The sequence below is a fragment of the Streptomyces sp. NPDC107546 genome, from assembly GCF_055639175.1.
In genome coordinates this window covers 1-44,376 of sequence record NZ_JBVKBA010000045.1, presented here as the reverse complement: position 1 = coordinate 44,376, position 44,376 = coordinate 1, and the positions used below count along the sequence as shown (strand labels likewise).

At 69.0% G+C, this 44,376-nt stretch carries 34 protein-coding genes and 9 pseudogenes; 25 read left to right on the top strand and 18 right to left on the bottom strand.

What is annotated here, in order from left to right; all coding sequences use genetic code 11:
• Positions 1–204: 204 nt before the first annotated feature.
• Positions 205–672, bottom strand: coding sequence for a cupin domain-containing protein (locus ACZ7L1_RS35690; RefSeq protein ID WP_471443387.1), 468 nt, complete (start codon positions 670–672; stop codon positions 205–207).
• Between the two features lie 289 nt (positions 673–961).
• Between ACZ7L1_RS35690 and ACZ7L1_RS35685 the strand changes: the two genes are divergently transcribed.
• From ACZ7L1_RS35685 to ACZ7L1_RS35675, 3 genes and pseudogenes are all read left to right on the top strand, one after another.
• Positions 962–1,702, top strand: coding sequence for an SDR family oxidoreductase (locus ACZ7L1_RS35685; RefSeq protein ID WP_471443386.1), 741 nt, complete (start codon positions 962–964; stop codon positions 1,700–1,702).
• Between the two features lie 112 nt (positions 1,703–1,814).
• Positions 1,815–4,502, top strand: coding sequence for a pyruvate dehydrogenase (acetyl-transferring), homodimeric type (gene aceE, locus ACZ7L1_RS35680; RefSeq protein WP_471443384.1), 2,688 nt, complete (start codon positions 1,815–1,817; stop codon positions 4,500–4,502).
• 112 nt (positions 4,503–4,614) lie between these two features.
• Positions 4,615–5,802, top strand: a pseudogene (locus ACZ7L1_RS35675) (2-oxo acid dehydrogenase subunit E2); the annotation flags it as partial.
• A 119-nt stretch (positions 5,803–5,921) separates the two neighbouring features.
• Here the strand turns inward: ACZ7L1_RS35675 and ACZ7L1_RS35670 are convergent.
• From ACZ7L1_RS35670 to qcrB, 3 genes and pseudogenes are all read right to left on the bottom strand, one after another.
• Positions 5,922–6,440 (bottom strand): GNAT family N-acetyltransferase, encoded by a 519-nt coding sequence (locus ACZ7L1_RS35670; RefSeq protein WP_471443381.1) that lies wholly within the window; start codon positions 6,438–6,440, stop codon positions 5,922–5,924.
• A 156-nt stretch (positions 6,441–6,596) separates the two neighbouring features.
• Positions 6,597–7,398 (bottom strand): annotated as a pseudogene (locus ACZ7L1_RS35665) (alpha/beta hydrolase).
• 305 nt (positions 7,399–7,703) lie between these two features.
• Complete coding sequence (gene qcrB / locus ACZ7L1_RS35660) at positions 7,704–9,323, bottom strand: cytochrome bc1 complex cytochrome b subunit (RefSeq protein WP_471443380.1); 1,620 nt, start codon at positions 9,321–9,323, stop codon at positions 7,704–7,706.
• Positions 9,324–9,991: 668 nt separating this feature from the next.
• Here qcrB and ACZ7L1_RS35655 point away from each other — a divergent pair.
• From ACZ7L1_RS35655 to ACZ7L1_RS35635, 5 genes are all read left to right on the top strand, one after another.
• On the top strand, positions 9,992–10,756 hold the full coding sequence (locus ACZ7L1_RS35655) for a class I SAM-dependent methyltransferase (RefSeq protein WP_471443378.1): 765 nt from the start codon (positions 9,992–9,994) through the stop codon (positions 10,754–10,756).
• 171 nt (positions 10,757–10,927) lie between these two features.
• Complete coding sequence (locus ACZ7L1_RS35650; protein WP_471443376.1) at positions 10,928–12,166, top strand: NAD(P)/FAD-dependent oxidoreductase; 1,239 nt, start codon at positions 10,928–10,930, stop codon at positions 12,164–12,166.
• Between the two features lie 106 nt (positions 12,167–12,272).
• Positions 12,273–13,016: a PIG-L deacetylase family protein gene (locus ACZ7L1_RS35645; RefSeq protein ID WP_471443375.1), complete on the top strand. Its 744-nt coding sequence runs from the start codon at positions 12,273–12,275 to the stop codon at positions 13,014–13,016.
• Positions 13,017–13,092: 76 nt separating this feature from the next.
• Positions 13,093–14,193, top strand: a complete 1,101-nt coding sequence (locus ACZ7L1_RS35640; RefSeq protein ID WP_471443373.1) for a phenazine antibiotic biosynthesis protein — start codon at positions 13,093–13,095, stop codon at positions 14,191–14,193.
• Positions 14,193–15,584, top strand: coding sequence for an aldehyde dehydrogenase family protein (locus ACZ7L1_RS35635; protein ID WP_471443371.1), 1,392 nt, complete (start codon positions 14,193–14,195; stop codon positions 15,582–15,584). The genes ACZ7L1_RS35640 and ACZ7L1_RS35635 overlap by 1 nt, the downstream gene beginning before the upstream one ends.
• Positions 15,585–15,591: 7 nt before the next feature.
• Here ACZ7L1_RS35635 and ACZ7L1_RS35630 read toward each other — a convergent pair whose 3' ends face one another.
• The gene (locus tag ACZ7L1_RS35630; protein ID WP_471443369.1) at positions 15,592–16,224 is read right to left on the bottom strand and encodes a DUF5134 domain-containing protein; all 633 of its coding nucleotides are present in this window, start codon (positions 16,222–16,224) and stop codon (positions 15,592–15,594) included.
• Between the two features lie 347 nt (positions 16,225–16,571).
• Between ACZ7L1_RS35630 and ACZ7L1_RS35625 the strand changes: the two genes are divergently transcribed.
• On the top strand, positions 16,572–17,468 hold the full coding sequence (locus tag ACZ7L1_RS35625; RefSeq protein WP_471443367.1) for an RNA polymerase sigma-70 factor: 897 nt from the start codon (positions 16,572–16,574) through the stop codon (positions 17,466–17,468).
• Positions 17,469–17,751: 283 nt separating this feature from the next.
• Positions 17,752–18,249, top strand: coding sequence for an Ohr family peroxiredoxin (locus ACZ7L1_RS35620; protein ID WP_470863971.1), 498 nt, complete (start codon positions 17,752–17,754; stop codon positions 18,247–18,249).
• A gap of 146 nt (positions 18,250–18,395) precedes the next feature.
• Here ACZ7L1_RS35620 and fdxA read toward each other — a convergent pair.
• A pseudogene (gene fdxA / locus ACZ7L1_RS35615) lies at positions 18,396–18,701 on the bottom strand (ferredoxin); the annotation flags it as partial.
• Between the two features lie 231 nt (positions 18,702–18,932).
• Between fdxA and ACZ7L1_RS35610 the strand changes: the two are divergent.
• The 3 genes from ACZ7L1_RS35610 to ACZ7L1_RS35600 all read left to right on the top strand — a co-directional run bounded on the left by ACZ7L1_RS35610 (position 18,933) and on the right by ACZ7L1_RS35600 (position 22,255).
• Positions 18,933–20,633 carry an L-aspartate oxidase gene (locus ACZ7L1_RS35610; RefSeq protein WP_470864131.1) on the top strand — a complete coding sequence of 567 codons (1,701 nt, stop codon included), beginning with the start codon at positions 18,933–18,935 and terminating at the stop codon, positions 20,631–20,633.
• Positions 20,634–20,746: 113 nt separating this feature from the next.
• Positions 20,747–21,493: an SDR family oxidoreductase gene (locus ACZ7L1_RS35605; protein WP_471443365.1), complete on the top strand. Its 747-nt coding sequence runs from the start codon at positions 20,747–20,749 to the stop codon at positions 21,491–21,493.
• A 162-nt stretch (positions 21,494–21,655) separates the two neighbouring features.
• Entirely contained in the window at positions 21,656–22,255 is a 600-nt protein-coding gene (locus tag ACZ7L1_RS35600; protein ID WP_471443363.1) for a YceI family protein, read from the top strand.
• A gap of 129 nt (positions 22,256–22,384) precedes the next feature.
• Here ACZ7L1_RS35600 and ACZ7L1_RS35595 read toward each other — a convergent pair whose 3' ends face one another.
• On the bottom strand, positions 22,385–22,651 hold the full coding sequence (locus tag ACZ7L1_RS35595; RefSeq protein ID WP_453245522.1) for a WhiB family transcriptional regulator: 267 nt from the start codon (positions 22,649–22,651) through the stop codon (positions 22,385–22,387).
• Between the two features lie 523 nt (positions 22,652–23,174).
• Positions 23,175–24,038 (bottom strand): sigma-70 family RNA polymerase sigma factor family protein, encoded by an 864-nt coding sequence (locus ACZ7L1_RS35590; RefSeq protein ID WP_471443361.1) that lies wholly within the window; start codon positions 24,036–24,038, stop codon positions 23,175–23,177.
• A gap of 219 nt (positions 24,039–24,257) precedes the next feature.
• On the opposite strand from ACZ7L1_RS35590, the pseudogene ACZ7L1_RS35585 reads away from it, so the two are divergent.
• From ACZ7L1_RS35585 to ACZ7L1_RS35575, 3 genes and pseudogenes are all read left to right on the top strand, one after another.
• A pseudogene (locus ACZ7L1_RS35585) lies at positions 24,258–24,699 on the top strand (cupin domain-containing protein).
• A gap of 206 nt (positions 24,700–24,905) precedes the next feature.
• Entirely contained in the window at positions 24,906–25,157 is a 252-nt protein-coding gene (locus ACZ7L1_RS35580) for a hypothetical protein (protein WP_471443359.1), read from the top strand.
• A gap of 194 nt (positions 25,158–25,351) precedes the next feature.
• The gene (locus tag ACZ7L1_RS35575) at positions 25,352–25,876 is read left to right on the top strand and encodes a hypothetical protein (protein ID WP_471443358.1); all 525 of its coding nucleotides are present in this window, start codon (positions 25,352–25,354) and stop codon (positions 25,874–25,876) included.
• A gap of 121 nt (positions 25,877–25,997) precedes the next feature.
• Here ACZ7L1_RS35575 and ACZ7L1_RS35570 read toward each other — a convergent pair whose 3' ends face one another.
• The 3 genes from ACZ7L1_RS35570 to ACZ7L1_RS35560 all read right to left on the bottom strand — a co-directional run bounded on the left by ACZ7L1_RS35570 (position 25,998) and on the right by ACZ7L1_RS35560 (position 28,873).
• Positions 25,998–27,347, bottom strand: a complete 1,350-nt coding sequence (locus tag ACZ7L1_RS35570) for an NAD(P)/FAD-dependent oxidoreductase (RefSeq protein WP_471443356.1) — start codon at positions 27,345–27,347, stop codon at positions 25,998–26,000.
• A gap of 396 nt (positions 27,348–27,743) precedes the next feature.
• A complete protein-coding gene (locus ACZ7L1_RS35565) occupies positions 27,744–28,139 on the bottom strand; it encodes a hypothetical protein (protein ID WP_471443354.1) in 396 nt (131 codons plus the stop codon).
• Positions 28,139–28,873, bottom strand: a complete 735-nt coding sequence (locus tag ACZ7L1_RS35560; RefSeq protein ID WP_471443352.1) for an alpha/beta fold hydrolase — start codon at positions 28,871–28,873, stop codon at positions 28,139–28,141. Before ACZ7L1_RS35560 ends, ACZ7L1_RS35565 begins: the two co-directional genes overlap by 1 nt.
• Positions 28,874–29,199: 326 nt before the next feature.
• On the opposite strand from ACZ7L1_RS35560, the gene ACZ7L1_RS35555 reads away from it, so the two are divergent.
• From ACZ7L1_RS35555 to ACZ7L1_RS35540, 4 genes and pseudogenes are all read left to right on the top strand, one after another.
• Complete coding sequence (locus ACZ7L1_RS35555; protein WP_471443351.1) at positions 29,200–30,102, top strand: sigma-70 family RNA polymerase sigma factor family protein; 903 nt, start codon at positions 29,200–29,202, stop codon at positions 30,100–30,102.
• 266 nt (positions 30,103–30,368) lie between these two features.
• Positions 30,369–30,971, top strand: a pseudogene (locus tag ACZ7L1_RS35550) (sigma-70 family RNA polymerase sigma factor); the annotation flags it as partial.
• Between the two features lie 859 nt (positions 30,972–31,830).
• On the top strand, positions 31,831–32,412 hold the full coding sequence (locus ACZ7L1_RS35545) for a hypothetical protein (protein ID WP_471443349.1): 582 nt from the start codon (positions 31,831–31,833) through the stop codon (positions 32,410–32,412).
• Positions 32,413–32,749: 337 nt separating this feature from the next.
• Positions 32,750–33,667 (top strand): alpha/beta fold hydrolase, encoded by a 918-nt coding sequence (locus tag ACZ7L1_RS35540; RefSeq protein ID WP_471443347.1) that lies wholly within the window; start codon positions 32,750–32,752, stop codon positions 33,665–33,667.
• 112 nt (positions 33,668–33,779) lie between these two features.
• Here ACZ7L1_RS35540 and ACZ7L1_RS35535 read toward each other — a convergent pair.
• Positions 33,780–34,289 (bottom strand): annotated as a pseudogene (locus ACZ7L1_RS35535) (DUF5134 domain-containing protein); the annotation flags it as partial.
• Between the two features lie 30 nt (positions 34,290–34,319).
• Positions 34,320–34,737 (bottom strand): annotated as a pseudogene (locus ACZ7L1_RS35530) (carboxymuconolactone decarboxylase family protein).
• Between the two features lie 303 nt (positions 34,738–35,040).
• Here ACZ7L1_RS35530 and ACZ7L1_RS35525 point away from each other — a divergent pair.
• The gene (locus ACZ7L1_RS35525; protein ID WP_471443345.1) at positions 35,041–36,222 is read left to right on the top strand and encodes a low temperature requirement protein A; all 1,182 of its coding nucleotides are present in this window, start codon (positions 35,041–35,043) and stop codon (positions 36,220–36,222) included.
• A gap of 40 nt (positions 36,223–36,262) precedes the next feature.
• On the opposite strand, the gene ACZ7L1_RS35520 is transcribed toward ACZ7L1_RS35525, so the two are convergent.
• A complete protein-coding gene (locus ACZ7L1_RS35520) occupies positions 36,263–36,526 on the bottom strand; it encodes a WhiB family transcriptional regulator (protein ID WP_471443389.1) in 264 nt (87 codons plus the stop codon).
• 347 nt (positions 36,527–36,873) lie between these two features.
• Entirely contained in the window at positions 36,874–37,215 is a 342-nt protein-coding gene (locus ACZ7L1_RS35515; protein WP_471443343.1) for a sigma factor, read from the bottom strand.
• 1,282 nt (positions 37,216–38,497) lie between these two features.
• On the opposite strand from ACZ7L1_RS35515, the gene ACZ7L1_RS35510 reads away from it, so the two are divergent.
• Entirely contained in the window at positions 38,498–39,097 is a 600-nt protein-coding gene (locus ACZ7L1_RS35510) for a hypothetical protein (RefSeq protein WP_471443342.1), read from the top strand.
• Between the two features lie 317 nt (positions 39,098–39,414).
• Here the strand turns inward: ACZ7L1_RS35510 and ACZ7L1_RS35505 are convergent.
• Positions 39,415–40,771 (bottom strand): annotated as a pseudogene (locus ACZ7L1_RS35505) (NAD(P)/FAD-dependent oxidoreductase).
• Between the two features lie 219 nt (positions 40,772–40,990).
• Between ACZ7L1_RS35505 and ACZ7L1_RS35500 the strand changes: the two are divergent.
• The 3 genes and pseudogenes from ACZ7L1_RS35500 to ACZ7L1_RS35490 all read left to right on the top strand — a co-directional run bounded on the left by ACZ7L1_RS35500 (position 40,991) and on the right by ACZ7L1_RS35490 (position 43,277).
• Positions 40,991–41,320 carry a DUF5133 domain-containing protein gene (locus tag ACZ7L1_RS35500; protein ID WP_471443340.1) on the top strand — a complete coding sequence of 110 codons (330 nt, stop codon included), beginning with the start codon at positions 40,991–40,993 and terminating at the stop codon, positions 41,318–41,320.
• Between the two features lie 354 nt (positions 41,321–41,674).
• Positions 41,675–42,329 (top strand): annotated as a pseudogene (gene pnuC / locus ACZ7L1_RS35495) (nicotinamide riboside transporter PnuC).
• Positions 42,330–42,443: 114 nt separating this feature from the next.
• Positions 42,444–43,277: an AAA family ATPase gene (locus tag ACZ7L1_RS35490; protein ID WP_471443338.1), complete on the top strand. Its 834-nt coding sequence runs from the start codon at positions 42,444–42,446 to the stop codon at positions 43,275–43,277.
• A gap of 43 nt (positions 43,278–43,320) precedes the next feature.
• Here ACZ7L1_RS35490 and ACZ7L1_RS35485 read toward each other — a convergent pair whose 3' ends face one another.
• Together ACZ7L1_RS35485 and ACZ7L1_RS35480 are read right to left on the bottom strand one after the other, a co-directional pair.
• Positions 43,321–43,962, bottom strand: a complete 642-nt coding sequence (locus ACZ7L1_RS35485; protein WP_471443336.1) for a hypothetical protein — start codon at positions 43,960–43,962, stop codon at positions 43,321–43,323.
• 87 nt (positions 43,963–44,049) lie between these two features.
• Positions 44,050–44,238 carry a restriction endonuclease gene (locus ACZ7L1_RS35480; RefSeq protein WP_471443334.1) on the bottom strand — a complete coding sequence of 63 codons (189 nt, stop codon included), beginning with the start codon at positions 44,236–44,238 and terminating at the stop codon, positions 44,050–44,052.
• Positions 44,239–44,376 lie beyond the last annotated feature (138 nt).

Below are 44,376 nucleotides of genomic sequence, written 5' to 3'. Positions count from 1 at the left end.
GGGTGGGGGAATCTGGGGGGGGGGGGGGCGTGCATTTTTCGACCAAAAAGAGCCGTCGGGGGTGGGGAGAACGTGGGTCCCCGCCTGTCGTGTGGGCGGCCCGCACTTCGCGTTCACTGAGCACGGTGCCGGCCCCTGGCACACAGCGCGGGCGTGCCGCCGTCCGCCGCCGTGGGGCAGCGGACGGCGGCCGGACCTCCGGGGTCAGGCGGTGGGCCGCGGCGCGCGCAGGTGGGCGCGCTCCTTGAGCTCCTGCTCGTCGACCAGCTCCAGCATGGGCTTACCGGGGGCGCACATCATCGTGACGACGAATTCGGTCCTCTCGTCGGTGAGGGCGTTGCCGTCCTGGTAGTGGATGGCGTCGCCACCCGGCTCCCAGAAGGTGCCGCCGGCCTCGATGACGCGCTCGGGCTCGCCCTCGAGTTCGAAACGGACCGCGCCCTTGATGACATAGCCGAACGCCGGGCCGGAGTGGCGGTGCGGCGGAGTGCCGGGGTCACCGGGCTCCCACTGGACGTGGATGGTCATCGCCGAGGCACCCTCGGGAACGGTGATCGGCGAGGCGTCCTGGAGCATCTTCGCCGCTCGGGTCCAGCTCGGACCGTCCGCGCCGCCGGTTCCGTGACCGTGCCCGTCGTGGCCGTGGTGGGCGTGCTGTGAGTTCTCCGACACTGAATCGCACCTTCCGTGGTTCCACCGTGTCCGGGCGGCACATCCTCCGCCGTGCACGTGGTCATGTTCCGGTCGTGAAGACCGCTCACACCTCCTGACCGGCTACCCGGCGGATCTGTGACACCCGGTGGCGGCCGGCGACCTCCGGCACCCGACAAGCAGGGCACGGTGTCACACCAAACGGACCCGCCCTGTCTAGGTGTGGTGAGCACGGCGGCACGCAGACGTCCGCCACCGCCTTCGACGGATACCCAGCGGGGCCATCGGCCCCCGGACGGAAGAGACCCAGATGAGAGTGGTCGTTGTAGGTACCACCGGTCTGATCGGTTCCAGGACCGTCGCCAGGCTCCGGGACCACGGGGTGGAGGTCGTGCCGGTCTCCCGCAAAGAAGGAGTCGACGTCAGCACCGGCCAGGGCCTCGACCGGGCGCTGCACGCCGCCGAGGTGGTCGTGGACGTCACCGACGCACCCTCACGCAGGCAGGAGGCCGCCACGGCGTTCTTCAGCACCGCGACGGGTAACCTCCTCAAGGCCGCGGCCGCGGCGGGCGTCGAGCACTACGTCGCGCTGTCGGTGGTCGGCACCGACCGGGTCGGCTCGGGCTACTTCCGGGCCAAGGCGGCACAGGAGGAGCTGGTGCGGCACACCGCCCTTCCGTACTCCGTGGTGCGCGCCACGCCGTTCCACGAGTCCGTGGAGGCCGCCGCGACGGCCGGCACCCGGCCCGACGGTGTGCACGTCCCCCCGCTGCTGCTGCGTCCGGTCTCGGCGGACGATGTCGCCACGGCCGTCGCCCATGTCGCGGTGGGCCTGCCGCTGTTCGGGGTGCTCGAGGCCGCCGGGCCTGAAGAACTCCGGTTCGAGGACGTCACCGCCGAGCTGCTGACCTCCCTGGGCCGGCCCGCCCCGGTGATCGCCGACGCGCAGGCCCCGTTCTTCGGCGCGGTGATCGAGGAGCGGGCCCTCCTTCCCGGGCCGGCCGCCCACGTCGGCCACCACACCTTCAGCCAGTGGCTCAAGAGCCGCTGAGTCCGCCGCGCGGCGACGCGTCGTCGCCCGTGATCCACACCGACCGCCCTGTGGCGCCCACCGTGTCCACGGCCGGCGTCGCCGGCACCCACGCAGTGACAGGAAGGCTGCCATGAGTGATCCGTCCCGGCCCACTGAGACGTCAGTGATCAGTGAGCTCGACCAGCTACCCGATCGTGACCGCGAGGAGACCGCCGAATGGCAAGCCTCTCTCGACGCCGTCGTGCGGAACGCCGGGCCGGAGCGGGCGGTGTACCTGATGCGGCGGGTACACGAGTTCGCCGCGGCGTCGGGGACGCCCCTGCCCGGACTGCTGTCCACGGACTACATCAACACCGTCCCGGCAGCCGCACAGCCGGAGTTCGACGGTGACCTGGAGATGGAGTCCAGGATCACCGCGCTCAACCGGTGGAACGCAGCGGCGATGGTCACCCGTGGTTCCCGGCTGGGACTGGGCGGCCACATCTCCACCTACGCGTCGGCGGCCTGGCTCTACGAGATCGGCTTCAACCACTTCTTCCGGGGCAAGGACGGTGACGGCTCGGGCGACCAACTCTTCCTCCAGGGGCACGCATCCCCGGGCATCTACGCCCGGTTGTTCCTCGAGGGACGGCTCAGCAGGGAGCAACTGGACGCCTTCCGGCGGGAAGCGGGCGGCCACGGCCTGCCGTCCTACCCGCACCCGCGACGACTCCCGTGGCTGTGGGAGTTTCCGACGGTCTCCATGGGGCTGGGCCCGCTCGGTGCCATCTACCAGGCCCGCTTCAACCGCTATCTGCGGGCTCGCGGCATCAAGGACACCTCCGCCTCGCGGGTGTGGGCGTTCCTGGGCGACGGGGAGACGGACGAGCCGGAGTCGATGGCCGCCTTGTCTCTGGCCTCCCGCGAGGGGCTGGACAACCTGACGTTCGTCATCAACTGCAACCTGCAGCGCCTGGACGGGCCGGTACGGTCCAACTCGAAGATCGTCCAGGAGCTGGAGGCACGGTTCCGCGGCGCCGGCTGGAACGTGGTCAAGACCCTGTGGGGCGAGGCCTGGGACCCGCTGCTGGGACAGGACACCAACGGCGACCTGGTGCGTCGGCTCGGCGAGGTGCCCGACGCGCAGATGCAGACGCTGGCCGCGCGGGACGCCGCCTACATACGCGAGAACTTCTTCACCGGTGACGCCCTGTCCGCCGTCTCCGCCTCCCTGAGCGACGCGCAGGTGGTCGAGCTGTTCGAGAACTCCCGAGGCGGACACGAGCCGTTGAAGGTGTACGCCGCCTACCGGGCCGCGGTGGAGCACCGGGGCGCGCCGACGGTGATCCTCGCCCAGACGGTGAAGGGCCACACCCTGGGGTCGGCGTTCGAGTCCCGCAACGCCAACCACCAGATGAAGAAGCTCACCATGGAGCAGTTCCGTGAGATGCGCGACCTGCTGGAGCTTCCCATCCCCGACAGCGCGCTCGCCGGTGACCAGGTCCCGTACTGGCACCCGGGGGAGAACTCGCCCGAGGTGCGGTACCTGCGCGACCGCCGGGCCGCGCTGGGCGGTCCCGCCCCACTTCGGCGGGTGATCGCCAAGCCGCTGCCGGAACCGCCCGCCAAGCCCTTCGAGGCGTTGGAGAAGGGTTCCGGCCACCAGGAGGTCGCCACCACGATGGCGCTGGTCCGGCTGGTCAAGGATCTGATGCGCGACGAGGAAAGCGGGGCGCGCTGGGTGCCGATCATCCCCGACGAGGCCCGTACGTTCGGCATGGAGTCGATGTTCCCCACGGCCGGCATCTACTCGCCGCTGGGTCAGAACTACGATCCGGTCGACGCCGACCAGTTGCTCCACTACAAGGAGAGCACGACCGGGCAACTGCTCGTCGAGGGCATCACGGAGGCCGGTTCCGTGGCCGAGTTCGCCGCCGCGGCGACCTCGTACGCCACGCACGGCGAGCCCATGATCCCGTTCTACATCTTCTACGCCATGTTCGGCTTCCAGCGCACCGGCGACCAGTTCTGGGCGCTCGGCGACCAGATGGGCCGAGGGTTCGTCATCGGCGGCACCGCGGGGCGCACGACCATGACCGGTGAGGGACTGCAGCACGGGGACGGGCACTCGCACCTGCTGGCCGCCACCAATCCGGCGGCGATCAGTTACGACCCGGCCTTCGCCTACGAGATAGCGGTGATCGTCCGGGACGGTCTGCGCCGGATGTACGGCGAGCGGCCCGAGGACGTCTTCTACTACCTGACCGTGTACAACGAGCCGAAGCACCAGCCGCCCATGCCCGCGGTGCCGGGGATCGAGGAGGGCATCGTCCGGGGCATCTACCGGTTCCGGCCCGCCGAACCCGCCGCATCCGGACCCCGGCTCCAGTTGCTGTCTTCCGGTACGGCCATTCACTGGGCGCTGCGAGCGCAGCAACTCCTCGCCTCCGACTGGAACGTGCACGCCGACGTGTGGTCGGTGACGTCGTGGACGGAGCTGCGCCGCGACGCGATGCGCGCCGACGACGCCCGGATGCGCGGTGAGGAGCGCACCCCCTTCGTCACTCGGGCGCTGGCCGGTGCGCCGGGGCCGGTGCTGGCCGTCAGCGACTGGATGCGGCAGGTGCCCGACCAGATCAGCCAGTGGGTCGAGCAGGACTATTACTCCCTGGGCACCGACGGTTTCGGGCTGTCCGACACCCGTGAGGACGTGCGGCGCTACTTCCACGTGGACGCCGAGTCGATCGTGGTGACCGCACTGGACCGGCTGGCCCGGGCCGGGCAGATCCCCCTGGCCACCGTCGCGCAGGCCCGCACCCGCTACGGCCTCGACCGGTGAGCGGCGGGGAAGCGCGACCGATCCCCCATGGCGCAGGCCGTGGACGACAGGTTCGGAGGGCCCCTGCGCCCTGCCGGTCCGTGAGGAGCTGAACGACATCATGACGATCACCGTGACCCTGCCGGCCCTCGGCGAGTCCGTCACCGAGGGCACCGTGACCCGCTGGCTGAAACAGGTCGGCGAACGCGTCGAGACGGACGAGCCCTTGCTGGAGGTCTCCACCGACAAGGTCGACACCGAGATCCCCTCCCCCGCCACCGGCGTACTGCTGAGCATTGCCGTCGCCGAGGACGAGACCGCCGAGGTCGGCGCCGAACTCGCCGTCATCGGTGCGGCGGACGCGGTCCCGGCAGCCGCACCCGCGCCCTCGGCCGAGGCCCCTCAGGCCGCCCCGGCGCCGTCTCCCACCCCGGCGCCCGTGCCGGTCACGCCGCCTCCTGCCGCACCCCTCGCCCCGTCGCCGGCCCCCGCACCCGAACCCACGTCGGTACCACCGGTGCCGGCGCCGGCCGCGCCGGTGTCACCCGCGCCCGCTGTGCCGGCCACCCCGGCGGCGCAGGCGTCCGTGCTGCGCGGCCGGACGGTCCGGATGACCCGCATCCGCAGAGCCATCGGGGACAACCTGAAGAAGGCCCTGCTGGAGCAGGCGCAACTGACCAGTACGGTCGAGGCCGACGTCACCCGACTCATGCGGCTGCGAAACCGGGCGAAGGACGGTTTCCTGGCCCGCGAGGGCCTCAAACTGTCCCCGATGCCCTTCTTCGTCAAGGCCGCGGCCCAGGCGTTGAAGGCGCATCCGGTCATCAACGCCAGGATCAACGAGGCCGAGGGGACGATCACCTACTTCGACACCGAGAACGTCGGCATCGCGGTCGATACCGAGAACGGGCTGATGACCCCGGTGATCAAGGCCGCCGGCGACCTGACCGTCGCCGGGATCGCCCGGGCTGTCCGCGACCTGGCCGACCGGGCCCGCAGTGGCCACCTCGCCCCCGACGACGTGTCGGGCGCGACCTTCACGATCTCCAACACCGGTTCGCGCGGCGCCCTGTTCGACACCGTCATCGTGCCGCCGCGCCAGGCCGCGATCCTGGGCGTGGGCGCGACGGTCAGGAGGCCCGGGGTCGTGCGCAGCGCCGGCGAGGAGGTCATCGGCATCCGGGACCTGGTGCACCTGTCGTTGTCGTACGACCACAGGCTGGTGGACGGGGCGGATGCGACTCGCTACCTGACCACGGTCAGGGAGATATTGGAGTCCGCGGCGTTCGAGGACGACCTGTACCCCGACGCCGGGACGTGAGTCGTGCCGGTGCCCCTTTGAAGGTGCTAATGAAACAGCCGATGCGGAACACTATGTTCCGCATCGGCTTTTCTGTTCGAGCCGGTACCCGGTCCGGCTGACCGGAAGACAGTCGATGATCACCGGTGCCCGGCGCGGAGGAAGCAACTCCGCCGGCGGCCGGGCAGGCCGACCGCCAGATCACGTGCCTGGACCCAGGCGGTGACGGTGCCGCCCTCCTCGCTCCGGTGCACGGCGACGGGCACGTGGCGCAGGAGGGCGTCCATCCGTTCGTCGCCGGACAGGACGACGCCGTAGAGCGTCGCCCAACCGCCTCTGAGCGCGTCGTGGCCCAGGTGGTGCAGCAGGCGGGTACCCAGCCCCTGGCCCTGCCAGGAGTCCTCGACCAGAAGCGCGGCCTCGACGGCCGAGTGATCCGGCATCAGATGGCCCACGGCGACGATGCGGCCGGTGGTGTCCCGTGCGGCCAGGTGGACCGAGCCGGGGCGGGCCAGCAGAGCGGGCAGGTAGGTCTGAGGGTCGGCCATGGCCCGGTGGTAGCGGCTCCACAGGGTGTGCGAGGAGCAGCGACGATGCATCGCCACGAGGGGAGCGAGGTCGCCGGGGCCTATGGGAATGATCCGCGGTTCGCGGCGCATGGGCTTGTCCTTGCGCGGCCGGGCCCGGTGCGGGATGCGCACGGTCGGACCGGCGGTCGGGGGAACGGGGTTCGCGCACAGGGAAGCGTGGAACGCCCACGGGACCGACGTGGACCGAACGGTCCGGGTCAGTCCCGTGGGCGTTACGCGGAAGGGTCAGCGCACCGAGCGCGCGGCGTCCTCGATGACGTCGGTGACCTTGCCGGGCTGCGACACGCTCACCGCGTGGGACGCTCGGACCTCCGTGGTGTGGGCACCGGCCCGCTCGGCCATGAACTCCTGAGCCTGCGGAGGAATGTTGCGGTCCTGCGTGGCGACCAGGACCCAGGACGGGATGGTCTTCCAGGCGGGCTCCGCCGCGCCCTCGGCCAGGGCGGCATTGGTGATCGGTCGCTGGGTGACGGCCATCAGATCGGTCTCGTTACGGGGTACGTCCGCCGCGAACTGGTGCCGGAACTTGTCGTTCTGAATGTAGAGGTCGGTGCCTTGAGAACCGTCGGCGTTCGTGAACGGCACCGGGCGCAGCGCGTCGCCGAGTGTGCTGCCGGGGAACTTCCCCGACAGGTCGACCGCGCTCTCGCCCTTCTCCGGGAGGAAGGCGGCGAGGTAGACCAGCGCCTTGACGTTCTTGTTGCCGGTGGCGGCATTGCTGATGACCGAGCCGCCGTAGGAGTGACCGGCCAGGACAATGGGACCGTCGATGCCGGCCAGGACGATTGGCCACGGCGACCACGGGATAACCGTCGCGCCGCAGTCTCTTTATGACGCCGTTCCAGCTCGTGGAGTCGGCGAAGGCACCGTGGACCAGGACGACGGTGGGCTTGGGCGCCCGCGAGGGGGCGCCCTTGTCGGCGGAGGCCAGCGCGATGGTGGTGGCGAGGAGGCCCGCGGCGATGGTGGCGCCGGCCAGAACGGTGAGGGAGGTACGGGCCCGGCGTGTGCGGAAGGTACGGGTCATGTCGAATGCCTTTCGGACGGGATCGGGGGGCCGGCTCCCGGAGGGGGAGCGGGCTGGTACTGAAGGTCGATGCCCCTGCGCGGCCCGCTGCCGCGGTATGGGTGTGGATCCGCTGTGGCTGCGGGACAGCACCGATGCTGCCGCGCGGGGGGCGGGCCGGCGAGGCGGGGGCGCCGCGGCGAACAGCCGTGTGCGACGAACCGATCGGCCCGGCACTTCCTTGTGCCGCCTCTCACTCATGTGACCGGAAACATGTCGAAGGTGTGACATGTCATGACGACAGGTCCTGGAGTGTGCGTCGGCGATCAGGAGTGGTGGCGGCCGCTGATCTCCGTGTATTCGGCCGCCGTGGGCTTGGGAACCTGCGTACCCGAGCCGTAGAGGACACGGCTGAGCCTGACGCGCAGACGCTGGGCTCGGTGGGGCATGGCGCCGTCCGCGTCCTGCACGGGGGCGACCTCCAGGGGCCGGTACTGCGTGTGGGCGGTCAGGGCGTGCAATTGCGCCTGGGTGAGCGGCTCGTGAACCTCGACGTACTCTCCGTGCGGAAGCCGTTTGATGATGCCGCTCTCCCGCCCGTGCAGCACCTTGTCGCGGTCTTGCCGTTGGAGACCCAGTGCCACACGTTTGGTGACGAAGAAGGCCAGGACCGGGACGACGAACAGGCCGATGCGCACGGTCCAGGTGACTGCTTCGACGGAAACACGCAGATGAGTCGCTATCAGGTCGTTGGCGGCACCGACGAGGGCCACCGAGTAGACGCTGAGCCAGGCCACGCCCAGGGCGGTCCGCACCGGGCGGTTGCGAGGGCGGTCCAGCAGGTGCTGTTCGCGGTCGTCGTCCGTGACCCAGGACTCGATGAAGGGATAGGCGCCCATGGCGAGGAAGAGCAGCACGCCGATCAGCAGGGGCAGGAGGTTGTCCAGGGCCAGGGTGTGGCCCCAGAACGAGATCTCCCAGCCGGGCATGACGCGCAGGAAGCCGTCGGCGACGCCCATGTACCAGTCGGGCTGGGAACCGGCGGAGACCTGGTCGGGGCGGAAGGGCCCGTAGTTCCACACCGGATTGATCTGCGCGACGGCGGCCATGAAGAAGATCACGGCGGAGACGAGGAAGAAGTAGCCGCCGGCCTTGACGGCGTACACCCGGAACGGGATGCCGACGATGTTGGTGTTGGTACGGCCGGGCCCGGGGTACTGAGCGTGCCGGTGGCGTACGGCCAGGGCCAGGTGGCCGACGAGCAGGGCGACCATCAGTCCGGGGATGACCAGGATGTGGAGGGTGTTGAAGCGGGCGACCAGGTCCTCGCCAGGGAACTCGCCGCCGAAGAGGAAGAACGACACGTACGTCCCGACGACCGGGATCGAGAGGATCGTGCCGTTCACGACCTGCAGGCCGGTTCCGGACAGCAGGTCGTCGGGCAGGTCGTAGCCGGTCAGGCCCCCGAACATGGCCAGGATGAGCAGCAGGAACCCGAATACCCAGTTCAGCTCGCGTGGCTTGCGGAACGCGCCGGTGAAGAAGACTCGCATCATGTGCACGAACACGGCGGCGACGAAGACCAGCGCCGCCCAGTGGTGGGCCTGGCGGACGAGGAGGCCGCCGCGGACGTCGAAGGATATGTGCAGGGTCGAGTCGAAGGCCTCCGACACCAGCCGGCCCCGCAAGGGGGCGTAGCTGCCGTGGTAGACCACGGGGTCGGAGGAAGGGTGGAAGTAGAAGCTCAGGTAGGCGCCGGTGAGCAGCAGGATGACGAAACTGTAGAGTGCGATCTCGCCGAGCATGAACGACCAGTGGTCGGGGAAGACCAGGCGCCGTGCGGAGCGGGCCAGACGGCGGTAACCGAGTCGGCCGTCCGCCCATTGGGCGAGCCTCTCCCCCGTGTGCCCCTGCCCCGGCTCGGCCGGCCGGCTGTCGTTGCCCATCTCTTCACCATTCATTTCTGCATCACCCAAAGCTCGCTGCGTCTGATGGCGCCGCGGTCCCGGACACTGCCGTGGGTCCGCGGCACTGGCGTGTTGCGAGGGCTCCCCATCGCCGTGCAGCCGTAGCCGTCCGTGCCAAGTGCGTTCTCCCGGCCCCGACACGGGCCGGGGCCGGGGGAACGCACACGCGGCGCTGCGGAGCCGACTCGTCCACGGCTGTGTTGTTCGGGCACGGTTCGTGAACTGCTGTCCCAGTCATGACCGGCGAGACGGCTCAGGTGTGACACGAGGAGCCGGGTGCCGCCGTGCTCCTCGACGTCCGTGAGGAGGCCTGGGCATCAGCGTGGAACGACGTCGTCAAGCTCCTCACCTGCGGCGAAACGGATCAACTGGCGCCGGATGAGTTCCACGAGGGAGGCCCCGAGGAAGGGTTGCACGCGCCGACGTGCGGGGTGACCAGCACGCCGGGTGCTCCCAGAGCGGTGCTGGGACGAGTGGCTTGCTCATGATGCCGATGTCCTGGGTCAGCGGGCGTAGCTCAGTTCACAGGGAAGGCCGGCGAAACAGCACAGGACTTGTGACGGCGGTCACCCCGAGCCCGCACGGACCGGCACCCCGCTCGCCGCCATCGCTGTCACACCCACGGCCCAGGTGCTGTCTTGCTGGATATGCACCCTGTCATAGCGAGAGCACCGACCTTCCGGCCGCAGACGGATTCCTACGCCGTCACCGCGGAGTTCTACGACATCCTCCAGGCCGAAGCGGACGAGAGACGGGTCCGTCACCTCTACGGTCGCGAAGTCGCGAAGGCCCGTATCGGCGTCCTGGACATCGGTGCCGGCACCGGACGGGTCACGTTGATGAGCCTGGCCGAGTCTCAAGCCGACGTGTATGCCGTCGAGCCCGCGCGGGCCATGCGCACGTCCTTGATGACCCGCCTCGCCGCCCTGCCCGCATGGCAGAGGGAGCGGGTGACAGTACACCCGCACGCCTTGGACGAGGCGGCTCTGTGCGCGGTGGCGGACGTGGCCGTCTGCCACAACACGGTCGCGTGCCTCTCGCCGAGCGCGCGGCACGCGCTCTGGCATGCGATCGGCGCGGCCCTGGTCCCCGGCGGTTCGCTGTTCCTGCAGCTCCCGCCTGCCCTGCTTCCGGCCCGGACCGTTCTGCGCGTCCTGGCCGAACAGCGGGTCGGCGAGCACACGTACGGCGGACGCATGGCGATGTCGACCGCCGGGAACCGCATCCACACACGCGCCGACTACTGGGTCCGGGGGGCGGAAGGTGTGCTCCGGGAGCACAGCGAGACGTTCTGGATGTGGCCCGCCTCGCGCTCCCAGGTGATCGGCGACCTGGAACGGCACGGATTCGTCCCGTTGCCGGGACACGATGATCCGGCCGTCCTGGCGGTGACGCTCCGATCTCCCTGGTGAGACGACGGATCACACATCCTGGTGCGCGCGAAGACGGCCGGGGGACGCCGACGGCGGTCGCCCCGGCACGCTGACGCGACGATGTCACAACACGTGTCGTCGCCCGGTCTCATGGATGACCGCACCACACGACCCGCTGTGTGCGCCGCACAACCTGAGACGGGAATCATCATGTCGCCTGCGAATACGTTCGTGATCGTCGGGGGCGGGCTGGCCGCCGGCAAGGCCGCGGAAGAGCTGCGCGCGCACGGTCACGACGGGCCGCTCCTCCTCATCGGGGACGAGCGGGAGCGGCCGTACATTCGACCGCCCCTGTCCAAGGGCTATCTGCTGGGCAAGGAGGACCGCGAGTCGATCCACGTGCACCCCGAGGGCTGGTACCGGGAACACGGGGTCGATCTGCTTCTGGGCACGAGCGTGACGTCGGTCGACGGGCAGGCCAAGGAGGTGACGCTGGACGACGGTCGCCGCGTGCCCTACACCAAGCTGCTCCTGGCGACCGGTTCCTCACCGCGCCGCCTGTCCGTCCCGGGGGTGGACCTGGACAACGTGTTGTACCTGCGGCGCGTGGGCGACAGCGAGCGTCTCAAGTCCGCCTTCACCGAGGGTGCGCGGATCGTGGTGGTCGGCGGCGGATGGATCGGTCTGGAGACGGCGGCCGCGGCCCGGACGGCGGGGGCGGAGGTGACCGTGCTCGAGCACGCCGAGCTGCCCCTGCTCAAGGTTCTGGGGCGGGAGGCGGCCGAGGTCTTCGCCGGCCTGCACCGGGACCACGGCGTCGTCCTGCGTCCCCACGCCGCGATCGAACGCGTCACCGGAACCGGCGGCCGTGTGGACGGGGTCGTGCTCGCCGACGGCAGTCACCTGCCCGCGGACGCCGTGGTGGTGGGGGTGGGCATCACACCCAACGTCCGCCTCGCCGAGGAGGCGGGCCTGGACGTGCGCAACGGCATTGTCACGGACGAGTACCTGCGGACCTCGGTGGCCGACATCTATGCCGCCGGCGACGTCGCCAACGCCTACCACCCACGGCTCGGCCGGCACCTGCGCGTGGAGCACTGGGCCAACGCGCTGCACCAGCCGCGCACCGCCGCGCTGAGCATGCTGGGCAAGGACGCGGTCTACGACCGGCTGCCGTACTTCTACACCGATCAGTACGACCTCGGGATGGAGTACACCGGCTACGCCGAGCCGGGCGGCTACGACCGTGTCGTCTTCCGCGGGGCACCGGACGAGCGGCGGTTCATCGCCTTCTGGATGTCCGGGAACCGGATCGTGGCGGGAATGAGCGTCAACATGTGGGACGTCATCGACACGATCCGTTCCCTGATCGAATCCGGCGTGGAGACGGACGACGCCGTCCTCGCCGATCCCGCGGTTCCCCTGGAGAGCCTTCTTCCGCGCGTCTGAACCACTTCGGCGACACGGTTCGGCTCCACGGTGCCCGAGCACATCGACTCGCGCGGCCCCGTGCCGGCCAGCCGCCCCATCACGCGACACCGACGAGAGCAGACACATGACCGACAGCCCCCTTCCGCCGCTCCGCCCTATGCCAGACGACTGGCGACGGGCACTCGCCGTGGTGGCCCATCCCGACGATCTCGAGTACGGATGCTCGGCCGCCGTGGCCTCCTGGGTGGCCGATGGCCGGCAGGTCACCTACGTCCTCGCCACCCGCGGTGAGGCCGGTATCGACAGCCTGGCCCCCGAACGCGCCCGGTCGCTGCGCGAGGCGGAGCAGCGTGCCGCCGCGGCGGCCGTGGGTGTTTCCACGGTGGAATTCCTCGATCACCAGGACGGTGTGATCGAGTACGGCGTGCCCCTGCGGCGCGATATCGCCGCGGCCGTCCGGCGCCACCGGCCGGAGCTGGTGATCACGCTGAACCACCGGGACACCTGGGCCCATGGTGCCTGGAACACACCGGACCACGTGGCAGTGGGGCGCGCGGTGCTGGACGCGTCGGCGGACGCGGGCAACCGCTGGATCTTCCCGGAGCTCACCGAACAAGGCCTGCAACCCTGGAACGGCGTCCGGTGGGTGGCCGTCGCCAACTCGCCCGCGCCGACTCACGCGGTGTCCGCCGAGCCGGGCTTCGAGCAGGGGGTGCTGTCCTTGCTGCGGCACCGCACCTACATCGAGGCATTGACCGAGGAGGACCCTGAGACGTACGCGCGCCGCTTCCTGGCCGACAGCACCACCGCCCACGGCCCGCGGTTCGACAGCCGGCGCGCCGTCGCCTTCGAGCTGTTCAGCCGGTGACCGAACGCGCCCAGATCTCACACGCCCCGCGGAACCTCGCTCATACCCACGAGACCGTGCCGAGGAAGGACCATCCATGACGTACGAGTCCCCCACCGTTCTGGACGCCGGACCGTCCGACGACGTCGACCCGGACGAGTTCGTCCGAGCGGCCATGCGCTGGCACTTCGACCCGGCGACAGGCTCCCGCTTCTGGCTCGACCGGGCCGATCGGCTCGCCTTCGATCCGCGGCAGGACGTCAAGGGCATGGACGACCTGATGCTCTTCCCCGACCTGACCGACGAACTGCGAGACGTCCCGGTGGCGCACCTGATCCCCCGGGGCTACGGAAGCGACGCCCGGCTGCTCAACGTCTTCGACAGCGGCGGAACGACCGGGGCGCCCAAGCGAGTCGTCCAGCTCGACGACTGGATGCGGCACAGCGCGGAGCAGGTCGACAAGCGCCTCCGGGACCACGGCCTGCCCGTCGGAGCCCACTGGCTGACGGTGGCGCCGACGGGTCCGCATCTGGTGGGTGACGTGCTGCAGCGGGCCGCAGGATCCCTCGGCGGCCCGGGGCTGAGCATCGACATGGACCCCCGCTGGGTGAAGAAACTGGTCGCCGCCGGCCGGAGCGACGAGGTCGAGTCCTACACCGACCATCTCGTCGAACAGTGCCGGCGGATCCTGCTGACCCAGGACATCGGGGTACTCGCCGCCACTACCCCGCTGCTGGAGCGCTTCGCGCGCGAGGACGACCTTCTGGAGCGGATCAACGGCTCCGTCCAGGCGATCATCTGGGGTGGCACGCACATGGACCCCGACACCCGCCACCTGCTGGGCACGGAGGTCTTTCCCGACGTGCCCCTCATCGGCATGTACGGCAACACCATGATGCTCACCGCGCTGCTCGAACGGACAGGTCTCAGCGCTTCGGAGCCCTGCGTGTTCGACCCCGTGTCGCCGTACGTGTTCCTGTCGGTCGTGGACCCCGACACCGGGGATACGGTCGAGGTCGGTGAACGGGGCCAGGTGATCGTCAGCCACGTCAGCAAATCCATGCTCATCCCCAACAACGCGGAACGGGACACGGCCGTGCGCATGCGGCCGGCCGACGGCCAGGCGGGTGCCGCCGTCGCAGACGTCGCGCCGGTGCCCACGGTGAAGGGCGAGACCGTGATCGAGGGCGTGTACTGATGACGGATGCCGAGGTCACCGGACCGGTGTACCTGGACGCGCTGGGTCCCCGCGGTCCGTACCGGACGCGGGTGCCGAGCGCGGTGACGGATGTGTCCGGTGCCGAGGTGGCGCGGCTGAGCCTGGTGCCGCCGGTGTTCGTCGGCCGGGCGCTGGCCGCGCTGCGCAAGGCCGAGGCCGTGCCGGCGGCCGACGTCGACGCACTGCTGGCGGCGGCCGGCGAGGAGTTCGCCACCGGCACCGTCGGCGGACTGGACGTACGCGAGTACGAACACCTCGTCAGCCGTACCTCCGGCACTCCGCTGACGGTGGTGCGCGCCGCGACACGGGGCACGGCCCGATACGTCAGCCGGGCCCGTTCCTCCGCCGAGCAGGGACGACCACGCGGGGCGGTCTCCGACCGCCTGGATCCGTCCCTGGCGGCAGGCCACGCCATCTGGGCCCGCCGGGGACATGTGTTCGCCGTCAACGCCTCCGGCAACCATCCCGGTGTCCACCGGTTGTGGCTCGAGGCACTGGCCATGGGCTACCGCGTCGCCGTGCGTCCGTCACGGCGGGAACCTTTCACTCCCCACCGGCTGGTCGGGGCGCTGCACCGGGCGGGTGTCCGGGAGGACCAGCTGATGTTGCTGCCCACGGACCACCGGACCGCCGACGTGCTCATCCGCGGTGCCGACCGCGCGGTCGTGTACGGCGGCGACGAGGTGGCCGCCCGGTACGCCCACGATCCGCGCGTGCTGCCCCAGGGGCCGGGCAGGACCAAGATCCTCATCACCGCGGACACCGACTGGCGGGAACACCTCGACACGATCGTCGGCTCCGTCGCCGACGAAGGGGGCACCGCGTGCGTCAACGCCACCGCCGTCTTCGTCGAGGGCGATCCCGCGCCGCTCGCCGAGGCCGTCGCGGCCCGCCTGTCCCTGCTGCCCGTTCTGCCGCCCCAGGACGTGCGGGCGGTGCTCCCGGTGTGTCCGCTGGACCGGGCACAGGCCCTCGACTCCTACTTGAGGTCGATGGCGGCGGGGACCCGTGCCTGGCTCGGTGGTGAGGGCGTCGTCGGTGACCTCGGTGACGGAAGCGCCGTCCTGTGTCCCGCCGTCCACCAGGTCGCCGGCTCCAGCGCCGCGCAGCTGCGGACCGAACTCCCCTTCCCCTGCGTATGGGTGGCGCCCTGGAACCGTACGGACGGAATCGCTCCGCTGCGGGACACACTCGTGCTCTCGGCGCTCACCCGTGACGGCGCGTTGCTCGACGCTCTGCTGGCGGAACCCACCATCGCCAATGTGTACGTCGGTGACCACCCGACATACTGGATGGCTCCCGGCGTGCCCCACGACAGTTACCTGTCGGACTTCCTGATGCGTAGCAAGGCCCTCGCCGGCGCCCTATGACAGGCGGTCAGTGGGACATGAGCAGCATCAGGGCCGTCCCCAGCGCCATCGCTCCGTCGCGGACGTGACCGTATGGGTCCGTCGCGGCGGCGCGGTGCGCGGCGTCCGGGACGGACCGCAGCGAGGGCATGGGGCGGGTCAACGACCACATGGCGCACGCCAGGAGATACACCGCCAGCAGCCTGGTGACCCAGGCAGCCGACACCGGTGCGCCGGTGGCATGACCGTAAGCCACGGTGTCGTGCGCGGCCGGGACGCCTCCGGCCAGGATCTCGTGGGACGGCACCGCCCGGCCGTGGTGTGTGCGCAACATCCAGGCCATCGCGGCCATGCCGGCCGCGGACGGCAGCTGGCCGGCGATCTCCGTCACTCTGTTCGCCGTGTGGCGGCGGAGGGCGGTCAGCGGGAACCACAGTGCGGCGAGGGTGAAGAGAACCGTCGTGGACCGGCCGGGCAGCGATCGGCCGAGACTCCAGGGCATGGCCGCCATGGCCACGGACATGGCGAAGTGCAGGAGATGGTCCACCCGGTCACGGCGTCCCGCCCCCGGCGACCGGACGCCGTGCCACAGTGCGTGCACCGCCGCGAGGGCGAAGAGCACCGTCAGCATGAAGTGCACGACGTCGACGGGAGTGTCCATGAGGCGGGTCAGGCGGCGGGACGCGGGGCCACGTCACCGCCGCCGTGGCTGTGAGGGGAGTCGTGCGCTGGTCTCCTGAACGACACCGTGTGCACCTTTCCTGGTCCAGGACCTTTCGCAGTCTTGACCGGACGTGCAGTTGTTTCGTGACACAGCTCGCTCGGCACCAGAAACGAGCAGGTCGCGGGACCGGTGCGGTGCCGTGCCCTGCACGGGATACCGCGGACTCATCGAGTGCCACGGGGTGTGACCTGGACGGCATCGGGAACGATCGTGTCAACAACCCCCGACGCGTCCCCCCTCGACCGCTTGTAGCATGGTGCGCACGAAGCCAGAAGGGACGATCCATGCACGCTGGCGCCCACCCCGACGCCCTCGGTCAAGCGACGAAGGACTTCCTTTCGGCGCGCCCGCGACTCTTCGGCATCGCCTACCGCGTCCTGGGCAGTGCCGCAGAGGCCGAAGACGTCGTGCAGGAAACCTGGCTGCGGTGGCAGAACACGGACCGCACGAAGATCCTCGAACCGGCCGCCTTCCTCACCACGGTGGCCACCCGGCTGGCGATCAATCTGGCCCAGTCCGCACGGGTGCGCCGGGAGTCCTATGTCGGCCCCTGGCTTCCCGAGCCCGTCGACACCACGGAGGATCCGCAGCTGGGCGCGGAGCGGGCCGAGGCCCTGGAGATGGCGGTCCTGCTGCTCCTGGAGAAACTGAATCCTGTGGAGCGCACCGCCTACGTGCTGCGGGAGGCGTTCGACTACCCCTACGGGCGGGTCTCCGAGATTCTCGAGACGAGCGAGGCCAACGCGCGTCAGCTGGTGAGCAGGGCACGCAGGCACCTGGCCGCCGAGCGCAGGGAGCGCGTCGCGCCGGCAGCCCATCGGCGGCTGCTGGAGGTGTTCCTCTCCGCGGCGCGGACGGGCGATCTGTCGATGCTGGAGGACGTTCTCACCGCCGACGTCGTCAGCTACACGGACGGTGGCGGGATCCGCGGCGCGTCCAAGATCCCGGTCATCGGACGGCCGCATGTCTCGCGGTACCTCGTGGCGTTCGCACCGCGCTTCTGGCCACAGGCGGACATCCGGTGGGTCGAGGCGAACGGCCTGCCGGCCGTGCTGGTCTCGTCCGGCGGGCAGGCTGTCGCTCTGCTGTCCGTCGACGTCTCAACGGAGGGTATCGACCGGCTCATGTGGGTGATGAATCCGGCCAAGCTGGCGCCCTACGTGGCCTCCCTGCACGACTGACCCGCCGGCGGGCACCCTCCCCGGCCGTCGGCGGGCAGGCGTCACAGGATCGGTTACTCGTCGGTCAACCAGTAGTCCGGACCCCGGACGCCCCGACCCCAGGACGGACGACGTGACGTGTGGTGTGTGCGGTGCGGTGTCGCTCGCGAGAGAGAGCGCCCCGGCCTGCCCGGCGTGTCCCGCGGACCCGCGCGTCACCACCTTCCGTGCCTCCGGGCCCCCTGAGTACGCGCTCCCGGACGTCCGCCGGAACGCCGTACCACGACCACATCGGAGTCATGCCGTGACCGAGCGTATCCAGTTGCCCACCTTGTCGACCGAGAAGGACTACGACGGGAACGAGTTCTCGCCCATCTACACGACCACCGTGACCGTCCACGGTGGTGTGGCCTCGCACGGGCGGGCCTCCGGCCGGGCACGCTCGTCCGACGGCGCCCTGGACCTCGACCTGCGCATGCCCGCCGAGCTGGGCGGCGACGGTCAGGGAACCAACCCCGAGCAGCTCTTCGCGGCCGGCTTCGCGGCGTGCTTCCACGGCGCGCTGAGCCTCCTGGCACGGCAGGAGGCGCTCAACCCCGCGGCCATCTCGGTGGTGGCGACCGTCGCCTTCGGACGGGATCCAAAGGACGGTGGCTATCTGCTGCGCGTCGATCTGGTGGTGCAGTGGCCCGGTGTCGCTCCCGAGACAGCAACGGATCTGATGGAGAAGGCCGACGCGCTGTGTCCCTACGCGCGCATGGCCTGGAGGGGTACGCCGACCACCATCACGCTCGCCTCCTGACCGGCACGGCCGGCATGCGTCGGCCGTCGCCCCGGGCGGCGGCCGCTCATCACCGGCACATCCGGTCAGGACGGGAACCACAGGTCCGCGTCGGCGGCTTCCTCCTTGCGCACGGCGAAGACGGAGATCTCCTTCTTGTGGAGACCCTGGCGGGGCAGGGCCGTGACCAGAGGGTGATCTCCGGCCGCGCCACCCCGATGGTCCCGCTCCGGGGTCGCGGCCACGAAGAACTCCGCGTTGACGGACCGGTAGTGCGCCCAGTGCCGCGGCAGGTCGTCCTCGTAGAAGATGGCCTCCACGGGGCAGACGGGCTCACAAGCGTGGCAGTCGACGCACTCCGCGGGGTTGATGTAGAGCGTGCGTGAACCCTCGTAGATGCAGTCCACGGGGCATTCCGTGACACACGCCCGGTCCTTGATGTCGACGCAGGGCTGCGCGATGACGTACGTCATCCCTCTCCTCCTCGCCGTCGAACACGCCACAGGACCGGCTCGGGCGGCCGTCGGACTCATCGATACGACCGGGGATGCCGTCTCGTTGTGACACGTGCGCTCTGCCCGGGGTCACCCGCCCCGGAGCCGGGAGGCGCCCGTGTCACAAAGCTCCGCCTGGCCTGGTCGTAGTCGGTGACACCCACAGCGACGGGAGCAATCGTGGCTATCACCGAACAACGACTTTCGACCATGGTCCTCGTGATCGGTACCGGCGGGGCCGGCCTACGGGCGGCGATCGAGCTGGCCGAGGCCGGCGTCGATGTCGTTGCCGTCGGCAAGCGCCCCAAGGAGGACACCCACACCTCCCTGGCCGCCGGCGGGATCAACGCGGCCCTGGCCACGATGGACCCCGAGGACAGCTGGCAGCAGCACGCCGCGGACACCCTCAAGGAGAGTTACCTGCTCGGCGACCCCCGCACTGCGGAGATCGTCACCCAGGGCGCGGCCCTGGGCATCGACGACCTGGAACGCTACGGCATGGCCTTCGCCCGCGAAGGGGACGGCCGCATCTCGCAGCGCTTCTTCGGCGCCCACAAGTACCGCCGCACGGCCTTCGCCGGCGACTACACCGGCCTCGAGATCCAGCGCACGCTCATCCGGCGCGCGAGCCAGCTGGACATACCCATGCTCGACAGCGTCTACATCACCCGTCTCCTGGTCCACGACGGCGCCGTCTTCGGGGCCTACGGCTTCGACCTCAACAACGGCACCCGTTACCTCATCCACGCGGACGCCGTCATCCTCGCGGCCGGCGGGCACACCCGCATCTGGCGGCGCACCTCCTCGCGACGGGACGAGAACACCGGCGACTCCTTCCGCCTGGCGGTGGAGGCCGGGGCCCGGCTGCGCGACCCCGAACTCGTCCAGTTCCATCCCTCCGGCATCATCGAACCGGAGAACGCCGCCGGCACCCTCGTCAGCGAGGCGGCCCGCGGCGAGGGCGGCATTCTGCGCAACGCCCTCGGCGAGCGGTACATGAGCCGGTACGACCCTCAGCGGATGGAACTGTCCACCCGTGACCGCGTGGCCCTCGCCTCCTACACCGAGATCAAGGAAGGCCGCGGCACCGCCAACGGCGGGGTCTGGCTCGACGTCTCCCACCTTCCCCGCCAGACGATCATGAACAGGCTGCCCCGGGTCTACCAGACGCTCCTCGATCTGCAGATGCTCGACATCACCCGGGAACCCATCGAGGTCGCCCCCACCGCGCACTACTCGATGGGCGGCGTCTGGGTCCGCCCCGAGGATCACAGTACGGACGTCCGCGGCCTGTACGCCATCGGCGAGGCCTCCAGCGGTCTGCACGGCGCCAACCGCCTCGGTGGCAACAGCCTCATCGAACTCCTCGTCTACGGCCGCATCACCGGCCAGGCCGCCGCCGCCTACTCGGAGTCGCTCACCGCGCAGCCTCGCTCCGCGGCCGCGGTGGCCCAGGCCCGCGCCGAGGTCGACGAACTGCTCGCCGCCGACGGGCCCGAGAACGTCCGCGCCCTCCAGCGCGCCATCCGCAACACCATGACCGAACACGCCGGCGTCGTCCGTGACGAAGAGGGTCTGCGCACGGGTCTGGCGGAACTGGACACCATCGAGAAGCGCATGGAGAACGTCGGAGTTCACCCCGACATCGCCGGCTTCCAGGACCTCGCCCACGCCTTCGACCTCAAGTCGGCCGCCCTGGCGGCCCGCGCCACTCTCGAAGCGGCGCTGGAACGCCGGGAGACCCGCGGTTGTCACAATCGCAGCGACTTCCCTGACATGGATCCCGCCTTCCGCGTCAATCTCGTCTGGTCCCCGACGACCGGAATCACCCGTGAGAGCATTCCGCCCGTCCCGGGCGAGATCGCGTCCCTCATGGAGGACGTCTCCACCGACGGAAAGCTCGTCGAATAGCGGTCCGTCATCCCGCGTTCCTGCTTCACGGATTTTTCATCGTCACAGAAAACCGGCGCACCCGGTCATTCCTGGTGCAAACCCAATCACACATCTCCCAAAGGATTTCCACTATGAAGGTCGTAGTGATCGGCGGTACCGGACTGATCGGCTCGAAGCTGGTCGCCAAGCTGAACGAGCACGGTCACGAGGCCGTGCCGGCCGCCCCCAACACCGGCGTCAACACGCTCACGGGTGATGGCCTGGCCGAAGTCCTCGACGGGGCCTCGGTCGTGGTCGACGTCTCCAACTCGCCCTCCTTCGCCGACGACGCCGTCATGGAGTTCTTCCGTACCTCGACCACCAACCTCCTCAAGGCGGAGGCGGACGCCGGGGTGACCCACCACGTCGCCCTCTCCGTGGTCGGTACGGAAAGGCTTCAGGAAAGCGGCTACTTCCGTGCCAAGCAGGCCCAGGAGGGGCTGATCAAGGACTCGGGAATCCCGTACTCCATCGTTCACGCCACGCAGTTCTTCGAGTTCATGAAGGGCATCGCCGACTCGGCGACCGACGGTGACACCGTCCGTCTGGCCCCGATCAAGATCCGGCCCGTCTACTCCGACGACGTGGCCGCCGCCGTCGGCCGCACCGCTGTCAGTACCCCAGTCAACGGGGTGGTGGAGGTCGCCGGCCCCGACGTGTTCCAGCTGGACGAGCTGATCCGGAAGGGGCTGGTCGCCAAGAACGACCCGCGCACGGTCGTGACCGACGAGCACGCCCCGTACTTCGGTGCGGAACTGCAGGAGACCACCCTGCTCCCCGGTCCGGACGCGCACATCGCCGAGACCCGTTTCGCCGACTGGCTCGCGCAGCAGCAGTGAGCCGCCGGTGGCGGGCCCTGGGGCAGGGCCCGCCACCCGCGAGGGGGCCTGTCATCCGCACCGCGGCACGACAGGCCCCTTCTTCCTGTCCGGCGCGGCGACGACCGGGACGCCGACACACCTTGCAACCACAGACAACCACCGCAGAGAAAGCCACCCACCATGCTGACGCAACGCGATCAGGCCGTTACTCCCCGCTCAGGCTCGTACCCCGGGGTGACCGGTAATTACACCATCGACCCGGTCCACAGTTCGATCGGCTTCTCCGTCCGGCACGCCATGATCTCCAATGTCCGCGGGAGATTCGACCGTTTCGAGGGCCTTCTCAAACTCGACGGCTCCGACCCCTCCCGTTCCGAGGCGTACGTGAGTGTCCAGACCGACAGTCTGGACACGGGCATCCCGGAGCGCGACGCTCACCTTGGGGGGCCCGACTTCTTCAACTCCGCGACGTTTCCCCTGATGGCCTTCCGCTCCACCGGTATCGTCCCGCTCGGCGACGACGAGTTCCGTCTCACAGGCAGTCTGCGCATCAAGGACATCGAGCTGCCCCTGGACATCGACGTCGTCTTCGGCGGAGCCGGCGAGGACGCCTACGGGCGGCACCGGGTCGGCTTCGAGGGCACGGCCACGCTGCGGCGTTCGGCCTGGGGGCTGGCCTGGAACACACCGTTGGCGACGGGCGGAGTCCTCGTCAGCGACAAGGTGACTCTGACACTGGACGTCTCCGCGATACGGGCCGACCGGGACACGGCGGCCTGACCGGAAGCCGGTGTGGGCGGGACCGCACCCGTTCCGGAACCACCCCGCCCACCCCCTCCCCCGCCTGCGGTCTGCGGCTTCGGCTCCTTCCACCGCGGCCACAGCCGGGTCCGCTCACTCGGCCTGCGCTCACGCGGCGGTTTCCGTCGCCCCCGGCGTACGCGCCGTGCGCCGGCGCATGGCACGGCGCTCCCCTTCCGTCGTGCCGCCCCAGATGCCCTCCACCGGATCCGCGTCGACGGCCCACGCCAAACACTGCTCCCTCACGGGGCAGCGACGGCAGACGGCCTTCGCCTCATCCGTCTGTATCGCCACCGGGCCACTGTTGATGTTGCCTATCGGGAAGAAGAGATCAGGGTCCTCGACTTGGCAAAGCGCCCGTTCGCGCCAGTCCATGGAACACCTCCTGAGGTGAGGGACGGATACGGTCTCGGGGGGGCGGCTCGTCATCAGGGATTGCGAAGACGCGGGTGGGCAGTACACCACCGCTCGTCACTTGAAACGACCGAGCGGTCGACGTGTGTGTGACATCGAAACCGTGCCGGGCTCGTGTTTCCGAAGGCCGGCGAGTAATCCACCGATGTATGCGAAGGCGCCCCCGCCGAGGGGCGACCTGAGCGAGGCCGTTGCCGTGTTCGTTGAGCTCCGGCATCTCTCCGGCATCACGGCGCCCTGTCCCGGAGGCCGGCGCCGCATGAGCTGCTCACGCCGAACGCGGTCAGTCTGTTCGACGGCAAGGGCATCCGGGGGCGGCTGGCGTCCCCGGCCGACCGCGACCGTCATGACCGTCGCGGTCACGTACCAGGGCATTCACCAGGTGACGTGGGTTTTCACCCCGCGTGGGAGCGCCGCCCTCTTCGACTCCGCTCCCGCTCCGCGGCCGTCCCCCGCGTCCGAGACCGGGTTCCTGGGCGACTCGTCATGGACGAGGGCGGTTCCAGGAGCGCAGTTTGTCGGGGTTGAGGACGACCCAGACCTGGACGACACGCGAGCCGGTGATGTCGAGGGTGATGACCGCGGCGACCTGGTCGTCGTAGCGGACGACGAGACCAGTGCGTCCGTTGGCGGGGTGCGTGTGCAAGGTGGTGCGGGGGTGCCGGGCGAGCAAGGTCAGCAGACTCCGGGCGACGCGTCCGCTGCCGGTGACGGGCCGCGTCAGCGCGCGGACCTTGCCTCCGCCGTCGAAGAATGCGATGGCGTCCGGGGTCAGCAGGGACGCCAGGCGGTCGGCGTCCCCGTCGGCGCACGCGTGTCGAACGGCGTGGGCGATCTCGTCCTGCCGGTGTGGCGGCGTCGGCTGTGCGCGCCGGGCCCTGATGCTCCGGCGGGCCCGGTCTGCCAACTCGGCGCATTCCGCGTCGGACCGTCCCACGATGCCCGCGACCGTGCCCGGTGCCATTCCGAACACGTCATTGAGCACGAACGCGGCCCTCTGGACCGGTGACAGCATGTCCAGCGTTCGCAGCAACACCGCGCTGACCTCGCCCTCCAGACCGGAACCGTGCTGCTCCCTCCTCGGCACAGGGCCCTGGGCGTCTTCCCTGCGGCCGGGCAAGGCCAGCCGCGCCAGGCAGATGTCACCGACGACCTGGGTCAGCCAGGCTCGTGGCGCCGTTATCCGCTCCCGCTGGTGATCGGAGAGCCCGTACCACCGCCGGTACGCCTCGTCGGTGACGCGCTCGGCCGCGAGGCGGCTGCCCAGCATCCAGTGAGCGACCTCCAGCAGATGCCTCCGCTCGTCGAGTAACTCCGTGATCGGCAGGCTGTCACCGACAGGCTCCATACCGGGTTCTCCTTCCGAACCGCCCTCCGGCACCACCGTCGGTGCGGTGGCGTGTGCATCTCGCGACTGCCTCATTGTGTCGCCGAAACACACTTTCACGGGACCCCGCTGTCGGTGTTATTCCCCACGGCAATACGGTGAGTCCTGTCGAACAGGCCGCTCATGAAGTGCACTTACCCAGGCGGCCCCTCACATACCCACCTCCCGAAGGGGATCAGCATGCGCAACGTGTTGCGTGCCGCGGCCATCGGTGCCGTGTCCGCAGGGCTCACGCTCGCCATGGGTGTCGCCCAGGCGGCGCCCGGCGGTCCCGGTGTCACCGGCAAGACGCTGGCACACTGGACCACCAGTCGTTGGGACTACAGTCTCCGTGAGATCACCGTTCCTCCCGGTCAGGGGACGGGATGGCACTACCACGACGGCTACCTGTACGCCTATGTCAAACAGGGGACACTGAGCCACTTCGATGCCACGTGCGGGTCGGACGGCGTGTACAGGAAGGGCGGCTACGTGAAGGAACCGCCTGGCGCGAAGCACGGGCACATCGGCCAGAACCGCGGCGCGGTGAATGTCGTATGTCGTACTGAAGGTCCTCTACGTCCTGCCGCACGGCGCCCCCTTCGCCCAGGACGCCTCTGATCCCGGGTGCGAGCCGGAGTAACGGGGCGCACCGCTCCACGGCTGTCACAGCTCCCGCCACTGCCTGGTCAATGCGGTGTCGACGGCTTGCAGCGGCAACCGCTCAAGCCGTGCGGCGAAGAAGGAGGAGCATGGCAGGGACACACGTCAGCCGATGCGTTCGAGTGATCGCTGTTCGAGAGACGTCCGTGCCCAGGCTTCCGGCACAAGCTGAGGAAGGACGAGAGGATGCCCCGAAGCACTGACCGGCAGGCCGATCCCGCCGCCGCCACCGCGTCGCTGGCGGCGGAGGCGGCACTGCTCGAGGGCCGGCTGCACCTGCTCCGAGAGGCGATCGACACGGTGGACGCCCGCATCGACGCGGTCTCCGAGGCCCTCCGGCAACTGCAGCATTCGGTGGCCTGGCCCGCCGACGGCCAGAAGCACCCGGGCGAGACAGAGGGCGCCAGGCTCGATCACTCGAGGCCCGACCGCCCCTGACAGATCGCGCGGGCGGACCCGGTGAATCGCCTGGCCAGTCGATGCGGGCTCTCCGGTGTCCGCCCGCTCCGTTCCCGACCGGCGGGGGCCGCTGCATATGATGTGCGGGTAGCATCCGACGGCGGTGGGCCGGGCTGACGTCGCCGGCACATCGGCGGCCGCGCCGGAAAAAGGGTTGAGGACGAGAGGAACACATGGGCTCCGTGACCCCCAAGGCTCGCAACATCGAGATCACCGCCGAGAGCCTCCGGGAGGACCTGGCCCGGCTGGAGGTTCAGAAGCAGGCGCTGGAGCGGGAACTGTCCGCGGTCACCGCTCACCTTGACTCCGTTCAGCGAGCCCTCAGCGCCCTTCAGGCCCTGATGCCCATGGTCGCTCCGCCGTCTGCGGCACCCGGGTCTGTGGATGTCCGGCCGACGGCGGAGCCGGCGCCCGTGGACACGACCGAGGACGCCGACGCGAGCCGGGCGAGGCCCGACCACGAGGCCGAGGCCGAGGCCGACAGCGCACCGAAGTACGGCAAGCTGACCGAACAGATCCTCAGGTACTTCACCGAAGTCGCGGACACCGACGTCCGTGCCCGCGATGTCGCCGCCGCTCTGGGCCGTGACACCGACAGCGGCAGCATCAACGCCGTCCGGAGCACGCTCGACCGTCTGGTCGGCACCTCCCGCATTCGCCGTGTCGGCCGCGGTCTGTACCGCGCCGCCAAGCCCTGACCGGGGACCGTACTTCGCCGCGCCAGGTGATGGGTGCCGCCGTCACCGGAAGTCAGCACGCCACCTCAGGGCAACGGGTGCTCCCAGCGAGACACCCGTCACCCGGCACGTCACCGCCGGCCTATCCGGCGACGACGTCCGTGGGCTCCTCGCTGCGCCGTGGGGCGCCGCTGGAGACGAAGGCGTCTCTCGGGCGCTGGACCGAGACGAGGGACACGATGTCGCGGCCGTAGAAGGCGGCCGTGGCCCACACCGCGAAAACACGGACCTTGCGTTCCCAGCTGGGTACCGCCAGGACGTGGTAGCCCCGGTGCATCAGCCAGGCCGGGAAACCCTTGATGACCAGGCGCCGGCACTGGAAGATGCCACGGCCCAGCCCCAGCGTGGCCACCACCCCCAGACTGTGGTGCACGTAGTCCTTGACCGGCCGGCCACGCAGTGACGCCAGGATGTTCTTCGCCAGACGCTTGCCCTGGCGGACGGCGTGCTGCGCGTTGGGCACCGTGCGGGCCCCCGGTCGCCCGGCTGCGAGGTCGGGCACGGAGGCATCGTCGCCGGCCGCCCAGACATCCGCCACCACCTCGGTGTCCGTGCCGACCCGGAGATCCGCCCGCACCGTCAGCAGGCCCCGTTCGTCGACCGGGAGGTCGGTGTGGTTGTGCACGATCGGGTTGGACGCGTTGCCCGCCGTCCACACGATCAGGCCCGAGTCGTACTCCTCTCCGTCGGACAGCACCACGTGCCCGTCCTCCGCGGAGACGAGCTGGGTGTTCAGATGCACCCTGCCACCCCGCTTCTCCAGCGAGCGCACAACCCACTCACCGGGCCGGTCGGTCACCTCGGGAAGGATCCGGTCCCGCGCCTCGACCAGGTGGAAGCCCAGTTCTCCCGCATCGATCTCCGGGTAGTGCTTCAGCAGGGCGGTCGCCAGGGCCAGCAGTTCACCGAAGCCCTCCACCCCGGAGAATCCGCCTCCGACCACGGTGACGGTGAGCAGCTTGCGGCGCTCGGGACCGCGCGGAAGGGTCGCCGCACGGTCGAACGAGGTGAGCAGCCGGTCGCGGATCGCCACGGCCTCCTCGACGTGCTTCAGTCCGTACGCCTGGTCGCTCAGCCCAGGAATCGGGAACGTGCGCGTGACGGCCCCCGCCGTCACCACCAGCACGTCGTAGTGGAGGTCGAAGTCCGGCCCGGTCTCCGGCCGGACCGTGACCGTGCGCGCGCTGTTGCGGATCTCCGTCACCGTGCCCGCGATCACACGGGTCCGGTGCAGGTGCCGCCGCAGCGAGACCGCGGCATGCCGGGCCTCCACCGACCCGGCGACCACCTCGGGGAGGAACGGCTGGTACGTCATGTACGGACGAGGGTCGACCACGGTGACGCGTGCCTCACCCCGCCGCAGCTTCTTCTCCAGGCCCCACGCGGTGTAGAAACCCGCGTAACCACCACCCACGATCAAGATCTCACGCACGGTGTCCTCTGTTCCTCTCGGTTTCACCTATCAAGACCGGCCAGAACCACGTGGTGTGACGTGACCGGGAGCGGAACCGGGAATCCCGTACGTGCAACTGGCGGCGCCGTTTCTGGTCTACCCCTTGGATTGGATACCGTCCCTCGTCGCAGAGACACGGGGCGTTTGCAGTGCCGGCCGCCGGATTGCCACACCTGCGCTGTGCAGCGGACCGGCCCGGACGACTGGGGAACGTGTCAGCCCACGGCGTCGGCCCTTTCCGGCAAGTGGACACCGCCGGCCACCCCGTGGCGCCCTTGGACTGCCGTGGGTGAGTCCGTGGTCACCCCATGGCGCGCTTCGTGGCCAACGCCGGGGGCCGGGGTCAGTGATCGCCGTGCGAGCGATTCCCGGCCGTCACGTCCGTCTCGTGGACGAGGTACGTACGGTGGCCGTATTGGATGGTGTGCACCTTCTTGCCACGAGCGGCGCGTGAGCCCGCGACGAGAGGCCGTCGGGGATCTCGGCGGCGTCCGGGCAGCCGGTGCCGTGGACCTTCACCGGCTCGGTACCGGCGGCGCCGACGATCGTCATGCGGCCCGCCGGTACGGTGTCGCGTTCGTGCGGGTGGCAGAGCCACACCTTGCTGCCGCCGAACCAGATCGCGATCCAGTCGTCCTTCGTCCCCGCGACCACGAACTGCTGCCCGGCGTAGGCCATGCTGCCCCGGTCGTTGGTGCGGACGGCCGGGCGGACGGCGGTCGCGAACGGGAGAAGCGCCCGCCGTTCCGTCGGTGCGGCCGGCGCGTTCATCACGCGTTCGCGTGCAGACTCCAGTGCGCCTCCAGGATCTCGGCCACCTCCGCGGGCCGCTGAAGCACGGGCCAGTGATTACAGTCCATCTCGATCACCGCTGACGCGTGCAGGGAGGCACCGAGCTTGCGCCCGAACTCGATCTGACAGGCGGGGTCAAGCGCCCCCCAGAAAACCAGGCACGGCGCCGACACCGCGGACAGCCCCGGCTCCCACTCCGCCCCCATCGTCACAGCCGACCGGTACAGCCTGAGGATGGCATCCTTCATCGGCCCGTCCACGCGGCTCGCCATCTCCCGTGCCAGGTCGATGGGCACGTCGAAGCCGGTCGCCAGGTCGTCGGCGAACGGTTCCGTTTGCAGTTCCTCCATGAAGCGGTCGCCTTCGACCTGGTCCTGCCAGATCTTGGCCAACGGATGCCATACGTATTCGGAGTTGATCGGCCCGTTGCCCCCGGCCCAGGTACGGACCAGATCGGGGCGCAGATAGGCGACGCGGGCGGTGAATATGCACCCCCAGTCGTGACCGACCAGGTCCACCGGCTCACCGACCCGCTCCAGCCGTTCGATGAGCCAGTCCACGTACTCCTCCTTCGTGGCCCCGAAGCCGGCCGGGCGCGCCGCGCCGAAGCCGGGCAAGTCCCAGGCTTCCACATCGGTCCGGGTCAGGTGCCGCCGCACGCCGTCCCATACCCGGTGGGTATCGGGGACGCCGTGAATCAGGATGGCAGGCATGGCAAGGTCCCTTCGTCAGCGGGCGACGCCTGGCGATCGGTGTCGGGAGAGCATCCTGTCACACTGTTATGTACGTGGATCCCCGGGCCTCGCTCATTGTCACACGCCGGCGCCGCGAGGTGGAATTCCGTCGGATCGGGTGACGGGGGCCTCCTGAGGTCACATGATCCGTGCCTGTCCGGTCAGCACTGCTGAGGGCACCGAAGACGAGCCCGTCGGCCAGGGGCGTCCCGGGACCGGGTGCTCCGTCCGCCGACCGTCACGGACGTCGATCCAGCCGATCTCGGCGGTGGTGACGCTATGCCGTGTGAGAAGGAGAATGCCGTATGGACCAGGCCGGTGACGCGGTGCCGATCGCGGATCTGCTCGACGAACGACGGCATCTGCTCAATGTCGCCTACTGGATGCTGGGCACAGGCCCCGAGGCCGAAGACGCCGTCACCGAGACCTACCGGCAGTGGTACAGCCTGTCCGATCTCCAGAAATCAGGCATCACCGACCCAGGCGCCTGGCTGACCGAAACCACGGGCTCCATCTGCCTGGCACGCCTCATCCTGACCGAGCGACTGCACACAGGCCCGGGCGGGAAGGACGGCGATACGGCGGCGGGACTCCACCGGGCCCTGGAGGAGGAGATCAGCGGCGCCATGCTCAACGCCCTGGACGCTCTGTCCCCCACTGAACGAGCGGCGTTCGTCCTCAACGACGTCTTCGCCATGCCACCACGAGCGGTCGCCGACATCGTGGGACGGACGCCACGCGAATGCGTCGAACTCGCCGACCGCGCCCGCCGCAGCCTGCGTAGCAGCCGCTCACACCCCACCACACCACAGCAGCACGACAGGATCGTCCGCGCGGTTTGGCGCGCCTGCACCACAGCCGACGCCACCCATCTGACATCCCTGCTGGCACCCGACGCTACCGCGTTCTTCGACGGCGGCGGCAAGGTTCGTGCCCTCACCCGGCCGGTGCACGGCAATCAGCACGTCGCCCGCACCCTCCTCACCCTCCTGACCCTCCGACCGCACACCACCCTGCACCTCAGCCCGGCCAACGGCCGTACCGCAATCGTCGTACGCCACAACGACCAGGTAGCCGCCGTCATCAGCTTCGACATCGCCAGCCACCACGTCATCCAGGTCTGGGCCGTCCTCAACCCCGACAAACTCCGCACCTGGAACCGCCCCCACACCCCCGGCGCCCCCACTTCCACAGCATTCAAAGACTGAGACGCCTTCACACCGTGCGCCCGGGCAGGCCCAGCGCACAACACTTTTTCGCTGCTCACAACCACTGGTCACGATGACCTGTAACGGATCGGGGATGGCCCTGGTCTATGAAGCAGACAGTTGAAATCAATGTGACTTGTTGTGGCGTGTCCAGGAGTCGGCCGACGGGCGGACCGTCACGCGGCAAGCCATACGAGCGCGCCCGCCGGCAGCACCGATCCGCGGGGAACGGAGACAGAAGGATCATGCATCGTGAGACGCCCTCCATGGGAAGCAACCTGGACGAGGCCGTATCTGTCTTCGTGGAGCTCCGCCCACGTCTGTTCGGTATCGCGTACCGCGTGCTGGGCAGTGCGATGGAGGCCGAGGACGTGGTCCAGGACGTATGGATGCGCTGGCAGAGAACGGACCGCTCGGTGGTGGTGAACCCCGTGGCGTTCCTGTCGAGTGCGACGACCCGGCTGGCCATCAACGTGGCCCAGTCCGCCCGGGTGCGCCGCGAAACCTACATCGGCCCCTGGTTGCCCGAGCCCGTCGACACGAGCAGCGACCCGGAGATCGGCGCGCAGCGGGCCGAGGCACTCGAGCTGGCCCTGCTCCTCCTCCTGGAGAAGCTGAACCCGAGCGAGCGAGCCGCCTACGTACTGCGGGAGGCGTTCGACTACGGCTACGCCGAGATCGCCGAGATACTGGGCCTGACCCCTGTCAATGTACGGAAGATCGTGAGCCGGGCCCGCAAGCACCTGTCGGCCGAGCATCGGGAGTCCGTGGATACGGCCGAGCACCGACGGCTCCTCGATGCCTTCGTCACGGCGGCGCGGACCGGAGACGTTGCCTCGCTGGAGGCCGTCCTGGCCCCGGACGACGTCCGTCCGCCCGGCGGCAGGTCCTCCGGTCCCACTCGCTGTCGACAGGACAGGACGCTGGGCGCCCCGCTGCCTGTCCCGGCGTTCGGGGCGTTGCTCGAAGTCGGTTGACCTGTAGTGACGACTGCGCTCAGACGTGCGCGCAAGCGACCGGATCGGGTGCGGGCCGACAAGGGCTACGCCGCAGCAACCGGTGCTACCTGCGCAGACGCGGGATCAAGGCCATCATCCCGGTTCCGGCAGACCGAGTGCGCAACGGCCTCGGACTCGGTTCGCACGGTGGGCGGCCTCAGTCCTTCGACCAGCACGACTACAACCAGCGGCACGGGGTCGAGCGCCGGATCAACCGGCTCAAGCGCCACCGGGCCGTCACCACCCGATACGACGAACTCGCCGTCCGCTACGAAGCGTCCGTGCTGGTCGCAGCCACAACGAGTGGCTGCGACCAGCACTTTCACAACATGGCTCAGACCTGTCACAGCTGCGTCGGCTGCTCGGCCACGGCGGGTGGCGGACCCGGTGACACCGCTCGGGTCCCACCCGACCGCACGTGCGCGATGCGCCACCGCGTCAACGTTGTCCGGCCGCGACCGCCCGGAACGGGTTGCCGGTGCTTCCGCTGCTGCGAAGGCGTTCGTCGTTGCGTTTCGAGCGGGCCAGCGGCAACAATTGATGGACAAGCATTCACCGAAGTATCACTGCATCTTTCTCCCCTGTGACAACACAGGTCTCCCGGATGCGGATGCATCGGCAGATCGTTTTCCGCATAGGATTCACCGCAGCGCCCATCCCGGCGTCCGCGTCGAGCGTCACCCCAGGTGAACGGGGCCGGGCACGGCAAGGCTGAGGATGAGAGGAAGACATGGCCCCGGCAACTGGCGCGGCGCGCAACATCGAGGTCACCGCTGAGGGGCTGCAGGAGGATCTGGCCCGTCTGCGGCTCCAGAAACAGGCACTGGAGAGGGAACTGGCCGCCGTCATGGCCCATCTGGACACCCTCCAGCGTGCCTTGGGCGCACTCCAGGTCCTGATGGCGGATCCGACGGGTGGCACGCCGGTTCCCGTGGACACCGTCGATGCGGGCCGAAGTCGTGCCCCGGCGCCCAGACGGGCGCACACAGACGCTCCACCGGCCCGACGTCCCGCAGCCGCAGAAGTCACCCGGGCCTCGGGGCAGCCCGAGAACCGGCAGGGACCGGGCATGTGGGCTCCCCGTCCCGAGGCCGAGGGGAAACAGACATACGGAAAGCTCACCGAGCAGATCCTGGAATACTTCTCACAGGCCGGCGACGCCGACGTACGTGCCCGGGACGTAGCGGCGGCACTCGGCCGCGACACCGACAACGGAAGCATCAACGCGGTGCGCAGCACACTCGACCGTCTCGTCGGTGCGTCCCGGGTCCGGCGGACCGGCCGTGGTCTCTACCGGGCCCGGCGTTCCTGAACAAATGCGCGGTGACGACTGTGAATGGCCCCGGACGCCATCTACGGGGGATCGATGACATCCGGGGCACTGCACCCGCTCGGCGCCGTGCAGCGGGTGTGGAAGCGCTCCCGACGCTTGTCTGGGAGTTGCCACCCTGCGTCTGGAACACTGTGACCAGTGTATCGCACGCTCACAGTACTGAAGGCCGACAGTGGTGGCGTGCGGCCGAGTCTTGGAGCAACTGCACCACGCCGGACCGTTCCAGCGATGCTCGACCGAGCGGCCCAATAACAGTGTGATGACATGTTGCGTTTTTTGTTGGAGGGCGCCACCCCGCAATGGATCATCGGAAGGCGTGAAGCACTCGTCATCGCCGCTGTCGCCCGGCACCCACACGATCACCGTCCCTCACGACGCCGCCCACGTCGAACAGCGATACCACGTCGCCGGTTCGGGGCCTGTATGCATCGCCCACTCGGGCGGACCCGGCATCGGCTGGGAATACCTGCGCATGCCCGCGCTCGAGCGCAGCCTCACCATGGTGTACATCGAGCCGGTCGGCACGGGCGCTTCCGGACGACTTCCCGATCCGCAGGACTACTCCGTGACCATGTACGCGCGTCTCCTGCACCATGTGGTCGAGCACCTGGAACTGCCTGAGGTCACCCTGCTCGGCCACTCCCATGGTGGTTTCGTCGCCCAGCAGTACGCCCTCGACCACCCAGGGCGCCTCGCTGCCCTGGTCCTGTACGACACGTCGCCGGTGGCAGACGACCAGTTCTGGTCGGCGGCGGTCGCCGCCATGCAGCGCTTCGTGGACCGTCACGTCGACGACCACCCGGAGGTGGCCGGTTACGTCGCTGCCCTCACGGCCCGCCTGGACCTGCTCGACGACGACGGCACCACCGCCGTCCTGCGCAAGATCATGCCCGCCTATCTCTTCGACTACTGGGGCAGGAAGGAGGAGTTCGCATCCGTCCGCCAGTCGCTCCGGATGTATGCAGCCCCGACCCGCGGCCAGGGCGCTCCGTTCGATGTCCGGGACGCCCTGCCCCGTATCACCACACCGGCACTCGTCCTGGCCGGCAGGCAGGACTTCATCTGCGGACCGCGATGGGCCCGCCTACTGCACGAGGCCATGCCCGCAGCCGAGTTGTCGATCCTCGAGGACACGGGACACCTCGCGCATATCGAACGGCCCGCACAGTTCTGCGCTGCGGTCCTCGCGTTCCTCCGCGCTCGCGGTGTGTTCGCGGGCCAGCAGAACCCATAGCCGTTTTGTCGGACAACAGTGTGGAAACGGCGAGAGAGTGGCAGCGGTGCGCCGCCCGCGCCGCGAGCGTTGCATGGTGCGGCCGAAGGATGCTCCTGATGCCGGTGGTGGCTACGGCCTCCGAAGCTCTGCCCAGTGCGGGCATGTCACGGGTCAGCGACCGAAGAGCGCACACAAGGAGGTGCAGCGCCAGCACTCCGGTGACCACGCCCCCGACCTTCGACTCCCCAGGAGGGTGACTGAGATGCGCGGCTTGGTGTGCCGCCGGCAGACCTCCCACCAGTATCTCGTGCGACGGGCCGGCCGTGGAGTACGCCATCCAGGCCATCGCGGCCATGCCGATCGCGTACGGCAGCCTCCGCGCTGTTGCGGCCAGTCTGGACTCCTGCCGACAGCTGACAGCGGTCAGCGGGAACCACGCTGCGGCGGCTGCGAAGAAGGCCGTCAGCGGCACCTCCGACAGTATGCGCCCCCAGTTCCACGGCATCACTGCCAGGGCCATGGCCATGGCCATGGCAGTGTGCAGGAGATGGTCGACCCGGCTGCGCCACCCGGAACTCCGTGACAGGACAGCATGCCGCAGGGCGCGGATCGCCGCCGCCGCGAACAGCGCTGTCAGCATGCAGTACACGACATCAGTGGCACTCATGCCTCAACGCGCCCTCCGCGGAAGGGACGGCCGTTCGTTGCGGTTGCAGGCGTTGATGACGGCGATGCGTGAGGTCAGGGCGGCGAGATGGTCCTCGTCGAAGTGCTTGGCGGCGTTCGTCCAGGCCTCGTCGGTGCCCCCCGGCCGCGTCCGCGACGCAGGTGCCCTGCTCGGTCAGCTCCAGCGCGGCGCGCTCGGCCTCGGTGGTGACCGTCGCCTCCCGCCAGGCGTCGACCAGGTTGAGCCGCACCGCGGTCTCCCCGGCGTGAGCGGCCTCCTTGGTGTGCATGTCGGTGCAGAAACCGCAGCCGTTGATCTGGCTGCCGCGGATCTCCACCAGATGCTGAACGGTGGCCGGGAGCGTCGAGCACTTGCTCCCGGCCGGGTGGCTTGATGCCGGTCCTGGACGACTTGCAGGCAGCGCCGGTGGAGAAGCCGGACGGGGCGAGGCGGGTCCAGGTCGTCCGGTGAAGCGTCCCCGAAGAAGGCATCGGGGCGCAGCGCATTGTGAGAAAGGTTGTGAGGCACCGCCACCTCGGAAGTCTGGGTGCACTACGGCGATGGCACGATGCAGCAGCGGTAGAACACATCATGCATGGTGTGTTTGGGCGTGTAGCCTCTCGCATGGCCGGTCGTCTTCGAACACGGCACGTTGCTGAACTATCAGCCGAGGCACAACCCGTGCCGCGGCCCCTTTCCGTCACTTCGCAGGGAACCCACCCCCATGAGTCAGTCACCGTATGCTGGAGTTGCTTGGTGCCGGCCGATGCTCGCTCGTCTTTCCGACGAGGAGCACCGTCCCGCCACCACGCTGGAGCTGTTCTTCGATCTCTGCTTCGTCACCGCCGTCGCCCAGGTCGCTTCTGCATTCGAGCATGAGCTCTCTGCGGGCCGGATAGGTCACGGCGTCCTCGGCTACGCGCTCGTTTTTTTCGCGATCTGGTGGGCGTGGATGAATTTCACATGGTTCGCCTCGGCCTACGACACCGATGATGTCCTGTACCGGCTCCTGACGCTGGTTCAGATCATAGGCGCCCTTGTCATGGCCGGCGGCGCGGCACAAGCTCTCGAGAACAACGACTTCACCGTGATTACGTTGGGTTACGTTGTCATGCGCCTGGCCATGGCAACTCAGTGGCTGCGTGCAGCGTATTCGGATCTCGAACGCCGCCGCTCCTGCCTACGTTACGCCCTTGGAGTCCTCCTGGTTCAGGCTGGCTGGGTGGCCCGTCTCGCTCTGCCGGGCAACGGTGGTCTCGCCTGGGTCCTGCTTCTCGACATGGCTGAACTCGCCATCCCGGTGTGGGCCGAGCGTGCAGCCAACACCACCTGGCATCCGCGTCATATTGCTGAACGCTTCGGGCTGTTCACACTCATCGTGCTCGGTGAGTCCGTCACTGCCGCCGCCGGCGCCGTGCGAATCGCATGGGACAGCGAAGCGAATACGGGCACGGTCGCGTTCCTGGCGCTGGGCGGCCTGCTCACGGTCTTCTCGTTCTGGTGGCTGTACTTCAACCAGAACGCACGACGACGACTCGCCACCTTCACCACCGCGATGCTGTGGGGTTACGGCCACTACGCCGTCTTCGCCTCTGCGGCTGCCACCGGTGCCGGCCTTGCCCTCAATGTGGCGCGTACTGCGGGCCAGGGAGCACTCACCGACCAGCAGGCCGCAGCCGCGTACACCGTCCCGGTGGCCGTTTTCATCGTGCTCGTCCGGCTCCTGCACCGGCACCGCTCGCCAGCATCCGCCGCGGTCGACATCGTTCACCTGGGCGCGATCATCGCCGTCCTGGCCGCCACCTACACAGCCGAGCCCGTGCTCGGCACCGGAATCATCACAGCGCTTCTGATCGCCGCGACACTGATCATGACAGGGCGACGAGATGGTGCCAGAGTGTCCTGACGCCGGTCTGCCCCCGGCAGAGCGAGCACGCTGACAGCTGTCACGCCGCCACGGTGACCGCGTCCGTGCCCTGGCGGGCCTCACGCCGCTTCATCGCACGGCGTTCGCTCTCCGTCATGCCGCCCCAGATACCTTCCACCTGCCCCACCTCCATGGCCCAGTCGAGGCACTGTTCCACGACGGGGCAACGGCCACAGACGGCCTTGGCTTCATCGATCTGTTCAAGCGTCGGCCCACTGTTTCCTATGGGGAAGAACAGATCAGGGTCTACGCGCAGACAAGCTGCCCGTTCGCGCCAATACATGCCGTGGTCTCCTCGTTCAGCAGCCATGGGAGAGCAACCTCCAGGGTTCGTCATTCGGGAGGCCCGGAATCCGATCGCGGTCAATCTCGTCTCTGCAAAAGGCACCGGGGAGCTGTCATGTGAGACCGGCCACCCGGCGCAGGTGTGACGCGCAGCCGAGTTCCGCGTGGCTTTCGTCGTGGGACATTAGCGCTGCATCCGAAGCAAGTAGCGGCGCGGTCGGTGAGTTTTGCACACTCCGGCTCTGTGCGGCCCACGACGTCGGCGACCGCATCGGGGGCCATCCCGAAGACGTTCGTTCGGCACGAACGCCGCCCGTTCGGCCGGGGACAGAGAGTCCAGTGCGTTCAGCAGGCCCGGCTGACCTCCTCCCCCTGTTCTTGCTCCTGCTCCTGCCGCCGCTCAGCCGCCTCAGGGCCCCGGACAGTCCTTGTCAAGGTGGCCTCAGCGGCCGGGGAGGTGTGGGCGAGCCGGCCAAGACAGATTCCTCCCGCGGTCTTCGCAAGCCAGGGTCGGGGAGCGGCGATCCGCCTGCGTTCCGTGTCGGACAGCCCGTACCACCGGCGGTAGGTCTCATCCACGACGCTCTCCGCCTCACCGGGGCTGCCCAGCATCCGGTAGGCGACATCCAGCAGGTACCGACGCTCGTCCAGCAGTTCGGCGATCGGCTCCGCATCAGCATGGTCCATACGGCATCCTCCCTCTCGCACGGCACCACACAACGCGGCCGCGCAGCGGTGATCCAGATGACGGGCTCGTACACGACAGGGCATCGTGGGATCCCTCTTCCACCTCACCCATGTGCTCGGGCTGATCTCGCCTGGCCTGTCGGGCCGTGGCCTGTGCGGCCGCCAGGCGTTCACCACTCGTCGCCGGTCTCACCTGGCGGATCCGACTCGGGCTGCGCCTGCTGCGCGACCCGCAGGTATAACACGATCTGACACTGTTGCTGTGTCGGCGTTCTCCGGCGGGGGCCAGGCCCATACGGCAACCGGTCTCCGTCGCACAGCTGTCACACCTCCTTCAGCTGTCCGGTCAATGCGCGAGGGCGGCTCGCGCGCCGCTCGTACAAGCCCGCGCAGCGAGGAAGGAAGCACCATGGCCTGGCGCTCCAGGGACCGCCGATGCATCCGCACGACACCCGCTCAAGCTTTGCCCGGCCGGCAAAGCCGGTTCCAGGGCATCCGAATCTCCAGGTTCCAGCCGCCCCGTGCCGTCCTGCGGCGGCCGACCGCGTGTCTTGTCCCGAGCGCGCCGAGGCTCCCTCGATGCGGACTGTGTTGACGTAGTGGCAGGCGGACTGTTGTCGGTACGGGCCGCAGGACGCCGGCAGCACCGTACGGACTGGACGGCCGCTGCTCCGCTGCCCGTCCGCACATACGCCGGTTCCGTGCTGCTACCGGCTTGAGCCGCAGAGAGACACGTCATGTTACGAGACCGCGACGAGCACTCCGACCCTGCCACCGCCAGTGTGCCCACGGCAGCAGCAGCGGCCCTGCTCGAGGTCCGCCTACGCATGCTTCAGAGGGCATTTGACACTGTCGACGCGCGCATGAAAACAGTCTCCGACACGTTGCGCCTCCTGCGCCGCACGTCTTTTGCTTCCGCCGAAGCTCCGCACAGCGAATAAAACCGCGCGTCGTCCGGCTGGAAGGTTGCCAAGAGCCACGCGGCCCGGGAGCGGGCCGGAGCATTGCGAACGGTGTCAGTAATCCGCGGAAGTGGTGTCCTCGCACCCTCGGTAGGTCAGGTGTTCCTGCGGCCTCGGGCCTTTGGCACCACGGTGACCTGCCCCGTTTGTGCCCCTCATCAGTGGGGTGGCTCTTTTGGACACCGTGGGCCTTCTGACGCACCTACATTCCGCATGAGCCACTACATATGATGTATGGGGGTATGCGTCCCGCATCCAGGCCAGGGGGCACCGGAGGTGAGCCGAGGCGCGGCAAGAAGGGTTGAGGAGGAGAGGAACACGTGGTCTCTGTAACCCACACGGCGCATGACATCGAGGTCACTGCTGAAAGCCTTCAAGAGGATTTGGCCCGACTGCAGATCCAAAAGCAGGCGCTGGAGAGGGAGCTCGCTGCGGTCGTGGCGCATCTCGGCTCGGTGCAGCGGGCCCTCAGCGCCTTCGAGGCCCTGGTGCGTGACCCTGCTGCTGCGGCGGCTACGTCGGGCACGGCCCATGCCGCAGTCGCAGAACGCGGCCAGGCCGCGGCGCCCGTCGTCCCGCAGCCGGACATCGCCTCCCCCCAGTCCGCGGACGCCACCACCACGCCGCCACCCCCACCCCAGGCGCGGAAGCCGAAGAGCGGCAAGGACGCGGGCCGTGCCCACACGGCCGGATCGGAAACGGACGAGCAGAAGAAATACGGCATGCTCACCGAGCAGATCATGGAGTACTTCGCCACGGTGGGTGACGCGGACGTGCGGGCCCGCGACGTTGCCGCGGCTCTGGGTCGTGACTCCGACAGTGGAAGCATCAACGGGGTACGCAGCACACTCGATCGCCTCGTCGGTTCGTCCCGTATCCAGCGGGCCGGCCGAGGCCTCTACCGCGCCAAGCGTTCCTAGGCCCCGCCGCACCGCCGTCACCGGCCGCGCACGGCAGGTCCGGCCGCTGGGCCGAACCGATTCCGGATCTCGTAGTGGCGGAGCCAGCTGTGTGCTGGAGGAGTTCGGGCGTGGCTGACTCATCACCTACTCATCGGCAGACTCCGGCCTCCAAATGCCGGGTCGGCAGCATCAAAAGGCGTCCGGAGGTAGCGAAGGAGGCCACGGTCGATGTCTCCTGCGTCAGTGGCCTGCACTGCCTGCGCTCGATACGGGCCTCGATCTGGCGGTGGGGCCATCGAACGGGCTTCACCGTTTGATCGATGGCATGTCTCCGCTCATGCGGCCGCGTGGTCCCTCGCCAGGCCCTCCTCCAAGCGGTGCGGGTTTGTGACCGTGACGAACGCGTCCCGTGGATGCTGAACGGAGGCGAGGCAGACGAGGTCCCTGCCCCACAGTGCGGCGGTGAGCCAGACGGTGAGAACATGGACCTTGCGCTCCCAGCTGGGCACCGCCAGGACGTGATAGCCCCGGTGCATCAGCCAGGCGGGAAGTCGCTTGATGACGATGCCCTTGTACTGGAAGATGCCGCGTCCGAGCCCCAGGGTCGCCACCACTCCCAGACTGCTGTGGCGGTAGTTCCGGATTCTGTCTCCCCGGAGGCTTGCTGCGATTTTTTTCGCAAGATGCTTGCCCTGCCGGGCGGCGTGCTGGGCGTTCGGCACCGTGTGTGCACCCGGTACGGCCGAAGCCAGGTCGAGAACGGCCGCATCGTCTCCCGCCGCCCACACATCCGGCACGGGCTCGATGTCGGTGCCCACGCGCAGATCGGGCCGGACCACGAGCAGGCCCCGCTCGTCGACGGGAAGATCCGTGTGGTTGTGCACGACCGGATTGGAGGCGTGCTGGCGGCCCAGGCGATCAGCCCGGAGTCGCATTCCTCTGCGTCGGACAGCGCGACGTGGCCGTCCTCGGCGGAGAGCAGCTGTGAATTCAGGTGGACATGCGCGCCACGGCGCTCCAGAGAACGCACCACCCAGGCACCGGGCTTGTCTCCCACCTCGGGCAGGATGCGGCTTCGGCCCTCGACCAGGTGGAACGACAGATCGTCGATACGGAGTTCCGGGTTGAACCCGACCATCGCCGTGGCCAGCGACAGGAGTTCACCAAAGCCCTCGACGCCGCAGAACCCCCCGCCCACGAACGTGACGGTGAGCAGCTTTCGCCGCTCGGCACCGGGCGGCAGTGACGCCGCCTGGGCGAACGCCGTCATCAGCCGGTCGCGAACGGCCACCGCCTTCTCCACGTGCTTCAGGCCTATCGCCTGCTGCGCGAGCCCGGGTATGGGGAAGGTGCGGGTCACGGCACCGGCGGTGACCACGGGGATGTCGTAACGAAGTTCATCCTGCGCTCCACTCGCAGGTCGGACGACCACCCTTCGGTCTGCGTGGCGGATCTCGGTCACGCTCCCCGCGATCAGCCGGGTCCTGCGAAGGTGCCGACGCAAGGACACGGCAGCGTGACGTGCTTCGACCGATCCAGCCGTCACCTCCGGCAGAAAGGGTTGGTAGGTCATGTACGGACGCGGGTCGACAACCGTGACCCGTGCCTCGCCCCCCTGCGCAGCTTCTTCTCAAGGCGCCATGCAGTGTAGAAGCCCGCGTAGCCGCCACCGACAATCAGAATCTCACGCATTGGTCCCTCTGTCCGTTGTTCGTCATCAGATAGACAGGGCGGGGCCGGAGGGTGTGACACGCGGACACAGCTGCCGGGAAGGCCGCCGTCTGTGCTGCGAGTCTGGACGCAGCTACGAGACCGTAGGGCGCGAAACCGTCACAGACGTCGAGTGCATCCGGTCTTCACTTCGAGGCAGCGGTCTGAGCCTCGGCACAACAACCACGGAGGTACAACAGAGTGTTTGACAACCACTCAGCAGCCGCGGCGACCGACCGTGACGGGGCACTCGGCTCAAACATCGAGAGAGCTGTGCTGCTCGTCCCGGATCCCAAGGTCGTCAGAGGGCTGCTGACGCGCTACGCGTCGCTGCAGATCGCGCTCGCCGAAATCGAGACGCCAGAGAGGGAACGTGAGCTCGAGGACGTGAGCTACACGCTGTGCGTCACGATGGGAACCAGGAATTTGCAGGAGGCCATCGCCGCCGCCGACGCACTGCTCGTGGCCGGGACCAGGCGGGACGGTGTCCAGGAGCCCGACGCTGACGGTGGTCTTCCGGTGGCGATCTGAGAAACGACCATGAGAAATCATCAGGTGGCAGCTCCCGAAGCGTCCCCTTGGAAGGCGCCTGCCACGGCCCGAGCGGCTTGCGGCTGCCAGCCGGGCCGCGGCAGGCGATCCGGCGATCAGCTGACGTGGGCGGCGATGGTTCGCGCACAGACCAGGGACTCGGTGCTCGGTGTGCGTCGGGTCCACCTCCAGGTCAGTAGACCACACCCTCGTGAACCAGGTCCGCTTGCAACGCTGCCACCCCCTAGACGCGATCTCCTCGTGTTGATGTGCGCGGACAATGGTGGAGTCCACCGAGTGGTCCCAGTCAATCTCTCCCGCAATGTCGGCCTCAGCCTGGACCTGCTGCTCTGCATGGCTGTCAGCGACGTCCTGGGCGATATCGTCGCGCCCCTGAACACCGTGCTGTTCGACTTCGGCCGCGACGCGGTGACATGGGCGGAGCTGCTCGGCTTCGCCACGGGCGCGGCCTGCGTCTGGCTGACCGTCAGGGCGCGCACCGCCAACTTTCCCGTCGGCATCGCCAATAACCTGTTCTTCCTGGTCCTGTTCTGGAGCGCCCAGCTGTACGCCGACGCCCTGCTGCAGGTCGTGTACCTGATGCTGGCAGCCGTCGGCTGGTGGACCTGGCTGCGCGGCGGCGAGCGCCGCTCCGCCCGCCTGATGGGCCATGCCTCCGCACGCACCGTCGTCGTCTTGCTGCTGATCGCCCTGGGACCTGACCGTGGTGTTGACCCGCGCCCAGGACATCGCGCCATTCTGGGACGCCCTGACCACCGCACTGTCGCTGGCCGCCCAGTGGCTGCTCAACACCAAGTCCTTTGAGAACTGGTACTTCTGGATCGCCGCGGACGTGGTCTACGTCCCGCTGTACTTCGCCAAGGTGCTCTACCTGACTGGCATCGTCTACGTGCTCTTCCTGACCATGTGCCTGCTCGGACTGCGCAGCTGGCACCGGGAGCTGGCCGCCGGCCGGTCGACCGCCGCAGCCACCCTGGTGCGCGCATGACGGCCGCCTTCGACCACGGACTGGTCATCGGCAAGTTCTACCCCCCCTCACGCCGGTCACCACTTCCTGGTGCGCACCGCGGCGGACAGCTGCTGTCGCGTCACGGTCGTGGTGATGGCAGCCGACGTAGAGTCGATACCGCTGGCCAACCGGGTCGACTGGCTGCGCGAGGCGTACGCGGACCGCCCCCAGGTGGCCATCGCCGGCATCGTCGACAACCTCCCGGTGGACTACAACAGCGACAGCGTCTGGGCAGGGCACGTCGCCCTCATGCGTGAGGTGGTGGCCGCCGCGGCACATGCGGCCGTCCCGGTGGACGCGGTGTTCACTTCAGAGCCGTACGGCGCAGAACTGGCGCGCCGGTTCAGCGCGGCGGACGTCCGCCTGGACGCCGCACGAGAGACGTTCGTGGTCTCCGCCACCGCGGTCCGCAGCGACCCGGTGGGCCGCTGGGACGCGCTGGAGCCGCCGGTGCGGGCCTGGTTCGCCCGGCGGGTGGTGGTGCTCGGCGCCGAGTCCACCGGCACCACCACGCTCTCCCGCGACCTGGCGCAGGCACTGCGTACCCGTGGCGGTCCGCATTCGCTCACCCGGTGGGTTCCCGAGTACGGGCGCGAATTGACCGTCGCCAAGCTCGCGGTGGCCCGCGCGCTGGCCGCCCGCCGCGGCTTTGCGCAGCCCACTGTTTTCGACCTGGAGTGGAGCGACGCCGACTTCGAGGCCGTCGCCGCCCGCCAATCGGCCGAGGAGGAACGCGCGGCCCGAACCGGCGGGCCTGTGCTGGTGTGCGACACCGACGCGCTGGCCACCACCGTCTGGCAGGAGCGCTATCTCGGCCGGACCACCGAGGCGGTGCACATCCTCGCCAACGCCATGCCGCCCAGGGCGCTGTATCTGCTCACCGACCATGAGGATGTGCCGTTCCACGATGACGGCCTGCATCAGTGAGACCTCACATCGTCGGTTCCTCTCATGGCCGCCAGCCTAGTGATCAAGCCAGTTGAGACAATCTGTCCTCCTCGCTCGAACCGCTCACCCGGCCTCTCAACCAATCAGCAACACACCAGGCCAGCCGCCGCCCCGTACACCAACAAACCCCCCTCCGAGCGTCAACACCGCGGGCGAGCATGAACCTGCCCGGCGCCGGCTCGGCCCGCCAGCCCCGCGCAACCAGGCGTTTCGCCTTCGCCTGCAGCGCCTCCACCCGTGCCGGCACCACGTCCATGCCAAACGCGGCGGCGGCCATCTCCTGGAACCGACCAGGCAAGCCCCTGACACCACACCGGCACCTGCGTCTTCGGCTTCGCCGCATCCCGGGCCGTCGGCGGCGCGTCTGCATTCTGCGGATCTGCGGATCTGCGGATCTGCGGATCTGCGGATCTGCGGATCTGCGGATCTGCGGATCTGCGGATCTGCGGATCTGCGGATCTGCGGCAGCCTCGGCCTCGACGGTGTTGCCGCCGTCCGGAGCCAGCACCGTATCAACCCGCGTGCGGCCGATCACCCACTCCTGCCACTCCTGCTCGGCCGCGGCCAGCTCGGCCTGGACACGGTCGGCCTCATCCCGCAGCTCGTCCACGCGTCGGCGAGCAGCAAGCTCATGCTGTTCCAGCAGTCCAACGACCGACGGCATCCGCTACCTCCCGAAGAGCGGCGACACCACAGGCCACAGCTCCCACGGAATCACCGGCCCTATGCCTGACCAGCTAAAACGCCGACTTCAGGTTCGGAACGACAACAGCTTCTTAACCTGAAGCACATGGGACCTGCCGTCCTGCTGCGGCAGCAGAAGGTCGATGCCGCCGTCACCGCGGGAGGGACGGATCCTGATGCTGTCTGGGTGCTTACGCGACACGAGGATTGCCACAGTTTCTTCAACTTCATCCCCGCTCATGCGGGTCCACTCCACTCTCGCCATCCTCGCCGCCTATGCCCGAGAAGCGAAACAAGGAGGCTAGTAGGACTCCGTTAGGTCTTTCTTGATCTTGGCGTGGCTCTGCTGGGCAGGGGTTGGTGGCAGGTGGTGCAGGTGCCGGTCCAGCAGTTC

Coding starts and splice junctions, on each gene's coding strand:
- ACZ7L1_RS35630 (WP_471443369.1), bottom strand. CDS start 16,224: ATGGACACTCCCGTCGACGTCGTGCACTTCATGCTGACGGTGCTCTTC.
- ACZ7L1_RS35600 (WP_471443363.1), top strand. CDS start 21,656: ATGCTGACGCAACGCGATCAGGCCGTTACTCCCCGCTCAGGCTCGTAC.
- ACZ7L1_RS35655 (WP_471443378.1), top strand. CDS start 9,992: ATGCACCCTGTCATAGCGAGAGCACCGACCTTCCGGCCGCAGACGGAT.
- ACZ7L1_RS35605 (WP_471443365.1), top strand. CDS start 20,747: ATGAAGGTCGTAGTGATCGGCGGTACCGGACTGATCGGCTCGAAGCTG.
- ACZ7L1_RS35525 (WP_471443345.1), top strand. CDS start 35,041: ATGAGTCAGTCACCGTATGCTGGAGTTGCTTGGTGCCGGCCGATGCTC.
- ACZ7L1_RS35560 (WP_471443352.1), bottom strand. CDS start 28,873: ATGCCTGCCATCCTGATTCACGGCGTCCCCGATACCCACCGGGTATGG.
- ACZ7L1_RS35520 (WP_471443389.1), bottom strand. CDS start 36,526: ATGTATTGGCGCGAACGGGCAGCTTGTCTGCGCGTAGACCCTGATCTG.
- ACZ7L1_RS35485 (WP_471443336.1), bottom strand. CDS start 43,962: ATGCCGTCGGTCGTTGGACTGCTGGAACAGCATGAGCTTGCTGCTCGC.
- ACZ7L1_RS35545 (WP_471443349.1), top strand. CDS start 31,831: ATGGCCCCGGCAACTGGCGCGGCGCGCAACATCGAGGTCACCGCTGAG.
- aceE (WP_471443384.1), top strand. CDS start 1,815: ATGAGTGATCCGTCCCGGCCCACTGAGACGTCAGTGATCAGTGAGCTC.
- ACZ7L1_RS35670 (WP_471443381.1), bottom strand. CDS start 6,440: ATGCGCCGCGAACCGCGGATCATTCCCATAGGCCCCGGCGACCTCGCT.
- ACZ7L1_RS35610 (WP_470864131.1), top strand. CDS start 18,933: ATGGTCCTCGTGATCGGTACCGGCGGGGCCGGCCTACGGGCGGCGATC.
- ACZ7L1_RS35575 (WP_471443358.1), top strand. CDS start 25,352: ATGGGCTCCGTGACCCCCAAGGCTCGCAACATCGAGATCACCGCCGAG.
- qcrB (WP_471443380.1), bottom strand. CDS start 9,323: ATGGGCAACGACAGCCGGCCGGCCGAGCCGGGGCAGGGGCACACGGGG.
- ACZ7L1_RS35650 (WP_471443376.1), top strand. CDS start 10,928: ATGTCGCCTGCGAATACGTTCGTGATCGTCGGGGGCGGGCTGGCCGCC.
- ACZ7L1_RS35645 (WP_471443375.1), top strand. CDS start 12,273: ATGACCGACAGCCCCCTTCCGCCGCTCCGCCCTATGCCAGACGACTGG.
- ACZ7L1_RS35625 (WP_471443367.1), top strand. CDS start 16,572: ATGCACGCTGGCGCCCACCCCGACGCCCTCGGTCAAGCGACGAAGGAC.
- ACZ7L1_RS35635 (WP_471443371.1), top strand. CDS start 14,193: ATGACGGATGCCGAGGTCACCGGACCGGTGTACCTGGACGCGCTGGGT.
- ACZ7L1_RS35515 (WP_471443343.1), bottom strand. CDS start 37,215: ATGGACCATGCTGATGCGGAGCCGATCGCCGAACTGCTGGACGAGCGT.
- ACZ7L1_RS35590 (WP_471443361.1), bottom strand. CDS start 24,038: ATGGAGCCTGTCGGTGACAGCCTGCCGATCACGGAGTTACTCGACGAG.
- ACZ7L1_RS35685 (WP_471443386.1), top strand. CDS start 962: ATGAGAGTGGTCGTTGTAGGTACCACCGGTCTGATCGGTTCCAGGACC.
- ACZ7L1_RS35595 (WP_453245522.1), bottom strand. CDS start 22,651: ATGGACTGGCGCGAACGGGCGCTTTGCCAAGTCGAGGACCCTGATCTC.
- ACZ7L1_RS35580 (WP_471443359.1), top strand. CDS start 24,906: ATGCCCCGAAGCACTGACCGGCAGGCCGATCCCGCCGCCGCCACCGCG.
- ACZ7L1_RS35490 (WP_471443338.1), top strand. CDS start 42,444: ATGGCAGCCGACGTAGAGTCGATACCGCTGGCCAACCGGGTCGACTGG.
- ACZ7L1_RS35555 (WP_471443351.1), top strand. CDS start 29,200: ATGGACCAGGCCGGTGACGCGGTGCCGATCGCGGATCTGCTCGACGAA.
- ACZ7L1_RS35640 (WP_471443373.1), top strand. CDS start 13,093: ATGACGTACGAGTCCCCCACCGTTCTGGACGCCGGACCGTCCGACGAC.
- ACZ7L1_RS35565 (WP_471443354.1), bottom strand. CDS start 28,139: ATGAACGCGCCGGCCGCACCGACGGAACGGCGGGCGCTTCTCCCGTTC.